The 57,671-nt window shown below is 42.0% G+C and carries 48 protein-coding genes (2 of these 48 running past the window's edge); 22 read left to right on the forward strand and 26 right to left on the reverse strand.

The annotated features are described in order from the left end of the window. The 3 genes from upp to LC608_RS21445 form a co-directional block, all read left to right on the forward strand. Positions 1–160, forward strand: the final stretch of a protein-coding gene (upp, locus tag LC608_RS21435; protein WP_229555434.1) for a uracil phosphoribosyltransferase. 491 nt of this gene lie to the left of the window's left edge; 160 of the gene's 651 nt are visible here — the last part of the coding sequence; the start codon falls outside the window, past its left edge; it ends in the stop codon at positions 158–160. Positions 161–235: 75 nt separating this feature from the next. After that, positions 236–589: a hypothetical protein gene (locus LC608_RS21440; protein WP_229555479.1), complete on the forward strand. Its 354-nt coding sequence runs from the start codon at positions 236–238 to the stop codon at positions 587–589. A 130-nt stretch (positions 590–719) separates the two neighbouring features. Continuing rightward, on the forward strand, positions 720–977 hold the full coding sequence (locus LC608_RS21445; RefSeq protein WP_190729636.1) for a YggT family protein: 258 nt from the start codon (positions 720–722) through the stop codon (positions 975–977). A gap of 285 nt (positions 978–1,262) precedes the next feature. Here LC608_RS21445 and LC608_RS21450 read toward each other — a convergent pair whose 3' ends face one another. Next, a complete protein-coding gene (locus tag LC608_RS21450) occupies positions 1,263–2,654 on the reverse strand; it encodes a cytochrome P450 (RefSeq protein WP_229555480.1) in 1,392 nt (463 codons plus the stop codon). 283 nt (positions 2,655–2,937) lie between these two features. On the opposite strand from LC608_RS21450, the gene LC608_RS21455 reads away from it, so the two are divergent. The 3 genes from LC608_RS21455 (at position 2,938) to LC608_RS21465 (ending at position 5,456) form a co-directional block, all read left to right on the forward strand. Continuing rightward, a complete protein-coding gene (locus LC608_RS21455) occupies positions 2,938–3,570 on the forward strand; it encodes a ParA family protein (RefSeq protein ID WP_190729635.1) in 633 nt (210 codons plus the stop codon). 2 nt (positions 3,571–3,572) lie between these two features. After that, entirely contained in the window at positions 3,573–4,319 is a 747-nt protein-coding gene (locus tag LC608_RS21460; RefSeq protein WP_229555435.1) for a hypothetical protein, read from the forward strand. Positions 4,320–4,457: 138 nt separating this feature from the next. After that, the gene (locus tag LC608_RS21465; protein WP_229555436.1) at positions 4,458–5,456 is read left to right on the forward strand and encodes a methyltransferase domain-containing protein; all 999 of its coding nucleotides are present in this window, start codon (positions 4,458–4,460) and stop codon (positions 5,454–5,456) included. 64 nt (positions 5,457–5,520) lie between these two features. On the opposite strand, the gene LC608_RS21470 is transcribed toward LC608_RS21465, so the two are convergent. Continuing rightward, positions 5,521–6,417 carry an alpha/beta fold hydrolase gene (locus LC608_RS21470; RefSeq protein ID WP_229555437.1) on the reverse strand — a complete coding sequence of 299 codons (897 nt, stop codon included), beginning with the start codon at positions 6,415–6,417 and terminating at the stop codon, positions 5,521–5,523. Between the two features lie 305 nt (positions 6,418–6,722). On the opposite strand from LC608_RS21470, the gene LC608_RS21475 reads away from it, so the two are divergent. From LC608_RS21475 to LC608_RS21490, 4 genes are all read left to right on the forward strand, one after another. Next, the gene (locus LC608_RS21475; protein ID WP_094352432.1) at positions 6,723–7,034 is read left to right on the forward strand and encodes a BMC domain-containing protein; all 312 of its coding nucleotides are present in this window, start codon (positions 6,723–6,725) and stop codon (positions 7,032–7,034) included. Between the two features lie 85 nt (positions 7,035–7,119). After that, positions 7,120–7,467 carry a carbon dioxide-concentrating mechanism protein CcmK gene (locus LC608_RS21480; RefSeq protein ID WP_229555438.1) on the forward strand — a complete coding sequence of 116 codons (348 nt, stop codon included), beginning with the start codon at positions 7,120–7,122 and terminating at the stop codon, positions 7,465–7,467. Positions 7,468–8,323: 856 nt separating this feature from the next. Beyond that, complete coding sequence (locus LC608_RS21485) at positions 8,324–9,511, forward strand: HetZ-related protein 2 (RefSeq protein ID WP_229555439.1); 1,188 nt, start codon at positions 8,324–8,326, stop codon at positions 9,509–9,511. A 470-nt stretch (positions 9,512–9,981) separates the two neighbouring features. Beyond that, a complete protein-coding gene (locus LC608_RS21490; RefSeq protein ID WP_229555440.1) occupies positions 9,982–10,665 on the forward strand; it encodes a Crp/Fnr family transcriptional regulator in 684 nt (227 codons plus the stop codon). A gap of 194 nt (positions 10,666–10,859) precedes the next feature. Here the strand turns inward: LC608_RS21490 and bcsA are convergent, their stop codons facing one another. The 5 genes from bcsA to LC608_RS21515 all read right to left on the reverse strand — a co-directional run bounded on the left by bcsA (position 10,860) and on the right by LC608_RS21515 (position 21,390). Continuing rightward, the gene (bcsA, locus tag LC608_RS21495) at positions 10,860–13,469 is read right to left on the reverse strand and encodes a UDP-forming cellulose synthase catalytic subunit (protein WP_229555441.1); all 2,610 of its coding nucleotides are present in this window, start codon (positions 13,467–13,469) and stop codon (positions 10,860–10,862) included. 57 nt (positions 13,470–13,526) lie between these two features. Continuing rightward, positions 13,527–15,866, reverse strand: coding sequence for a cellulose biosynthesis cyclic di-GMP-binding regulatory protein BcsB (locus tag LC608_RS21500; RefSeq protein ID WP_229555442.1), 2,340 nt, complete (start codon positions 15,864–15,866; stop codon positions 13,527–13,529). Positions 15,867–15,961: 95 nt separating this feature from the next. After that, the gene (locus tag LC608_RS21505) at positions 15,962–17,221 is read right to left on the reverse strand and encodes a glycosyl hydrolase family 8 (protein ID WP_229555443.1); all 1,260 of its coding nucleotides are present in this window, start codon (positions 17,219–17,221) and stop codon (positions 15,962–15,964) included. 39 nt (positions 17,222–17,260) lie between these two features. Then, positions 17,261–19,618: a tetratricopeptide repeat protein gene (locus tag LC608_RS21510; protein WP_229555444.1), complete on the reverse strand. Its 2,358-nt coding sequence runs from the start codon at positions 19,616–19,618 to the stop codon at positions 17,261–17,263. Next, positions 19,615–21,390 carry a porin gene (locus LC608_RS21515; protein ID WP_308189906.1) on the reverse strand — a complete coding sequence of 592 codons (1,776 nt, stop codon included), beginning with the start codon at positions 21,388–21,390 and terminating at the stop codon, positions 19,615–19,617. Before LC608_RS21515 ends, LC608_RS21510 begins: the two co-directional genes overlap by 4 nt. 320 nt (positions 21,391–21,710) lie before the next feature. Between LC608_RS21515 and LC608_RS21520 the strand changes: the two genes are divergently transcribed. Then, the gene (locus LC608_RS21520) at positions 21,711–22,505 is read left to right on the forward strand and encodes a hypothetical protein (RefSeq protein WP_229555446.1); all 795 of its coding nucleotides are present in this window, start codon (positions 21,711–21,713) and stop codon (positions 22,503–22,505) included. A gap of 349 nt (positions 22,506–22,854) precedes the next feature. Here the strand turns inward: LC608_RS21520 and LC608_RS21525 are convergent, their stop codons facing one another. After that, entirely contained in the window at positions 22,855–23,649 is a 795-nt protein-coding gene (locus LC608_RS21525) for a hypothetical protein (protein WP_229555447.1), read from the reverse strand. A gap of 574 nt (positions 23,650–24,223) precedes the next feature. On the opposite strand from LC608_RS21525, the gene LC608_RS21530 reads away from it, so the two are divergent. After that, a complete protein-coding gene (locus LC608_RS21530) occupies positions 24,224–25,870 on the forward strand; it encodes a cellulase family glycosylhydrolase (protein WP_229555448.1) in 1,647 nt (548 codons plus the stop codon). An 82-nt stretch (positions 25,871–25,952) separates the two neighbouring features. Beyond that, positions 25,953–27,734: a M61 family metallopeptidase gene (locus LC608_RS21535; RefSeq protein WP_229555449.1), complete on the forward strand. Its 1,782-nt coding sequence runs from the start codon at positions 25,953–25,955 to the stop codon at positions 27,732–27,734. A 101-nt stretch (positions 27,735–27,835) separates the two neighbouring features. On the opposite strand, the gene pyk is transcribed toward LC608_RS21535, so the two are convergent. Then, positions 27,836–29,605, reverse strand: a complete 1,770-nt coding sequence (gene pyk / locus LC608_RS21540; protein ID WP_229555450.1) for a pyruvate kinase — start codon at positions 29,603–29,605, stop codon at positions 27,836–27,838. Between the two features lie 382 nt (positions 29,606–29,987). On the opposite strand from pyk, the gene crtR reads away from it, so the two are divergent. Beyond that, entirely contained in the window at positions 29,988–30,878 is an 891-nt protein-coding gene (crtR, locus tag LC608_RS21545) for a beta-carotene hydroxylase (protein ID WP_229555451.1), read from the forward strand. A gap of 142 nt (positions 30,879–31,020) precedes the next feature. On the opposite strand, the gene LC608_RS21550 is transcribed toward crtR, so the two are convergent. From LC608_RS21550 to LC608_RS21565, 4 genes are all read right to left on the reverse strand, one after another. Beyond that, complete coding sequence (locus LC608_RS21550) at positions 31,021–31,572, reverse strand: opioid growth factor receptor-related protein (protein WP_229555452.1); 552 nt, start codon at positions 31,570–31,572, stop codon at positions 31,021–31,023. Positions 31,573–31,744: 172 nt separating this feature from the next. After that, positions 31,745–32,146 carry a chorismate mutase gene (gene aroH / locus LC608_RS21555; RefSeq protein ID WP_229555453.1) on the reverse strand — a complete coding sequence of 134 codons (402 nt, stop codon included), beginning with the start codon at positions 32,144–32,146 and terminating at the stop codon, positions 31,745–31,747. Between the two features lie 108 nt (positions 32,147–32,254). Further along, complete coding sequence (gene sppA / locus LC608_RS21560; protein ID WP_229555454.1) at positions 32,255–33,076, reverse strand: signal peptide peptidase SppA; 822 nt, start codon at positions 33,074–33,076, stop codon at positions 32,255–32,257. A 538-nt stretch (positions 33,077–33,614) separates the two neighbouring features. Continuing rightward, positions 33,615–33,911: a hypothetical protein gene (locus tag LC608_RS21565; protein ID WP_229555455.1), complete on the reverse strand. Its 297-nt coding sequence runs from the start codon at positions 33,909–33,911 to the stop codon at positions 33,615–33,617. Between the two features lie 505 nt (positions 33,912–34,416). Between LC608_RS21565 and LC608_RS21570 the strand changes: the two genes are divergently transcribed. The 6 genes from LC608_RS21570 to LC608_RS21595 all read left to right on the forward strand — a co-directional run bounded on the left by LC608_RS21570 (position 34,417) and on the right by LC608_RS21595 (position 41,577). Then, positions 34,417–35,211, forward strand: coding sequence for an MlaE family lipid ABC transporter permease subunit (locus LC608_RS21570; protein ID WP_229555456.1), 795 nt, complete (start codon positions 34,417–34,419; stop codon positions 35,209–35,211). A gap of 140 nt (positions 35,212–35,351) precedes the next feature. Continuing rightward, a complete protein-coding gene (locus LC608_RS21575) occupies positions 35,352–35,738 on the forward strand; it encodes a DUF3119 family protein (protein ID WP_229555457.1) in 387 nt (128 codons plus the stop codon). 137 nt (positions 35,739–35,875) lie between these two features. After that, entirely contained in the window at positions 35,876–37,159 is a 1,284-nt protein-coding gene (locus LC608_RS21580; RefSeq protein ID WP_229555458.1) for a DUF3086 domain-containing protein, read from the forward strand. A 128-nt stretch (positions 37,160–37,287) separates the two neighbouring features. Next, on the forward strand, positions 37,288–37,965 hold the full coding sequence (gene plsY, locus LC608_RS21585; protein ID WP_229555459.1) for a glycerol-3-phosphate 1-O-acyltransferase PlsY: 678 nt from the start codon (positions 37,288–37,290) through the stop codon (positions 37,963–37,965). Between the two features lie 504 nt (positions 37,966–38,469). Then, positions 38,470–39,687, forward strand: a complete 1,218-nt coding sequence (locus tag LC608_RS21590) for a lipid-A-disaccharide synthase-related protein (RefSeq protein WP_229555460.1) — start codon at positions 38,470–38,472, stop codon at positions 39,685–39,687. 150 nt (positions 39,688–39,837) lie between these two features. Then, complete coding sequence (locus tag LC608_RS21595; protein ID WP_229555461.1) at positions 39,838–41,577, forward strand: ABC transporter ATP-binding protein; 1,740 nt, start codon at positions 39,838–39,840, stop codon at positions 41,575–41,577. Between the two features lie 2 nt (positions 41,578–41,579). Here LC608_RS21595 and LC608_RS21600 read toward each other — a convergent pair whose 3' ends face one another. From LC608_RS21600 to LC608_RS21650, 11 genes are all read right to left on the reverse strand, one after another. After that, on the reverse strand, positions 41,580–41,837 hold the full coding sequence (locus tag LC608_RS21600) for a hypothetical protein (RefSeq protein ID WP_229555462.1): 258 nt from the start codon (positions 41,835–41,837) through the stop codon (positions 41,580–41,582). Between the two features lie 63 nt (positions 41,838–41,900). Beyond that, on the reverse strand, positions 41,901–42,140 hold the full coding sequence (locus tag LC608_RS21605) for a hypothetical protein (protein ID WP_229555463.1): 240 nt from the start codon (positions 42,138–42,140) through the stop codon (positions 41,901–41,903). Between the two features lie 531 nt (positions 42,141–42,671). Continuing rightward, on the reverse strand, positions 42,672–43,244 hold the full coding sequence (locus LC608_RS21610) for a hypothetical protein (protein WP_229555464.1): 573 nt from the start codon (positions 43,242–43,244) through the stop codon (positions 42,672–42,674). Positions 43,245–43,368: 124 nt separating this feature from the next. After that, entirely contained in the window at positions 43,369–44,958 is a 1,590-nt protein-coding gene (locus LC608_RS21615) for a TrbI/VirB10 family protein (RefSeq protein ID WP_229555465.1), read from the reverse strand. Then, positions 44,955–45,659 carry a hypothetical protein gene (locus tag LC608_RS21620; protein WP_229555466.1) on the reverse strand — a complete coding sequence of 235 codons (705 nt, stop codon included), beginning with the start codon at positions 45,657–45,659 and terminating at the stop codon, positions 44,955–44,957. Before LC608_RS21620 ends, LC608_RS21615 begins: the two co-directional genes overlap by 4 nt. Before the next feature lie 116 nt (positions 45,660–45,775). Further along, complete coding sequence (locus tag LC608_RS21625) at positions 45,776–46,603, reverse strand: hypothetical protein (protein ID WP_229555467.1); 828 nt, start codon at positions 46,601–46,603, stop codon at positions 45,776–45,778. Positions 46,604–46,876: 273 nt separating this feature from the next. Next, positions 46,877–47,938 (reverse strand): hypothetical protein, encoded by a 1,062-nt coding sequence (locus LC608_RS21630; RefSeq protein WP_229555468.1) that lies wholly within the window; start codon positions 47,936–47,938, stop codon positions 46,877–46,879. A gap of 151 nt (positions 47,939–48,089) precedes the next feature. After that, entirely contained in the window at positions 48,090–48,962 is an 873-nt protein-coding gene (locus LC608_RS21635) for a hypothetical protein (protein WP_229555469.1), read from the reverse strand. Between the two features lie 161 nt (positions 48,963–49,123). Further along, complete coding sequence (locus LC608_RS21640) at positions 49,124–51,871, reverse strand: hypothetical protein (protein WP_229555470.1); 2,748 nt, start codon at positions 51,869–51,871, stop codon at positions 49,124–49,126. Continuing rightward, a complete protein-coding gene (locus tag LC608_RS21645; RefSeq protein WP_229555471.1) occupies positions 51,825–52,196 on the reverse strand; it encodes a hypothetical protein in 372 nt (123 codons plus the stop codon). Before LC608_RS21645 ends, LC608_RS21640 begins: the two co-directional genes overlap by 47 nt. A gap of 26 nt (positions 52,197–52,222) precedes the next feature. Next, positions 52,223–52,840 carry a hypothetical protein gene (locus LC608_RS21650; protein ID WP_229555472.1) on the reverse strand — a complete coding sequence of 206 codons (618 nt, stop codon included), beginning with the start codon at positions 52,838–52,840 and terminating at the stop codon, positions 52,223–52,225. 1,392 nt (positions 52,841–54,232) lie between these two features. On the opposite strand from LC608_RS21650, the gene LC608_RS21655 reads away from it, so the two are divergent. Both LC608_RS21655 and LC608_RS21660 read left to right on the forward strand, forming a co-directional pair. Then, on the forward strand, positions 54,233–54,661 hold the full coding sequence (locus LC608_RS21655; RefSeq protein ID WP_229555473.1) for a hypothetical protein: 429 nt from the start codon (positions 54,233–54,235) through the stop codon (positions 54,659–54,661). Between the two features lie 202 nt (positions 54,662–54,863). Continuing rightward, a complete protein-coding gene (locus LC608_RS21660) occupies positions 54,864–55,097 on the forward strand; it encodes a DUF3134 domain-containing protein (protein WP_229555474.1) in 234 nt (77 codons plus the stop codon). Between the two features lie 233 nt (positions 55,098–55,330). Here LC608_RS21660 and LC608_RS21665 read toward each other — a convergent pair whose 3' ends face one another. Both LC608_RS21665 and LC608_RS21670 read right to left on the reverse strand, forming a co-directional pair. Then, on the reverse strand, positions 55,331–56,602 hold the full coding sequence (locus tag LC608_RS21665; protein WP_229555475.1) for a murein transglycosylase A: 1,272 nt from the start codon (positions 56,600–56,602) through the stop codon (positions 55,331–55,333). A 115-nt stretch (positions 56,603–56,717) separates the two neighbouring features. Continuing rightward, a protein-coding gene (locus LC608_RS21670; RefSeq protein ID WP_374108420.1) for a proton extrusion protein PcxA crosses the window boundary here: on the reverse strand, positions 56,718–57,671 show its 3' portion. The gene runs 393 nt beyond the window's last position; only the last 954 of its 1,347 coding nucleotides appear in the window; its start codon lies beyond the right edge, outside the window — the gene reads right to left on this strand; the stop codon is at positions 56,718–56,720.

Genomic DNA, 57,671 nt, shown 5'->3' on the forward strand with positions numbered 1-57,671 from the left:
GATTGTCTGCGTAGTGGCGGCTGCACCAGCTTTGCAAAAACTGAGTGCAGCTTATCCAGGTTTAATAATTTACACAGCGACTATTGACGAAAAACTTAACAACAAGGGGTATATTGTACCGGGATTGGGAGATGCAGGCGATCGCATCTTTGGGACTTAAGCTACTATGCAGCTAGGGCAGGAAAATAGCATAACTACTGTAAAAGTTGCAAGGTTTGTTGAAGGCGGTAAAGATATGAGTCAACGAGATGGTTTTGGCAGTGGTTTTGTAGCAGGGGCGTTTGTCGGTGGCGTATTTGGCGGTGTTATCGGGGCACTGATTGTTTCTCGACGCAATCCAGAATTGCTAGCAGAGGACGAGACAGAACTGACGGATAGCCAAGCCGAAGCCAAGAAAATAGCAGCAAAGCGGCGTCAGATGAAAGCCTCAGAAAGCGAGAACATCGGTATAGAAACGGCTAGGCGATCGCTAGAAGATAAAATTGCCCAGCTAAATGCCACAATTGATGATGTGCGGAAGCAACTGGGAAATGTTAATAGCGGTTCACCCCAAGCAAGCAATGATCGCTCCCTCACTAAAGACTCTTGAAGTTTGTTCAGGCGTGGTGAAAGAAGTGTCAAGTGTGGTAGATCGGGAATCCGCAAACACCATGACATAGACTAAATTAAAATTAAAAGATAAGACCGCGTTTGACACTTAGTAGGAAACAAAGCTATCCATGAGTTTACTGATTACGACACTAATTACCTTTGTCACCTTTTATAGCTATTTGCTAATTATCCGGGTTTTGTTGACCTGGTTTCCGCAAATCAACTGGTATAATCAGCCATTTGCTGCTTTAGCCCAGATAACCGACCCTTATTTGAATCTATTCCGCTCAATTATTCCCCCATTAGGCGGTATGGATTTTTCTCCAATCTTAGCTTTCTTCGCGCTCAACTTAGCTGGTGGCTTTCTGAGAGCTATTCCTTTTTAACTAATCTGCCATCTATTCGTACAGGGATTTTGATTTATACCCGAATAAGAAAAATTGTAGAGACGCCAATTGTGAAAGCGTCTCTACAATTTTTTTAGATAGAGAAGAACCAGAAATTCAAACCTCTATTCAATTACCGCCATTGACCTTTGTTGAATCAGCAACGAGAAGCTTTTTTGGGAGTTACAAAGTGCAGCTTCAGCGCGTTTGCAATTTATTATTTAGTTTGCCCATATTATTAGAGAATAAAAGCGATCGCCTTCAGCATAGCTTCACTTAAGTACATCAACCTAAACTAGAGGCGGCAACGGTATTCGCACGCTTAACTTGAGGTGTAGCAACCATCCGCATTCCGGCAGGTGCAGCTATAGTTAACCCACGCCGCACAGGATGCACAGGACGTTTGTTCACTAGCGATACTTGAAGTTCTGACAAAATAGTTGCCAAGACTATTTTCATTTCATACTGGGCAAATGCCATCCCAATACAGCGACGATTACCGCCACCAAAGGGGAAATATTCATAAGGTGAATATTGTCTTTCTAAAAAGCGTTCTGGTTTGAACTGCTTTGATTGTGGGTAAACTTCTTCTCGATGATGCGCTAAATAAATACTGGGGACTATTGCTGTCCCTTGTGGCAGTTCGTAGCCCATAATTTTTATTGGGATCTTCACAACCCGCACGAAAGCAGTCATGGCAATTGGGTAAATTCGCAATGTTTCTTGGCACACTGCTGTCAAATAGGGCAATTTAGCTACACTACTCAAATCGGGGTTAACTCCAATCGTATTGAGTTCCTGTAGTAATTTTTCACGCACCTCTGGTAAATGGTCAATCCAGTAAAAAGCCCATGTCAACGCAGAAGCGGTAGTTTCATGTCCTGCAACTAGCAGTGTCATCAACTCATCGTGTAATTCTTCATCTGACATCCCTTGTCCATCGTCGTAACGGGCTGCCATCATCAAACTCAGGATATCTTGACGATTTTGATCGGATTCAGCCCGACGTTCTCGAAGTAAAGCATAAATAAGTTGATCAATTTTTTGCCGTTGTTGGAGAATCCGGCCCCACGGACTCCACGCACCGAAATCTTTTTGGATGAACCTGAGAAAGAAGGCGCTAGACATTACGGGCGAACTAATGAAGTCTAGTAAGTCACTTAGCGATCGCCTCAGTGACTCAAAAAGCTCTCCCTCATTTAAACCAAATACAACCCGCAGGATAACACGCAAAGTGATTTCTTGCATCGACTCACGGATATTAAAAGGCTTGCCAATTTGCCATTGATTACTCACTTGTCGGGTTATTTTTTGGATATCCTGACCATAAGCCCGCATCCTTTCGCCATGAAAAGGAGGAGCTAGTAGTTGCCGTTGACGCTGGTGGCGATCGCCATCCGCTAACATAAAGGAGCGATCGCCAAGCAAAAATTTTAGTCCTATGTTCCCCCTGCCAACCTCAAAATGGCTGGAATCAGCAGTAAAAATCTGCTCAATCGCTTGGGGTTGACTAAAGTACACAATATGGTTGTTAGAGCGACTACTTCTGATGGTGAAAGTGTCACCATAAATTTTGGCAAAATCATCCACATATTTTATAGGCTGACCAATAAACTTGATCATCCGCAGCCAGCGCGGCATTTGAGGACCATCAGGCAAATTGTAAGTTGCTGTCATCGGAGTTTGGAGAATTGATGGCTTCTGAATTTTATTGTTACGAGTTTTCATGTTCTTGAGGCCCACATAAAGCGGTATATTCATCATGGGGGAGTAGGCAGTAGGCAGTAGGGAGTAGAAAGTGGAAGAGAAGGATAATAACTAATAACTTCTAATAACTAACTCAGTACTCAACACTCTTTCAAGTCAGTCCATAATTAAAAAATCCCACAACCAAAAATGAAAAAGATTTCTTCCCTACTCCCCACCCCCCACTCCCCACTCCCTTTTCCTAGCTAAAGCAGTGCCAAAAATCATCGCTATTCTCAACGGTAAAGGAGGAGTCGGTAAAACGACCACCGCAGTCAATCTGGCTGCAAACTTTGCGAAGAAAAAAAAGGTACTGCTGATTGACGCAGATATTCAAGGTTCTGCCAGTTGGTGGTTTGGGCGCAGTCAGCAGGGAATGGGATTTGATTTATCTCAAGAAACAGATCCCACACTTTTAGGTGATTTACAAAAGATAACAGGTTACGATTTAGTAGTAGTAGATACGCCTCCCGCGCTGCGCTCTGAAGCATTAGTGGCGGTAGTTGCGATCGCAGATTATCTAGTTTTGCCTACACCCCCAGCCGCAATGGATTTAGCTATCCTAGTAGAAACAGTTAAGGAAGCCGTCATCCCCGTGGGAACTCCCCATCGGGTACTGCTTACCAAAGTGGATACGCGCAGTATGGGGGAAGCACTAGAAGCAAAAAACACTCTCACTCGATTAGGTATTCCTGCTTGTAATACCTTTATCCGTGCTTATAAAGCTCATGAACGAGCGGCACTTGAGGGTGTAGCGATTAGTCAATGGCGAGGAAGTAATGCACGGGAGGCGGAGTTAGACTACCGCCGTGCAGCTGATGAATTACAGCGTGATTGGAGAAAATAATAATGGTTAGGAAACAAAGTCTCTCTGACTTACTACAAGAAGAGGCGCAAAAATTTACACCCACCGAAGGGGAATCTGCGATTGAAATTACAGCACAAGAAATTGCCGAAGAACAAGCTTCATCTGATGAAGAATCCTCAGCACAAACACCTGAGGCAAATTCTACTAAGCGCACAAGCCCAACTAAGGCTGATTTAGAAGCAACTGTCAAAGAGTTGACAGCTAATCTGGAAAAAAGCCATAAAAATGAAGCATCTCTTGGGCAACAAATTGCTGATTTGCAATCAAAACTATCTAAACAACAAACATTAGCATCCGAACATAAATCATTAGTACAACAAGTTGCAAGAGAACTTGAAGAAACTAAAAAAACAGCACTACAACTAGCAGAAGCAAATTCCCAGCTTATAGAAGAAATTAATGCTTTAAAACAAACAGCAGAAGATAATTCTAAACTTGCTATAGCTGTAAAAGAAACTAGTGCTATAAAACCCGTAAAAGAACACTACAATCCATATAACTACAAAAAATCACATCTTTCATCAGAAAGACTAGCTCAAAATCAACCAGATCAGTATGCTGGTAGTGTTGTAAAAGAAACTAGTGCTATAAAACCAGTAAAAGACCACTACAATCCACTTAACTACAAAAAATCACATCGGTCATCGCAACCACTAGCTCAAAATCAACCACAAAATCAACCAAATGAGTATCCTGAGACTTCTAACGAGATGTGGTTACTTGACTAGAGTCTAAGCCAAACGCGTCTAAATATTGATAAGCTTGAATAAAAGTAGAATTCACCAAGATCAAAATCACATAGGGCTTTCAGGAAATTGAATAATAGTCAACCAGCTACGTTAGTTGTATGGGAAGCTTTCAAAACAATGTCAACCTTATATTTTGTAATTGGTGTTCTTCTGCTTTTAGTGATGGGAATTGCGGCTTATTTCCTGACTGCTCGCAAGTATCAATCTTCTGGCACAGTCGCAAATTCCTACGATCAATGGACTGTTGACGGCATCCTAGAGTTTTATTGGGGAGAACACATTCACCTCGGTCACTACGGTTCGCCGCCACGACGGAAGGATTTTTTGGCTGCTAAATCTGACTTTGTACATGAAATGGTTAGATGGGGTGGTTTAGATAAATTACCTCCTGGTACTACCGTCTTAGATGTTGGCTGTGGTATCGGAGGCAGTAGTCGGATTTTAGCGCGAGATTATGGGTTTGCCGTCACAGGAATTACGATCAGCCCACAGCAGGTGAAACGCGCCCAAGAGTTAACGCCCCAAGGGCTAAACGCCCAGTTTGCGATTGATGATGCAATGGCATTGTCGTTTCCAGATGGCAGTTTTGATGTGGTCTGGTCGATTGAAGCAGGCCCTCACATGCCCGATAAAGCTGTTTTTGCCAGAGAATTAATCCGGGTGCTAAAGCCTGGTGGAGTGTTGGTTGTAGCTGATTGGAATCAAAGAGATGACCGCCAAAAGCCGCTAAATTTTTGGGAGGAACCAGTGATGAGACAACTTCTCGATCAGTGGTCTCATCCAGCTTTCTCCAGCATAGAAGGCTTTTCTGAGCTTTTAGCAGAGACGAAATTAGTTGAGGGGGAGGTAATTACAGCAGACTGGACGAAAGAAACGCTTCCTTCTTGGTTAGATTCAATCTGGCAAGGGATAGCTCGGCCAGACGGATTGGTGCGTTTTGGACTGTCTGGTTTTGTCAAGTCTGTGCGGGAAGTGCCGACACTTTTACTGATGCGTTTGGCATTTGGTGCAGGGCTGTGTCGGTTTGGAATGTTCCGCGCTGTACGGGCGGACTCAGGCACAGAATTGATGGACACAAACTTTGCTAACCAAACTCCCTCAAACTTGGTTAGGTAGCGATGCCTACGGCGAGCAAAGCTATCGCATGATGATCAATTTTCTGTTGATTTTCAGCGATGATTTAATGTGATTCAGCACAAAAATTTAAAATATGCTGGGCAGTAATTTGTGGTTGCTCTAAGTGAGGGAGATGTCCACAATCTTGAATCCAGATGAGGGTACTATGTGGAATTGCTCTTTTAAATCTCATGGCATCCTTAGTACCCAAAATTTTATCGGAATCGCCCCATAAAATTAGCGTTTTTTGCACAATTTTTGATATTTTTTTAAATCTAAAAGCACTGTAACCACCACTTTTAGTGAAAGTAATCAAAGCTCGATGCCAACTCGGCATTTGTAGATGTAATGCGCCACAACATAGCGCATCGACAGAGGCAAGACTTTGGTTTTTATATCCAATGCGGGAAACGCGATCGCGCACCTTCATATTACTCAAAAACTGAGTTGCTAAATAATCAAATGGGGGAAACATTAATTTACTTAATGGGGAACCACCCGCCAAGCCAGCACTATCAATTAACACCAGTTTTTTTACTACTTCTGGGTAAGTCAACGTAAAATCAATTGCAGTCGCACCCCCCATCGAAGCACCTACCAAAATCACAGGTTGGTTAATCAGGCTTTTCCAGAAATAATAAAGATGGGTTTTAATCGCAGTTGGGCTATAGGCAATTTCTGAAAGTCTATCTGTAAACCCAAAACCCAACAAATCCACTGCCCAAGTTTCATTATCTCCAGATAGTAATGGCAAAAGCCGTCGAAATTCTAATACAGAACTATCAAAGCCGTGAATTAATAAAATAGGAGTTCCACCGCTCCCTTGCTTGACAAATGTTGTGGTAACTGATTGATTAATTAAAGGAGTAGCGATCGCAGTTGTTTGAATACTTTGAGCTAGTGCGATCGAGGCAGATTCTGTCAGTTGCCCAACTGCTTTAGGAAGAAAATTCGGAAACATAAATTTCAGTTTATCGTACTAGCTTGCTTCCACACATCGCTGATTTTCTTAAACAACAAAATTACACAAACTAACATCCTGAAATATTAATTGTAATACATAAAATATAGACCAGCAGCTATCAAAACATTCTAACTCCCCACTTCCCACTCCTAACTCCTAACTCCTAACTTCCCACTCCCTACTCCCCACTCCCCACTCCCCCAAAAATTATGACATCAAAAAAAGTTTTCTAAAATGTTAAAAATGGGACTAAAGCCACGTACAATTAAAATCGCCTATCCCTTAATCCAGGAGCTAATGCCATGCCAATGGCCGTTGGCGTAATTGAAACTTTAGGTTTTCCTAGTGTCTTAGCAGCAGCAGATGCAATGGTCAAAGCTGCCGCAGTCACAATTGTGTATTATGGTCAAGCAGAAAGCGCTCGTTTGTTAGTCGCTGTGCGGGGACACGTTTCTGAAGTAAATAGAGCTGTTGAAGCCGGAATCGTAGCTGGAGAGGAAGTTAAGGTTGGTACAGTAATTACCTACTACATCGTTCCCAATCCCCCAGAAAATGTTGAAACCATATTACCAATCCATTTCACTGAAGAATCAGAACCATTCCGCATGTTCTAAGCAATTTTGCTATTAAAATCTGTAGCGAAGCTTCGTACAATTAACTGGTAGTCCCCATATCGTTTATTCATACAGGAGATTAATAATGTCATTACAGGCAGTTGGAGCACTTGAAACGAAAGGTTTCCCTGCGGTGCTAGCAGCAGCAGATGCTATGGTAAAAGCTGGTCGAGTCACCCTCGTAGGTTATATCAGAGTAGGTAGCGCTCGTTTTACAGTTAATATTCGTGGCGATGTTTCTGAAGTAAAAGCCGCTATGGCTGCCGGTATTGAAGCCGCAGAAAATGTTTTTGGCGGTACACTTGAATCCTGGGTAATTATTGCTCGTCCCCATGAAAACGTTGAAGCTGTTCTGCCAATTGGTTACACAGAACAAGTGCAAGGGTATCGAGAATCTGTAGAAAATCCCATTGTTAGATCAAACAGTCGATAGATTCAACCTCCTGTGGGGGAATTCAAAACAAAAAATTCCCATAAATGAATTTAAAGATAAGTTTCTTGTGAGACTTCTGACTATCAAAACTTTAGAGGATTGCAAATTTTTCTGTTTTTAGATTTTGCATAAGTTGAATTTTTAAGCACAGAGAAAGCAACAGTCAAAGTCAATAGTCAAAATTAATATTGACTGTTGACTATTGATTTTTGAGAATGTAAAAGTTGTAAGAATAACTCAGCTTACCAAACATCCTCTTAAACGCTAGTTTACGTATATACATTTAATCGACTAAAAATATACTACGAAATTTGACTTAATATGATTCTGGGGGTTTCCAGGCACTTACTTTATTCTGGGGAATCCGTCCACGGCAGGGCTACCCCATAAGCGACTGGTATGGATTTGGGGGATCTTCCGAGGCAAAATATCACCAACACCTGTATTGAGATTTAACTAAGTATTTTTCTCCGTAATGGCTTATAGAGCCTTGAAACTTATACGAGTAAAATTACGCTTAAATACTGAGTTAAATTAGATTCGTTCCTCAGCTCGGTTACAAAATGTTCAGATTTCCTCAAACCACCTCGTGCAAAGGTTTATCCCCACCACTGTAGGCAAATCTATATTCTCAGTTACAAAACATAACTTTACAAAAAGGTTAAATTAAAAAATAGCCTTAAAAGCTTAATGGGTATGGGTTTGGGGCATTTGTAAATTGGAAGCAAAACATCAATATAGAAATTTCTGCATAATTCTAGTGAATTAAGACGTAATAAAAGTGGAATCACTGAGCTATTTTCATGAGATTCATGAAATCCGGGCAGGTTGCCAGTTAAACAATTAGGTGGGACAAATGGGGGTTGTGATGCAAACTTCAAAATTGAGTTTCGAGGAACGCAATCTCACTATGACAACAGATGTGGAACAACTAGCTCTAGATTGGCGAAAGCGCTTGGCTGCCGAATGTCCAGACCAAAATGAAGCTGTTAGGGAAAGCATTATTCTCTGGCTGTTGGGATCTGACTCCAAACGGTTTGATCTGTTTAACCCTAAAGAATTCGATATCGCCAAGCAAGCGATGGAATATCGCTGGAGAATTTTACGTCAACGCTATTTAGGGCTAGGGCGAGAACGTGCTTATCGGAACTTGATAACGCGATTGGGGAGCTTAGTAACATTACGGAATAAAATTCAGACTTGGGTTGCCCTAAGCCGCGATCGCCAGCGTAGTGTGATGGATGTATTGCAAGAAGTACTCCAAGAATTACTGCAAAGCGACAGCCAGATGCAACAGCAAATGGCTGATATTGCCAAATATACAAGTGATAGACGATTGGGAGATGCTCTGCTATTTGCCAGTGTGGAAGAATATTGTCTGCGGCCAGTCCGCAATCAACCCCTATTAGCTTATCGGTTTGTAAATTACTTGCGTCGCACTCAGCGCGGTGGCTTAACCCAAGTGCCGGGCCGTGACTTGATTAGACTCGTGTCAGAAGAAGTTCTCACAGACGACAATGACAATCGAGTTAACTTAGTTGATAATCAGGCGATCGCAGAATATATTGAAGCACAACAGCTAGAGGAACAACTTGCCCTGCGTCAGTCAGTACAAAAAGAATTTGAAAATTATCTACAAGAAAATCTGGGAACAGACGCACTACAGTGGCTACGGCTATATTTACAAGGAAAATCCCAGGAAGAGATCGCCCACAGATTAAATAAGCAGACTAAAGAAGTATACCGTCTGCGAGAAAAAATCAGTTACCACGCTGTGCGTGTTTTTGCCCTCAAAGATAAACCAGAGCTAGTAGACAATTGGCTCTCAATTTCCTTGCAAGAACATAACCTGGGTTTAACCCAAAACCAATGGCAACAACTGGATGAAAAATTGACTCCTCTGGGGCGGCAGATTTTAGATTTGCGGAGAGTAGGTAACTCAATAGAAGCAATAGGCCAACAGTTAAAACTCAAAACTCATCAAGTGCTAGGTGAATGGACAAAAATCTATCTTGCTGCCCAATCTTTAAGAAGCCAGGAGTAGCCTGTGAGACATTTAGTTGCTCAATTAAGGTGGTGTACCAAACTAGGAAATGGCGAGCAGGGGAGAATTGATCGCAAGTTCATCCCCTCATGCCTCAGTTACTAGAGTAGAACTTCAAAAGGCAGAAGCAAAACGAACCACGCTTAAAAGCATGGGATTAATTTTGAACGCGTTATGTCTCATGGCAATTTTCGGCTGATATATTTTTTATACTAGTAAGCTTTATATCTACAACTAAAATTTTGATTAATTGATTAAACCTTAAATCATATTTCTGTAAGTGAAATCGCTGATTCCAATTTTTTACATAATTGCTATGTTGTAATCGAACTTTAGACTGATCAAGCTTAGAGTTCAACTCAAATAGATAGAGATTTTGCTACCGTATTCTAGATAAGATTACGGTTTAAACAAATTTATAGTGACAAAGTTAGTTTCCTGCTCTTGAATCCATTTTTTATAAATATTTCATGCAGACTGAGGTTTTTAGTGAACTTTTCCCCTTAATGAGTACAGCCACGCCCCAAACTTTGGAATGGCTGCTCAACGTTGCAATTGAACATGAATACCCATCTGGGCGAGCCGTTGTGATGGAAGATGCCTGGGGTAACGCCGTTTACTTCGTTGTTTCAGGTTGGGTCAAAGTCCGGCGTACCGTCGGGGAAGATTCACTAGCTCTGGCAATTTTTGGTAAGGGCGATTTTTTTGGAGAAATGGCAATTTTGGATGAATCTCCACGCTCAACCGATGTCATAGCCCTTTCGTCTGTGAATTTGCTGAGTGTATCTAGAGAGCGTTTTATTCAAATCTTGTTCAAAGACCCACAGTTACATCATCGGATGTTACAACTTATGGTGCGGCGATTGCGGCAAATTAACTTGCGCTTACAAATGCGGTCTTCACCACCAGCAGTCAAACTTGCCCATACTCTAGTGACTTTAGGCGAAAGCTATGGTCAAGAATCGAATTGTGGAAAAGAAATTTTTAACATTCCTTTCAAAGATTTAGCAGAGGTAACAGAAATTGGTGTTGACGAAACCACCAAAATTATGGAAAAGCTGCATGAGAAAGGGTGGATCAAAATTGACAGCGCCAAGAACATCATTTATCTCGTGAACTTCAAACAATTGATGAACTTGGCTGGCAAAGTGTAATTGCTAAGGGTTATTAGGGACTGACAAATTAAAAAATATTCAATTACTTATTTTGGGGTGGGTAGCGCTCAGTCGAACGCTGTACACCCTACAATAATTGAATTGACTTTTGCAATTTAAAACACTCCCAAGCGCAAGCAACATTTGGGCTTAAATGGAGCTTGCGCTGGTCAAAATCTAGTCAAGTACTTCTGCTACAGAACCTCCAACAATTGTTTAATTTTTGTGTCCTGACGTTCTTTGAATTTTTCTGGAAAATTTAATTCGAGTGTAATCTTGCCATTTGTCTCTTCTACTGCATAAATTTCGGCAACAAATCGGTTAGATGAGAGGTTATCCTCATCCTCATTCAACAGTAAACCAACTAATGGTTTAACAGTTCGCATCGTGTGCAAATCCTGTTGTCCTATCATTTTGTGAGAAGACACGGCTTTTGTATCCTCTATTTCCAAGCGCAAACCCGTTGTTCCTAATTCTGTGGCTACTGCAAAGAAGAAGTTACCATCCCAGTAGAGTCGGCTATGGCTATTTACCTGCTTGCGTACCTTTTTACGGCTAGTTTGTTTTACGTCACCCAAGGCCCGAGTCAAACTTGTGGCTAAGAATCCAAGAGAAGCGAAGGGTCGGTCTACATACTGGCCCTTTTGAGAGTACCACTCTCGGACATCAGAATACAAAACTAGAGTTAAAGCATCGCGTTGGGCATCGTTGAGCTTCACAAAATCAACAGCCAAAAGCGTTTCTGTGTCATTAATAGGAGAGACTCGGACAATCTGCGCTGTTAAAGAGGCGCTAGCAGTATAATCTCCCATCACCTCAACTTCCGCTTCCTCCAGCAAATTGGGCCAAGTTTCTAAAGAAATTAATGCTCCAGTTTCTGAAATATTCACCGTTTTGCCCATGATTGTTTGACCATTACTGGTAATTAAGATGGGGAGGCGACGCTGTAAACGGTGAGCAGTACGTACTTGTGGTTGTTCAAAGCCAACCAGCAAAGCAGCTATCAGCAAAACCAGATTAAAAATAGACCACATAGTGTTGACTAAGACCGCTTGCCAATCTTCAGGATGTAACAGCAGCCAATAGGGAACAGCTAGCAAGGAAGAGACTACAAGTGCTGTCACCACCAAAAGACCACGCATCGATTCCCAATCAAAGGTGCGTTTGGTTATAGACGTTCCTTTGTCGGTAACGTTAAATGAACCCAGCTTCGGATTAAACAGCGCTAACATCGTCACCCACCCAGCCTGGAAAGCCATCGCAAATTCAAAAATTTCATTCCAGAAGGAGAAACGGACGTTTTTGTAAATGATGTAGTTAGTAAAAAGGGACAGGAGAATATGGGGTAGGGCGTAGGCTAGAGTTTCTAAACCCAAACCTTGGACAGAGTTAACGCCAAATAATAGAAATAGTGTCGGAGCGATCGCATATATTAGTCGAGGATAACCATACAAAAAGTGTGAGGTTGCGCTAAAGTAACAAATCCGTTGTGCAAATGTTAGATTCAGCTTCGGATTAAAAATGGGGTTTTCTAATCGCAGAATCTGCGCCATCCCCCTTGCCCAACGCACTTGTTGTCCCACGTAAGAAGAAAACGTTTCTGGCGCTAAACCAGCCACCATAATTTTGTCGTAGTAGACAGACTTGTAACCCAACGAATGCAATCGCAAAGCAGTGTGGCAATCTTCCGTCACGGTTTCCACCGCAATTCCCCCAACTTCTAAAGCATGGGATTTACGGATTAATGCTGCGGAACCGCAGAAAAAGGCGGCATTCCAAAAATCGTTACCTTTTTGCAGTACCTTATAGAATAGTTCATTGCCTGCGGGTATTCTACCTTTGGTGACCAAATTACGCTCGAAGGGATCGGGGTTATAGAACCAGTGAGGAGTTTGGACAAACGATACTTTGGGATCGAAGAAAAAACCCATTGTATGCAAGAGAATTTGCCGCGATGGGATGTGGTCGCAGTCCAAAATCAACACTAAATCGCCATCGGTTTTGTAAAAGGCGGTATTGATATTACCAGCCTTAGCGTGGTCGTTATTGTCCCGCGTCATGTGTATACAGCCGAGTTCTTGGCACATTTGCCGTAGCTGTTCCCGTCTTTTACTAAACTGTTCTCGGCGTGGGTCGTTCTCTTTATACTTTTCTGGACGACCATCATCAAGAACATAAACCTTTTTTTTATCAGGAGCATAATCACAGGCTAAGGCTGCCACAGCCGTCTTGCGAACAATCTCCACATCTTCGTTGTATGTGGGGATGTAGATATCAACTTTGAACCATTCTTCAACAGGAATATTTGTGAGATTAACTGGTTGGCGTTCTTGAATTTTCAGGGTTTGAAAGTATGCCAATACCAACGTGAGGATGGCATAAAGTTCGGCGGCGTACAACAATACGCAAGCGATGCTGTTAAGCCAACCATCAAAGTTGAGGGTGTAGCTGGTGCGGTAGTATAAATAACGCAGCGTTGTTACCATACTCAGCCACAGCATAAACAGGTGATAATAGTGGCTGATTTCTGAAGAGGACTCTTGAAATTCTGCGTGTATAAGTAGTTGTCCCAGTAGCACGAGAAACACTGCTACCAATCCTTGCTGCCAAACTTCTATCGGGGTAACAATAAGTGGCACTGAGAGCAACAATAGCAGCAGGATAAACCACTTAAACTGTTTCACACCCACTTTTTGGAGAGTGCGGTCAAAAAATCTAGGGGTAATATCAATCAACCAATTGCTCAATTTTAAGCGCTGGCGATCGCGTGATTTCCGGGGCGATGTGGGGGGAGAAGAAGACATTTTGGATCTAAATTTTGAAATTTAAATTTAAGATTGGCGATACCTGACCGAAACTGTCTACTTTTTATCAGCAGTCAAGCGCTTGAGATACAACTGAAGAATCCCGTAAAGAATTAGAGACACAGTGAAAATGCCTACAGGTAGCAATAGCCAATTTTCTTGTAAAAAGCGTGATGCTTTACTGAGGATAGTGGTATTTTCCAAGCGACGAGTGTTTGGGGTGCTTTGGAAAAACTGTAGTTGATAAGCATCAGCATCATAGGAAACTGGGTCTTTTTGATCGCTACTAATTAGCACCGTATCTTTCTTGAGTTGGAAGAACCACGGGTCTTGATTGAGGACTTGTCGCACTCGCTCTAAACCAGTTTCGGTTTGAGATGTTAAAGCTAGAACGACGCGATCGCTGTTCCAAGGAGAGATAATTTGCTTAATCATCCCTTGTGTATCTTGCGGCGTTTGAACTACAGCATTGGCAGAGGAGCGGGAATATGCCTGACTCAAGTTGAAGCCAGTGGAATTAAATACTTCGGGAAAAGGAAAGTCTTCTCGCGTTCCAATTCCTACCAAATGGTCATTTTTGCGGGCTTGTGTTGGCAAAGCATCTGGTGTATAAACATTTAGCTTGACAGCATCTGCTTGACTGAGCCTTCCCAAGCGTTCGCTAAAAGCCAACAAGGTCAACACATCTGTCTTCGAGGGGATTTGTGGTAAGACGATCGCTGTCTGAGACAAATCCTGTGGTGCAGCAAAGGGGAAACCAAATTTCAGCAGGTTCAAGTCTGGTAGTTGTGTAGAGATTTCCCGCTTCAGGTCGAAGCTAGTATCAGAATGCACCGTACCTGTAAGTTGTTGATCTGGTGGCTGAAGACAGTTCTGTTTATCAAACGGTTCTCTCGGATTCATCCGCATGAAAACTTGTAGTTTTGAGTTGGGTTTGATCAAGTTTTCCGGCAAATTGACTTTGAGGTTTTTGCGAGTTTCTCCCGACTCGGAATCAATACGTGCCCCACCAATGAAAACTCCATCTAGTAAAACTTCGATCGCAGAAGTTCGCGGATTAACCTGCGGTCCGTAGCTGTACACCAGATTCATGGAACTACCGCGCAGAAATCTATCATCTGGTAAAGCCCGAAAATCAATTTCAATTGGCGGCGCTCCGATCCCACGTACAGTCACATCACTAAATGGCTCACCATTTACTTGGGTTTTGATGTCGCCCAGTTTAAAAGAATTTTGTTCTGGCAAATAACGAGGCCATTGGCGGAGTCCTGGTGTCGAAGGTTCCTTGAGGGTATCGACAAAAACCACCTGACCAGTACCCATTTTCCGCAAGTCTGGCTGTGATAAAAATTGGGTTGCCTTTTCTACAGCTTTTGCACTGTTGCCAGTGGCAATTAAAACCGGAACCCCGCTCTTTTCAGTTTTAGTTACAATCAACACCCCTGTTTCATCTGGTACGGGGTTATTATCACGATCAAGAATTTGATTGCTGACAACTTTCAGGGGCAAATTCTTCCAAGTATTTAGGGTTGGTTGCTCGTTGGGAGTACCAATAATGACCAAGCGATCGTTTGCCTTCACGTTTGTGACATCAGACACCAAACTCGTCTGAATCGGGCGAAAATCTGCGATTCTCCCCAATGCCACTTGTAAGCGAGCTGCTGCTGTCAACCAGGATTGATCGACTTGACTCGGTTGCAAATAAGCAATTTGGTTAGTTTCTAAGCCGAGTTCGTCAAAGAAAGGATAAGGATAGCGGCTGAAATTCAGAGGAATCGGCTGCCGTTCATAGTTCAAGATTAATTTGGAATCTGGCAGAATCTCTGTCCACAAGTCGGGGCTACTAGGGTCGCTACATTCGAGGGTGTTATTTTGCTGTGCTACCAATGTGAGTTCATTGTAGTCTTGCAGCAGCTTGGGTGGGATATTGAACAGTACTTGACCTACTTGGGACTCTTTACGATTGAGTGGTACGCTACCAACACTGATGCCATTCAATAGCACAGTCAGGTTAGAGCGATTGGCATACAGCGATGGTGAGTGTTGAAAACGAATTAAAGCTTGTACCTTACCCCGATCTAGTTTCCAGCCACGAGGACGGGTAAAGGCAAGACGACCTTCTGAGTAAACCCCGCGCAAGCGCATTCGATTGCCCACAATCGGACTACGATTAAATTCTAGGGTGTAAGTTGCCAGATTCTTGGCACTAGGAGCTTTTAAATCTGCTTTACTAGTATTTTCTGATGTCGTTGCTTGAGCTAATAAAGTTACTTCTTGTTGCAGATCACCTTTGGTTTGAGCTTGAGCGCTCAATAATGAACTAGGAAACAAAAAAAAGCAAGAAGTAACAATAATTGCTTTTTTACTAATTTGGGAAAGATGAAACAATTGCTTCATGGTAGAGCGTGATTTTAGTGTGAATTTACTCAAATTTTTTGCGGGGAGCGAAAGGTAATTGGGAAGCTTCTGCCCTAACTCAGGGTCAGGGAATGTCATTTAAGCAATCGCTGAGGAATTGCCTTTGGAGGTAGCAATCCTAACCAAGCCAAATTTTGGGTGTAATAAGCAGATTGGTCTCCCCAAATTCCCTGCTTGTATTGAGGCAGTATTTTTTTCACAAGCAGTTCTTGAGCGATCACTGGTTTCACCAACTGCATAGCGGCATACAACATAGCGTATTGGGATGTAGCTTCGTAATCCACTAATGGTTTCCCTTGGAGATCAATGCCTGCTGGTAAACTTGATTGTTTAGCCCACAGTTTTTGCAGGTGCTGAGTGGATGTCACTAGATAGCGCTGCGCTTGGGGTGACTTAAACCAGGCAGCATCCAACGACAAACGCCACCAAACTCGATAGGAATCAAAACTATACAAACTCTTCAGAGGACTAGATGCTGGTAGGGTTTGGTATTGTCCTGTTTTGGTATTTAGAGCTACCCAATCACTGGGTAAACCTACCTTAGAAAGCTTTGCAGAATCTTCTAGCACTTGATAGCTGCTGTCTACCAAACTCAACCAATCATGTTGGGGGTCAACTTGTGCAAAGATGCGAAAAGCATAGGGTGCAAAATAAGAGGGATTCAGGTAAAGGGTAGATGCATCCGGGACAAATGCAGCTACAGGCCCTGGTAACAGGTAGCGCTTACCTTGGGTTTTTGAGATAGTGGACAAATTCCACAAATCTTGCAGTTTGAGTTTTGCTAGTTTCAGGTATTCGGGTTGATGCCAACGCCGTGATGCTAAAATCAGGGCAGTAATCGCATCTATATCTCCATCGCTAGCAAAGTTGCTGTCGATGACACCCCAGTTACCATCTTGCTTTCGTCCCCACTTCCAAGCCCACAAACTATCTGTGCGTTTACCACCTACTTGGCGCTGGAGGTTATTTTCCGACCAGTTTAAAGTCAGAGCAAAAGTTGTCGGATCGTTAATTAGTACTGCTCTTAACAAAGCATAAGCTTGACCTTCACTAGTTGAGCGATCGCTTGCTTCGTAATCAATCACCCGCCCATCTGACTGAATAAATCTTTGGCGGTAGCTATCCCAACTTTGGGCTAGTAATTCCCGGTTGGGGGTGGATTTAGGAAGATCGGTTAATAATCCAGTGATATTTTGACTACTACCTTTAGTGGGGACGTTTGCCACCGGAGTTTGCTCATCCGGCGTTTTGGGGTTTGCTGCCGAGTAACTAGAGACACAGGCAGATAAACTAATCAGGCAGGCAATAGCTGCCACTTTTGGGAAGTGCCACATCCTAAGAACAGTTTGATTTGTAAAAGATTTAAGCGATCGCTAATTTCTGTTTCGACGTTGATAATCTTCCCAAGGGGGTTGAAATCCTCGCCGTAGCAGAAAGTCTGTTTGGATTTGCTGTATTTGCCGAGATGCATCGCTATCGTTTCCTCCTTCTGCGGCTGCTTCTAATTGCAGTTGTTCTAGCTGTGCCAGTGCTGTCAAAGGCTGATCTAAAATTGCATTCAATCCAGCAAGGGCACGGCGTGTGCCTTTGTCTTCCGGTTTTTGTGCCAACACTTGAGCATAAATCTCCTGTGCCGATTCAAAGCGGCGCTGTTCAAAGCGAATTCCGCCCAAAGCTGCTAAAGCATCAATGTTATCTGGTTGCTGCGCCAAAATAGTCTGATAGGTACTGCTAGCCAAATTCAAATCACCTACAGATCGAGCCAACTCTGCCTGCAACTGGTATGAGTCAGAAGTGTTGGGAATACGAGCAATCAACTGCTTCATCCGCGCTTGTGCTTGGGCAGGATTGCGTTTTGCTATCACCTGTAATAGGCGTAGTTGTAGTGGTATGGAACTAGGGTCAGTTTCTACCAGATAGCTATATAAAGCTTCTTTTTGCGGATCAGTAGGCAACGCTCCTATCAAACTGTATAGTTCTGGAGGAGTATTGGTTGCAGGTTGTGTAGCTAACCAATTGTTGAGAACTGCCTCTGCTTCTGGTTGGGAGATTCGCTTGGCTTGATAGGCGATACTAGCCCGCCCTAGTTGAATCGGCAAATTTTGAGGATTGCGAACTATCAATTGGTCATAAACTGTCACAGCCTCATCAAAACGCTTTTGTTGCAGTCGCACTCCAGCCAGTCCGCCCAAAGCAGCATCAATAATATCGCTATTATTTGGCTTGCTAGCAATCACAGCTTGGTAACGTTGACCGCTAGCTTCGAGATTACCCTCACGACGCTCAATTTCTGCTGCTAGTAATTGGGGCGCGAGGTCTTTAGCACCTGCGGGGGTAGCTGTGTAAGCTGCCAAAGCTTGCCTTGCACCATTCAACTCTTGGCGCTGCACATACATCTGCGCCACCCGGAAATTCAAAAATGGTACGTTAACCCCCATTTGTAAAAGATTTTGGTACACAGGTAAAAATTCTGGGTCGGGAACATCAATGTTCACTAAAGCATTAGCTAGCTGTTGCAACTGGACACGATCGCTCGGCGCTGATTGTATTGCAGTAGTCAAACGCTGTTTCAAGTCATTTTTACCGAGTAAACCTAGCTGATTTTCTAAAGCTAATTGCTGCACCACCAAACTTTGATCGTTGGGAAATTCTAACGCCACCCGTTGATACAGTTGTAGTGCTGTTTGTCGTCCTTCGGGGAACCCAGCAAAGACATCGGCGACTTCGCGCAGTAGTTTGGGGGAAGGGTTGGGATCGGTTTGCAGTGCTTGACGGTAGAGCTTGAAAACTTGCTGGGTGAGAGTGGGGTTGTTGGTGTACTTGCGAATTTCATTGAGCGATCGCGCTAACGGCAAAATCGCATCTGGCCTTCCCTGTAATACATCCAAAACCGCCAATGCTTGAGCTTGTTGTTGATTGGCAAGGTATGCTACGGCTAGTTCTTTACGGGTTTCAAACCCTATCTCGTTAAGTTTATTGGAGCGCTGCAACTGCGCTTCTAACACCTGTACCGCCCCTCCAGGATTACCTGTTTCTCGTAAGCTGCGACCGTAGGCTAGTGCTGCATACTCTGTAATGGCTTTACCGGTAGTGCGGTAGCGGTTAAACAACTCCAGTGCTTTAGGAAAATCCCCACTGTAACTATAAGTTTGAGCTGCATCAACGACTGCCTTTGGCGTGGGGTTGTTGTTCAGCACAATTTGGTAGTCTGCCAAGGACTCGCTTAAGCGTCCTTGATAAGAGTAGAGTAGAGCACGGTAATGACGACCTTCTGAGTCGTTAGGATTTAACTCTAATAAAGTTGTCAGAGCCTCAATTCCTTTTAAGTTCCATTGAGGACGATAAGTAGCTAATATACCAACTGTCTTTAAAGCTAGTTGGTTGTTGGAATTTACCGCCAATACTTGTTGATAAGCAGTCCAAGCTTCGGGAATACGTCCGGCTTTGCGATAAGCGATCGCTAATCCTAACCTAACTTGCGAAGATTGCGGTTGACTTTTAAGGGCTTGCTGGAAGGCTGCGATCGCATCATTAATCAAGCCTTTTTTTAACAATCCAAAACCCTTTTGTGCCGATGCTGATAAGGTCTGTGCTTGAGCAGGGGCAATGCTGCCCAAAGGTGGCACAGTTAGTAAGTAAGTAAAAAGGAAAAATGAACAAGTAAAAAGAGAACGATATTTAATTTTTTTAGCTTTTCCCTTTTGCCTTTTATTTATATTATTTTGGCTCATTGAGTAATTCTCCCTCTGGGAGTGATACCAAATTCTGATTTCACCCTAATACCGAAGACTGTTTCTGAGAAATTATCACGCCCTTGAACCGAAAAGCCTATCCGCAGATTGTCAAGAAATTTAAAATCGTAGAACATTTCTAATACATCGGGGCTATTTCCACGACGTAGCTGTTCGTTAGAGAGAGCGCGTCCATAAGCTATTCCTACCCGGTCATCTGGGGTAAACAGATCCACAAAACTAGCTCCCAAGACGTAAGTATTTGCACCCTCTCCTAAAGTACGGTTTTCGTAGTGACCATAGCGCCCAAATAAACCTAATTTCAGATTGGGAATAAAGACTTCGGCGTTGAGACCGTATGCTTCTTCGCGATCGTTTTTATCAGTGCCAAACTGATTGTTACCTCGGGCAATGCTATAGCTTTCGAGGAAGCTATCATTAACACCAGCATCGCGATCGCTGGCATAAGTACCACGAATAATTGCATTGCCGTAACGGATGCCGATTTCGCCAGCAAATCCATCTAAAGAAAAGTCACCGATTTTGTCGGCTGATGAAAAGACTGCTGCTTTCGCTTCAATATTGTCGGTGACACTCCAATCAGCTAACAAACCAGTGCGGGAACTAATTCCTGTTGCCGCCAGTGCTGGGTTGGTTTGAAACACCGGATTAAAGAATTGGCTGGCTCCATCTTTAGCAAAGCTGTTGCGATCAAAATAAGACGTTAAATCTATTTGACCGATCACAAACCGCAGATTAGGTACTCCTGCTAGTGAAGTCGCCAAATAAAGCTCGTTAATGTTCAAACCATCGTTTCGGGAGTCATCGAAGTTGCGGTTGCTGCCTTGGCTTGTTAAGTCCAGGGTTGCCCCAATCAAAGCTTGAGGAGACAGTGGATAGACTCCACTGACTCTCGCTCGCGCTGAGGTGTCGCCACCTTGGTTAATATAAACTCCTTGGAATTGTAAAGAGGGTTCCCTTAAACTCCTTAAACTACTGCTAGGGAGCTGACGGCTTTGTTGAGTAGTCATCGATGGGGCAACTGGTACTGCTGCGCTTGGAGTGGGAGTCGTATTAAGAAATGATGGTGTTGTCTGTGGATTTGGTAATTGTTGATTAAAAGTTGGTGCTGCTCCTGGTGCAGTTGATTCCGGGGTTGCAGGCAAGTTCGGAAGTGGTGGCAGAGGGGCTGTTTGAGAACTGAGTAGTTGATTAAAAGTTGGTGCTACTCCTGGTGCAGTGAATTCTTGCGTTGCAGCCGAGTTGGGAACTGGTGATAGGGGGGCTGTTTGAGAACTGAATAGTTGATTAAAAGTTGGTGCTGGTGGTGCAGTTGATTCTGGCGTTGCAGACAAGTTAGCGAGTGGTGGCAGTGGGGCTGAACTACTTCTTGGTGGCTCCGAGCCGTTCATCTGTCCCTGCAATCCTAAATTAAGGTTAGAAGTGTCCCCACCTGCTGCCACTCGTGGTGCAACAGTACGTGTTGCTGCCGGGGCTTTTCCAGTTACCTGCTGCTGAATAAAGACATTCTCCATCTGTTGGAGATCGTTGACTGGTTTAGGTTCCACAACTTTCAACACTGGATTAGCGATCGGTGCAACTGCTACACCAGTCGTTACGCGTGGAGAAGGCAATGTTTGCAACCCTGACTGAGATTGTTGACTTTTATCAACGGGTAATTTAGGCACTGGTAGCGGTTCTGCTAAACCCAATTGGTAGTCGATAGTCTTTAGCTGAGATGGGTTGACTTGAGCTGAAGATTTTTCGCTCACTGCCAGTACCCAGCAAATCGAGACGGCGATAGTACAAAGCAGTGGATAAACCTTGTGGTACTGGCTTGGAAAAGTAAATTTATAACAATCGAGTACTGTTTGCCTCATCAGCCTAGTTGGGTAACAACTACATATTTGGGTTATTCAATGTCGCTACTTTAGCAAACGAAATGAGTATTAACCACTACATTAAATAAAATTTGCAATTTTCAACTAATTGATTAAGAGTCGATAAAACTTGTTATTTTTAAAAATAAATTGGGCATAATAGGTAAAAACCTGAGCTATTTGGAAATAAACCAAATAATCTACCTTTTATCATGGAAAATATTCATTTAAAGACTATTTTGACCAAATTAGAAGCTTTATTTCCTACCAATCTCCAGACAGGTATTTGCCTAATGCTTTTAGCTGCTAGTTATGGCTGTGTTCAAAAAGCACAAGAAAAGGTGGAGATGAAAATCGGAGATGTACAATCTATATCAAGTAAAGGTATATACAATATCGTCGGTAGTACCAATCTGCCTGAATCTAGCAAGATTACAGTGTCCGCTGTACGTTATTTGCGTCCAGTATCAGGGCAAACAGAAGCTTTACTGAATTCAGACACAAATACTAACCGTTCGATTCTGGCTCGTCAAATTGTGGAAGTGAAACAGGGAAAATGGGAGGCTGCGCTGAATCTGTGGCAAGTTTCACCCGATGGTAGTTTCCAAGAAGTCTGGCAAGAAAATCCAGCACAGATACGACTATTTCCAGAAGGTGGCGTTACATTTGTAGCTATTTTCGATCCTGCTACTCAGTCGGAACAGGTAGATAATCAAAACTCTCAAAAGTTGAACTTAGAAAATCAACAGCTTGAAAAGCTTGAAAGTAAGTTGATTCGCTTTACTAACGAAGGTGAAAAATATTTACAAGTTAGCCAAACTTTAACAGTACCCATACCTACGGGGAAAACAATACCACCTCGTCGGCAACCGGAAGACTTGAATGGTGGTTGGGGAAACCGATATCAAATCCCGCCGCAATCGATAGCTTCTAAAAATACCTTACCTCCACCGATTAAAAATAGGCAAACGAATGCCTATCTGACTCCTTCAGAGTTTCTCCGGTGAGAATTATAGCGGTTCTCGGTTGATTAGGTACTAAACCCCACCTCAACCCCTTTCTTGCTTGCGAGGAGGGGCTATGATGTACCTCATTTGATTAGGAAAAGCTATAAACCTCTCCTAATAAACCGTATTTGCTTAGGAGAGGGATAAGGGCATCAAACCCATATAAATACTTCTGTCTCTATTTACCCCTACCCTACTTCCTACTTGATTGAGGACGGGGTATTCTAATCTTCCATCGCTCTCTTTTTGGTAGATAAAAATTGGAATACCAGCCTCAATATGAGCGCTGGCATCCAGATATTAATTACCCAATAACCACTAATTCATTGGGCATTGATTTGAGTAAACTTTAAAGGACAGTATTATAGTAAATCTGAAATTTAGCTGGGGATTCTACCTCAGTATTTGTTGCTTGAGATGTTATTTGCAAATTCTCCTGCATTGCTTGCATCTGTAGCATCATCTCTTTAATTTGTTTTTGCAACTCTTCAAATTCTGATGGCATAATTGCTGTTTTATTTACTTCACGAGCAGTAAATTCTTTGATATTGTTGGGATTTTCTTGAGCATAGCTAAGAAAAGTTTGGGCAGATGCAAACGCAGAAGTAGCAGCAATATCTCTGATAGTAGTATTTTGTTGAGTTGCAACCTTTGATACAGAATTTACTGGCTGTGCCTGTATCTGCGTCGGGGTTTGCGCTCCAATAGGTTGAGATGCAGTTACTGCATTTTTTGAGATGAGAGCTTGGTCAAAAGGTGCCTCGTCATCTAAAAAAGCGCTTAATCCAGAAATTTGCAATCGAGGCTCAGAAACTTGCCATTCTTTTAGCAATGTCTCTTTCTGCTGTAGGTGTTGCTCTAAATTAGATAATTCCTGCTGAATTTTCGCTGATTTGGAAGAAGAATTTCGCCAACCACAGAAAGCAAGTGCTGAAATTCCAGACCCTATACTAAGTGCTGTTGCAAAAACTACGTAAGGGATAGCAATATCTCTAAGCTTGCCATAAAAAATAGGTTCTTCCTGAAATTTGATAGCAATTTGTTTATCGCCTAGTGTCGCAAGGGGAAATGACATTAAAGAAAATACACTTAGAGAAGCGATCACAGGTGGTAGTAAAAATTTTTGCAGTGCAGAAAGTGTCATATTTAGAAAGCTTTTGTCAAATAAAAGACAATGAGTAGATTGCAGCAGATATAATTACCGCTTATAACATCTAGCTTGTATAGAGTTTTTGCGGTGACTCAATATGTGTACTGCCTTAGTATCTAAATTATTCTCTATCCGAGATATTTTCAATAGAAAACTCATGAAGAACTCAGCAAATTGCGTAAATTTTTTGTAAATTAAGCAACTATCTAAAATTACATAAAGGAAAATACAAAATCTAGATACAAGTTTATACGCATTGCTATTTAAGGTTTTCAGGGTTATCGACTTCCACTATCCAAGTTTTTCGGGTACAGAAACAATAGTAGCTAAATATTGCTCTAATATTACTAGATGGTCAAACGTATGGAAGGTTAATTAAGTAATACAGAAAACTATAATATGAATGCATTGTAATCAGACTACAAATATTTATCGTCGGCTAAAAATCATCTTTACAAAAATACTTTTTAAGTAAAGATACGGTAATTCTTTTTTGGAGGCAAAAACTATTGCTTATGTTTTTACGTACTTAGCTTAGATATTCTTCTACAATAAAAGTAATAATAGTATGCTATTCGTCGATAAAAATAAATCAAGAACATTGAAATTACATAAGCAATTACTGATATTTTTTCTAAGTATAATAGTATTTTTGGTAATTATTTTAACCAAAACGCCTGTTAGTATTCATTTAGATGCTTCTAGGGCTGCGACGCCAATAGAGCTACCACTTTCAACAATTGGTAGAACCATTGTGGATGCCAAAGGCAAGGTTGTATTGCTCAGAGGTGTTAATTGGTTTGGTATGGAAACTGATACACACGCCCCTCACGGTTTATGGAAACGAGATTATAAAGAAATGCTGGCACAGATTAAAAACTTAGGATATAACGTCATCCGGTTACCTTATTCTGTGGCAGCATTGCGATCGCTTAATGTAAGTGGCATTGACTATACAATTGGTAGCAACAAAGAACTTCAAGGTAGAACACCCTTGGAAGTAATGGACTTAGTGATTCAGGAAGCGGAACGTCAAGGATTGCTAATTCTGCTCGACAGCCACCGTCTCAACGACCAGCAAATTCCAGAGTTGTGGTATGGAGACGGCTTTACAGAAGCAGACTGGATCGATACTTGGACAATGTTAGCAATCCGATACAAGAATCAAACTAACGTTATTGGCGCAGACTTAAAAAATGAACCTTACGGGAAAGCTAGCTGGGGTGATAACAATATAAGTACTGACTGGCGGCTAGCAGCAGAACGTGCAGGCAATGCGATTCTGGGCGTTAATCCTAATTGGCTAATTGTTGTTGAAGGAGTGGAAAAGAATGTCCCCGGTCAAAAACTGCCACAGCATTGGCATGGTGGGAATTTAGAAGGTGTGAAACGCTATCCAGTACGTTTATCTCGTTCTAATAAGCTAGTCTATTCTCCTCATGAGTACGGCGCTGGGGTGTACAATCAGCCCTACTTTTCTGCTTCTAACTTTCCTAAGAATCTCATTTCTCGCTGGCAAATAGGATTTAACTATATCGCTAGTCAGAATATTGCTCCCATCTTGATTGGGGAGTTTGGGGGACGGCAAGTAGACTTAAATTCCAAAGAAGGAATTTGGCAAAATGAGTTGGTGCAATACATTCAAAAAAATAACTTGAGCTTTACTTACTGGAGTTGGAATCCTGATAGTAGTGATACAGGGGGAATTTTATTAGATGATTGGCAAAGTGTTAATCTACCCAAGCAGCAATTACTATCCCAATTGCTCCCACTAGTACAAGTTCAACCACCAGTTCAACCGAGTAATCCTCCTGTTTCCCCAACTCCAACTCCTTCTGTCTCTCCATCTCCAACTCCTTCTGTCTCCCCAACTCCAACTCCTTCTGTCTCTCCATCTACTACTAGTACTGCTCAACTAAAAGTCATTACTGAGATCAATTCCAACTGGGAAACTGGATTTTGTGTCAGCTTCAAAATTAAAAATCAGGGTAATACCAAAGTTAACAACTGGCAACTGGCATTTAAGATGAATCAAGCTAAGATTAATAGCTTTTGGAACGCAGATTTTAAGCAACAAGGAGCGATACAGTATGTAGTGGCTCCTTTGGACTGGGGAAAAACAATTGAACCAAATCAAGTACGCGATACTGGGTTTTGTGCCAACAAACTTGGTTCTGACTACCAAGCGCAGCAAATTAGCGCCGTCTCGATTTGAAGTCAAAGTTAAAAGGCCAATTTGTCATGATAGGAGAAATCACCAATCCCATTAAACATTGAGTATTAACTCAGCACACAAAATGACTGAAGCAACAGCAACTCGTCCCAATACCCACTTCCAGGAAACCAGACCAACGATTCATTACCTGGTGGCAATGCCCCAACCAGAAACCCATCTGTTTGAGGTGACTTTACACCTTGTAGATTACCACTCGCCGATTCTCGATTTAAAACTACCGGTGTGGACACCCGGTTCCTATTTAGTCCGCGAATATGCCAAGAATTTACAGGATTTTGAGGCTTTTGCAGAGGGTAAGCCTTTACCTTGGCGGAAGATCAGTAAAAATCACTGGCAGGTAGATAAAAAGGGTGTTTCAGAACTAACTGTACGTTACCGCATTTTTGCGAATGAGCTATCGGTAAGGACTAATCACTTAGATGCTACCCACGGTTATTTCAACGGTGCAGCACTATTTTTTAGAATAACGGGCTGGGAGAACCAACCCATTCGCGTCACAATCGTACCACCACGCCCGGAATGGCAGGTAACTACTGCCTTACCACCCGTTGGTGAGGAAACAAATACTTTCTTGGCTGGTGATTTTGATACTCTTGTTGATACTCCCTTTGAGATTGGTCGCCACCAATTGTATAATTTTGAGGTTTTGGGAAAACCCCATGAACTGGCAATCTGGGGACAAGGAAATTTCCAAGTCCAGCAGATGATTGCTGATATTCAAAAAATTATTCAGGTAGAAGCACAGATGTTCGGCGGTTTGCCATATCAACGATACGTGTTTCTACTACATTTATTTAGCCAAGCTTTTGGCGGTTTGGAGCATAAGGACTCTTGCTCCTTAATTTATCAGCGTTTCGGATTTCGCGCTCAAGATAAGTACAATCGCTTTATCCAATTGGTAGCACACGAGTTCTTTCACTTGTGGAATGTCAAGCGAATTCGCCCAAAAGCATTAGAGGTTTTTGATTACGACCAAGAAAATTACACACCATCATTATGGTTTTGTGAAGGCACTACTAGTTACTATGACTTGTTAATTCCTTTGCGGGCAGGAATTTATGATGTTCAATCGTATTTGAATAATTTGGGCAAAGAAATTACAAGATATGAGATGACACCGGGGCGCAAGGTACAACCCCTTTCTGAGTCGAGTTTTGATGCCTGGATAAAACTCTATCGCCCGGATGCCAATAGCGGGAATTCCCAAATTTCTTACTATTTAAAGGGAGAAATGGTATCTTTGTTGCTGGATTTACTGATTCGCTCTACTCACAACAATCAGCGCTCCCTCGATGACGTGATGCTGAAAATGTGGCAGCAATTTGGGCAAGATGAAATTGGCTATACCCCAGAACAGTTGCAGGAAGTTATCGAATCTGTTGCCGGAATTGATTTGACTGATTTCTTTAAACGCTACATTGATAATACTGATGATTTGTCTTTCAATCAGTATTTAGAACCCTTCGGCTTGCAGTTGGTAGCCGATCAGCAGGAAGAAGCTTACTTGGGCGTGAGAATAAATACAGAGAATGGGCGGGAGATCGTTAAGTTTGTGGAGACTGGTTCACCTGCACAAGTAGGAGGAATCGATGCAGGTGATGAGTTGTTAGCAATTGATGGGATTAAGGTAACTGCGGGTGCCTTAAGCGATCGCCTGAAAGATTACCAACCAAAAGATAAAATTGAAGTCGCAGTTTTCCACCAAGACGAACTCCGTACTTATTCCATTATCCTCGCTTCACCACATCCCACTCGGTATCAGGTAAAGCCTGTTGAGCATCCTAGCTCCACACAACAGCAAAACTTTGCTGGATGGCTTGGAGTAGCGATCGCAACTGTTTGATAAAGGGATTGGGCATGGGGCATTGGGCATTGGGCATTGGGTAATTCTTCTCCCCCTTACCCCTTGTCCCGTGCCCCTGCTCCCCTGCTCCTTCCCTACTTCTAAGCTGTTCTCACCGCCCCAGAGTAAATCAAACCCCGTTGCAGATCTAGGGTTATAATGGCTCCATCCCGAATCGCCTGTGTTGCCTGCTTCACGCCGACAATCACTGGCACACCGAGACGCAACCCAATTACTGCTGCGTGACTTGTAAGACTTTCTTCTTCGGTAATAATGCCCGCAGCTTTCCGAATTGCTTCCACAAAATCGGCACTAGTGCGGGGTGCAACCAATATGTCTCCAGGATTAAAGTTACTCACATCCATACCAGTATTAGCGACCCGTGCACGACCACTTACTGAACCTTGTCCTAGTCCAATTCCGTGACCTAGTACTGCCGTCACCACCTCTACCTTAATCAAATCTGTAGAGCCAGAAATACCCTGGAGTGTGCCAGCGGTCATCACTACTAAATCTCCCTGGGACAGTAACTGAAGTTCTTGAGCCACGTTAATCGCAGCTTGAAATGTCTGACCAGTGGAAGGTAATCCTAGCACCAACAACGGTTTGACTCCCCACACCATCTGTAGCTGCCGCGCCACATTTACATGGGGTGTCACTGCCAAAATCGGTGTACGAGGACGAAACTTAGAGACATTGCGAGCTGTTGCCCCCGTTTGCGTTAGGGTCATGATTGCTGCTGCGCCAAGTTGTTCGGCAATTTGACCCACAGCTTGACTAATAGCATTGGGAATGGAGCGTCGGGCATCTCTCGAAGAACGTAAGTTTAAGTGTTGGGATTCTTCCTGCTCCATCCGCTCGGCAATTCGTGCCATCGTCGCCACTGCTTCTACTGGGAAGCTACCCACAGCAGTTTCATTGGAGAGCATTACCGCGTCCGTGCCGTCTAAAATCGCATTAGCCACATCCGATACTTCAGCGCGAGTGGGACGGGGATTGCTCACCATGCTGTCTAACATCTGGGTGGCAGTGATGATGGGAATCCCCAAGCGATTTGCTGTAGCAATTAACCGCTTTTGGAGTACCGGAACATCCTCTGCTGGCAATTCCACCCCTAAGTCACCTCTGGCAACCATTACGCCATCACACAAAGCCAGAATCGCCTCCATTTGTTCAATGGCTTCGTGCTTTTCAATTTTGGCAACCACTGGCACTTGCTTGCCTGTACTGGAAATTAATTCTTTAATTTCGATCATGTCCTGGGGATTGCGGACAAAGGAAAGTGCCACCCAATCGACACCCTGATCTAGACCAAACATCAGATCCTCTCGGTCTTTGTCGGTCATTGCTTTAATTGACAGGTAAACGCCAGGAAAGTTTACGCCTTTGTTGTTAGAAAGTTTACCAGGTACAGTGATCCGACAATGTAAATCGCCTTTGTCTCGGTTAATCTCCTCGACTACCATTTCTACTCGTCCATCATCGAGGAGAATTTTTGCACCAACCGGGACTTCTTCGGCTAAATAATCGTAAGTGACGCAACTAATTTCCTGGCTGCCGACAACTGGACGATTTGTCAAAGTGAAGCGATCGCCTTTTGCCAAAACTATAGACCCGTTGTCAAACTTCCCCAAGCGAATTTTTGGGCCCTGCAAGTCTTGGAGAATAGCCACTGGCTGATTTAATTCAAAAGCGGTTTGCCGAATTAAGCGAATACTACGCTGATGGTCGGCATGAGTTCCGTGGGAGAAGTTTAGCCGCAGCGTCGTGGCTCCCGCTTCAATAATTGCCTTGAGCATTTCAGGACTGCTAGTGGCGGGGCCAATAGTAGCGACAATTTTTGTCCGGCGTAGAGAATCTCTTAATTGCATAGGGGCTGAAGTTAGGGAGCTATCTGGGAAGTCATCGTAACTTAAGTGTCATCTCCTTTTCAGTCACTGCTATATCAATAAGATATAAGCAGTTAGAGAGGGTTTATGGGAGAGTGGGGGCTGTGGGATAGACTAGATATAGTACATCAATCTTGTATCCATCCTCCCCATGAAGGAGTTTATCCCATAAACTTCTTGCCGATTGTCATACCCCACTTATTCACTAAAAACTAGTCCTCGTCTGGAATCATAGCGTTATTCATCTGCTGATATGCAAAGATGTAGATAAATCTTGCTATACAAAACTTTGCAAAAGTTTTTTATTCCCTAATCTTGATCGTAATATTTGTAATGTTTGGTAAAGAAGGAGTCAATTTTAGAAATGATTACATCGGAGGCACAAAAGCCACTGACAATCCCACCAAAGGAATTTTTAGCGCCTCCTGGTGATTTTAATCCCACGCTAATGCTTTTTTCCGTAGCTGTGACGATGCTGGTGTTATCTAACTTTGGTTATTGGCTTTGGGAATGGCCGCATTGGCTGTGTTTTAGCGTTAATACGATTGCCTTACATTGTGCTGGGACGGTAATTCATGATGCCTGTCACCAATCCGCCCATCGCAACCGGGTGATGAATGCAATGTTAGGGCATGGTAGTGCATTGATGCTAGCTTTTGCTTTTCCAGTATTTACGCGGGTACATTTACAGCATCATGGACATGTCAATCATCCCGAAGACGACCCAGATCATTATGTCTCTACGGGTGGCCCACTATGGCTGATTGCGGTGCGGTTTTTATATCACGAAGTGTTTTTCTTTCAACGACGACTGTGGCGGAAATATGAGCTATTGGAATGGTTCATCAGCCGCTTAATTGTCGGTGTAATCGTTTATATATCAGTGCAATACCACTTTTTGGGTTACATTCTGAATTTTTGGTTTATACCAGCTTTTGTGGTGGGGATAGCACTGGGATTGTTTTTTGACTATTTGCCCCATCGTCCTTTTGCGGAGCGCGATCGCTGGAAAAATGCTCGCGTCTACCCGAACCAAGTTCTCAATATTCTAATTATGGGACAGAATTACCACTTAATTCATCATTTGTGGCCTTCTATTCCTTGGTATAATTATCAGCCTACATACTATGTGATGAAGCCCCTATTAGATGAAAAAGGATGTTATCAAACTTCAGGATTGTTGCAGAAAAAGGACTTTTTTGAGTTTGTTTATGACATCTTTTTAGGAATTCGATTTCATCATCAAAAAGAATAGATTTATTGTATGAAGCGATGCTTACGGCGGGCTGCACCTACGCCGACCAATGGCTAGCACTGGGAATTTGACAAAAGTACATCATGATCAAGGCTAGCCTTCACAGTCAACTGAGTTCGATCGCTCAACAGTATCAATATTGTTACATTGTCGGATTCGGTTTGACTGCAATTGTCCAATACTGAAATGTTTCACTTCCAATCTCTTCGCTATCCTCACGGTAGATTTGCCGCAAGCATTCATAAAATGCTTGGGCTTCATTCTCCAATCCAAAAGTTATTAAACACTTTAAGATACGGGTGATCCGAAGATAATTGTGGTTAAATATACAGACCCATTCGCCTTTACGATTCAGATAGTCTTCTGACTGGCTGACAACTACTTTTCCGTCATTACTCTCGTGGCGTTGCAACCCATAAAATTTAAGCATAACTGTGAAGGAACGCAGCAAATTTTGACGTAGGTGGGGGTTCCTTTGAAATACTTGAATTATTTTCTCATCCACGATGGGTGAATCAGGATTGAATGCACTTCGCTCAGGCAAAGGGAACAACCACTGAATGTAATTGTGGACGCACTCCAATTCTTCAAAATTCCAAATCCATATCTCTTGAATTGTCCGACCTTCTGAATCTTGTTGCTCCCCTAAGTAGAATGGAACAAGCATTGCACTGAGTTGTTTTTGATGATTCATTGCAAACTACCTTTACAACTCAACATCCTGATTTTGGGCGCGATCGTCTCACCAATGACCTCAAATCACTTAAAAAATTAGTAATATTCTCCGACCAGCAGCAGGTTTAGCAGATACATAGTACAGAATTGTATTTTTATGCTGCTTGTTACATATATTTTATTTAAGTGTTTTACACTTTTGACTTAACTACTGGCTGTGATGTTTGTAAAGACTGGGGCAAACTCCAGTCGGGACGCAAGCTAGCGGCGTTGCGTAAATAAATATGATGAACCGAGGCGGAGGCTGGCAGATAAGCGTGGATTAAGAACCGAATGCAGCGCTGTAAGCTACCTTCGACGTGCATTTGTTGCACATCCAACATGGCCACATTATCCCAACCAGGACGCGCTCTAGCGATCGCAGCTGGAAAAATAGCATCCAAATCGCGTGTTACTGAGAAAGTTACACTAATCATGTCCCTCGGCTGGAATTGATTCCGGTTTTCTAGTTCATCTAGAAGTTCTGTCACTACCTCTCGCATTGCCTCAACGGTATTTTCTGAAACGGTTGTTGCTCCGCGAATAGCCCGCATTTGCCACTCCACGCCCAAATCCTCCTTAAAACAAAAAAGTTAAGAATTAGGAGTTAAGAGTGAGAAATTGAGAGTTTTAACTTCTAACTTCTCACTCCTAACTCAATATTAGGGTCGATATAACCACAAGGGTAAACCACTAGTAGACATTTCAAATTCGAGCCAATCAATTCCAGATCGAATTCCTGATGAAAACTGACGACTCCCTGGTAGAACGCGACTCAATAAGGGTTTACGTTCTTCTAGGGTATAGCAGAGAGTTTTTTCTGGATCAAGTCCGACCAGTTCGGCTGTCCAGCGACGGGCATCTTCTTCTGTGCCCAGGCGATCTACAACACCCAACTCTAGCGCTTGCTGTCCAGTAAAAATCCGGCCATCGGCGAAACTTTTCACAGCTTCTACTGTTAAAGAACGGCCATCAGCTACCGTTTGGACAAACTGCTGATAACTTGTGTCAATCAACTCTTGCAGGATATTTTCTTCTGGTTGAGTCAGTTGCCGATCAAAAGACAATATGTCTTTGTAAGGGCCAGACTTAATTACCTGGAAGGAAACACCAATTTTTTCTAGCAAGCGTTCCAAGTTATTTCCACGCAAAATCACACCAATACTACCCGTAATCGTACCTGGGTTAGCGACGATGTGTTCGGCTCCCATGCCGATATAGACTCCTCCAGAAGCCGAAATATTGCCAAAGCTAGCGACGATTTTGATTTTTTCGCGCAGACGCTTTAGAGCGCTGTAGATTTCTTGGGAATCTCCGACTGTACCGCCAGGGCTATCGATACGGAGCAATAATGCCGGAAACTTTTTTTCTTCTACAGTTTTTAAGGCTTCTAGGACGCGTTTGCGAGTAGCACCGGCGATCGCACCAGTAATTTCAATCCGCGCAATTTGTTTTCTAAACTTGGGCTTAAACGGCCAAATCATGAGCTGTCAACATACCTCGTAATAAACTCAATATAAGATGCCCAAAGGTCAGACGACCTCTTTTGCTCTGTTAAGAAACATGAGCAGGCATTGTGATCATCAGTATTTTAAGGAAATTTTTATATTTTGCAGTGAGTTTTATTTGATATTCTCAATGGATACTAATCAAGTCCTTAAAGATTGCAGATAACACAAAACGCCAAACTCTAGTCTAGCGTCCAGCATGATGATTTAGCACAAACTATTTTAGCTGTTTTGCAGAATTAAAATCCTACAACCCTAGGTATTCTTGGTTTTTAGCTTTTTAAGGATTGTTTTACTGGGGTCGCGCACCTGTATTAGTTGTCAGTAATTAATAACTAATAACTAATGAATAATAAATATTTAATCAATAATTCCAGCACTCAATTTAATTAATAAAATTCATTGAGCAACACTAATCGCTATTTAGGTAAAAACCAGTAGTACTTTCACTTTAGGGAATATGACTTTTCCCTATTCTGTACAGCCCATGAGCATCTTACGAAGCTATTTCTACTTATGAATCAATTCGTAAAATTTGACACCGATAGTAAACGTACATATCAAACAGTGCGCCGACGAAACTACAGGTCAAACTAATCACAAATAATCCACGTAGGGGACTTCCACTGCCAAAGGTAGCGAGAAAATGCATAATCTGAGTAACGATCACCTCAGTTAACTCTTGTAAGCCAGGGAAGTAACCAATGAGGGGTAAAAGGAACAATCCGCCGCCAACAAGTAACATGGGAGCGACAAAACTAAAAATGATCGTCAGCAGTAGAGAGCGGAGAAAGTTAGTGAAAATAGCCATTTAAGACAAACTCCGTGAGTAGAGATGACAAGAGCTAGATAGCAGTTCGTCATTTTCTACAATACGTGCGATCGCACCTGACCAACCAATCTGTCAAAAATCTTAAGTTTTCATTAAAATAAACGGCTACCAGCTACAGCACATGCTGGGTATCTCAAAAATGATTTGAATCTACAAAACCCTTACACAATCAAGTTTATAGCTAAAGTTAGCCCTATTTAGTGGTTTGCAACACCTTTAATAACAGCTTCATTTTCTGAAAGCATCTTTAATCAAAGTTAATATTTAGCGCTGTGGAGACTGGGGAGTGGGGGAGGCAGGGGGAGAAATCAATTCAAAATTAAAAATGACGTTCTCTACGAGACGCTAAAAGCGAACGCGGACTCGCTAACAAAATCAAAGAACTTCTGCCCTGTGCCTTCTTCCTCCTCTTTCCCCACTCCCCATTCCCTATCCCAATGACTTCCGCTATTCTTAAGGCAGTCACCGAGTTAGCTACAGAACATTGAACCAGACTACATCCAAATCTAGTTTAGGAGAATGGAGTCAGCGGCTGCTGGCGGCGATTTTTCTGGGTGGACAAGTACTAGTTCACCTATTGAGGGGCAAAATTCATCGGCGCAACACCTTGCAACAAATGGCAGCAGTTGGGCCAGATTCCTTATTTATTGCGCTATTGACGGCTATTTTCGTCGGCGCAGTGTTTACCATTCAGGTGGCGCGGGAATTTATCAACTTTGGCGCAGGAAACATTATCGGCGGAGTACTTTCTGTCGCGTTGACACGAGAACTCGCTCCCGTGTTGACAGCAGTGGTTTTGGCAGGGCGAGTTGGTTCTGCCTTTGCAGCCGAAATAGGTACTATGCGAGTCACAGAACAAATCGATGCCATGTTGATGTTAAAAACAGATCCAATCGATTACCTGGTTATCCCCCGCGTTATTGCTTGCTGTTTAATGCTGCCAATTTTAACCCTCCTGTCTTTGGTAACAGGGATGTTCGGAGGATTGATAATTGCGACAAATCTCTACAACCTTTCTGATACGGCATTCCTAGACTCAGCCCGTAACTTTCTTGGTATCTGGGATATTATTAGCGCCATGATTAAGGCCTGTTGTTTTGGCATTTTAATCGCCGTAATTGGTTGCAGTTGGGGGTTGACGACAACAGGAGGAGCCAAAGGTGTAGGACAGTCAACCACAACTGCTGTTGTGACTGCCTTGCTAATTATATTCGTTAGCAACTTTTTTCTTTCTTGGTTAATGTTTCAGGGGACTGGCAGTGCATTCATAGGGCTGTAAAAGTCAGGAGTGAGGAGTGAGGAGTTATGAGTTATAAGTTAAAACTCCTCACTCCTAACTCTTAACTTCTAACTCCTCACTCTTGACTCCTAAAATAAATAGGAGAGAGATACCCAGTAAATAAAGCAGGATTTAAGACTGTGAACAGTTCATTTGCTCCTAACTCCACATCTACTGTGGAACTCAAGCCTAGTTACAATATACCTATAGTGTTGGTGATTACCGCTATTCCACTACTGTTGGTACAACCGTGGGTAGGCTCTATTTTTACACTGTTTGGTTTGTTTCTCATGTTTCAGGCGTTAACGCTGCGTTTGCAATTTACCGCCACAGACTTAGATATTTACAGAGGCGAAAAATTAATTCGGCGCTTTCCCTACCAGGAATGGCAAAACTGGCGGATATTCTGGAATGGAGTCCCGATTCTGTTTTACTTTAAAGAAATTAAAAGTATTCACTTTTTGCCGATTTTATTTGATCCCAATACCTTGAAAACTTGCTTAGAACAACGTTGTCCGCGTATTTAGTCCTGAGTTCCATCTGTGCTGAGTCGTTTCGATCTAGACTCATAACTCAGCACTCATAACTCAGGACTTTTATGGTAGGTCAATTGTAATATTTCTGAAAGCTATTTATTCGCGTCATAGGAATTACACTATTGTTTATGAACTCAGAGGCATCTCAAACCCCAGAACCAATTGATGAGCGGTTGGCAGAAAAACAAGAACCGAACAATGCAGTTGAACATCCACTCAATCAATCTGTTGAGTCAGTGGGAGAAACAGGAGCCATTAGCTCATCAGATAACTACACAACTTTTGAGCCACTCATCTCTAATGCAGAAGTGGTAGATTCTGAAGTGGTAGATTCTACAGTAGAGCTAACAGAAAATTCAAATGGCGAGTTTGTAGCACAATCGGAACCGGAAAATACCGCACTGGGATCAGAAAACCATTCATTATATGCAGAAGCAGAGCAGCGAGTTGCAGAGTTGCAGAGCGCTGAAGCTGCTCTCAAGGAAGAAATAGCCGAGCTGCAAGCTTTTTACAAAAATCTTCAGGCACAAGTGGGTGAAACTCAGACATCGCTGGGACGACTTGTGCAAGAGTCGTTGGTGCAGCTAGAACAACGCAAACAAACCCTGCAAATTTCTGTAGAACAACTAGAACGCCGTCAAGAACGTATCCGCAACGAGATGCGAACCACTTTTGCTGGTACATCCCAAGACTTGGCTATTCGGGTGCAGGGTTTTAAAGACTATCTCACTGGTAGCTTACAGGATTTGGCCGTTGCTGCCGAGCAGTTGCAACTGACGCCAAGGGTAGTGGAACGAGAAAAACCATCTGTAAAAGAAAAAGAGGCTAAAACAGTTGAAACCCAACCTGGAATACCGCAATTTGCCCAACAGCAGTTTCAAGATACTACTAAGCAAATTCGCCGCCTAATTGACCAATACCGCAATAAACCAGATTACTATGGGCCAGCCTGGCAATTACGCCGTACCTTTGAACCAATCCACGCAGAACGAGTTTCTAACTGGTTTTTTACCCAAGGGGGACGGGGTGGTTTGCGGACAATGGGTAGCCGCTTACAAAATATTTTGATTGCCTCAGCTACAATTTCGATATTACACAAGCTGTATGGCGATCGCGTCCGTACTTTAGTTTTAGCTAATACACCAGAGCGATTGGGTGAATGGCGGCGCGGCTTGCAAGACTGTCTAGGAATCGGTCGCCCAGATTTTGGCCCAGACCGGGGCGTGGTATTATTTGAAGCGTCTGATGCTCTGGCTCAGAAAGCAGACCGATTGACGAAAGCCAATCAATTGCCCTTAATTATCATTGATGATTCAGAGGAGCAAATTAGTCTGTCATTGCTGCAATTTCCTTTGTGGTTAGCTTTTGCTCCTGACCCTAAAACCGTGAGAAACTATGATGATGACTTTTAAATGAGTCATTAGTCATTAGTCATTGGTCAAGAGGTATTACTCTTGACTTTTTTGAATTTTGTTAGCGCAGCGTTAGCGAGTCTTCGTTCGCGCAGCGTCTCGTAGAGAGCGTCATTTTGAATTTTATTATGGCTATTTGGTTAACTCTGTGCGGGGCAATTGTCGTTATAGCTTACCTATTGGGTTCTTTTCCCACTGGGTACATTGCTGTGAAGCAGTTAAAAGGTATTGATATTCGGCAAGTTGGTTCAGGTTCGACTGGAGCAACTAATGTACTAAGAACCTTAGGCAAAGGGCCAGGAGCATTCGTTTTAGTACTTGATGCTTTAAAGGGAGTATTAGCGATCGCTCTAGTCTATTGGTTATTCAATTTTAACCCGATTCAAAATTATATCCCCCCAACGGTAGATGCACAAGTGTGGCAACCGTGGTTAATAACAATAGCTGGGTTAGCTGCCATCCTGGGACATAGTAAATCAATTTTTTTGGGCTTTACTGGTGGTAAATCGGTTGCTATCAGCTTGGGAATTTTGTTGGCTATGAGTTGGCAGATAGGTTTAGCAACAGCAGTTGTGTTTGCCATTGTGGTGGCGATATCGCGGATTGTCTCTTTGAGTTCAATTGCAGGTGCGATCGCTGTTTCCATTTTCATGGTAATTTTGCATCAACCACTACCATATATTCTGTTTGGAATTGCTGGTGGATTATATGTAATTTTGCGCCATCGTCCTAATATTGAACGGCTGCTTGCGGGAACAGAACCAAAAATTGGGCAAAATGTACCGACACCAGAACAAACTACATAATGAGTTTTTGCTACATACCTTGCCCCAAGCGATGCCCACAGCAAGCCTTTGAGTGAGCGTGGTATCATCTTTTGAGTATTAGACTAAACAGCAAGATTCAATCTTATATAAACCTTTGAGGACTTTGCCATCTAACCCAACAGTTTCTCCAGTATTTAGTTGTATATTAAAAAGTTTGATCGGATACACGGAATAATCTTTGTAATCTACCTGTAATAAAGCACGACGCACTGCGTCTATTTGCGTAGTTTACCGCCGTAGGCATCGCAGGATAATTTTAGAAAAGCCTGAAACAACCTTAGAATTGCCAAACGGCTTTCGATAGTAGCGATCTGCTAACGGATTTTTTCAAAATACTCCCGTCTACATTCATCTGCATTTCATCCTCAACCATTCTTTCTGGTTGACAGATAACTACCTCAGTTTCTTTTACTTTCTTAACCTACTTACCCGATGTAAGTAAAAAATCTTACTAAGCATTTTAGTCCAATCCAAAACCCCAAGATGTCTTCTAAGCGAATCTTGTTTATCAGTAACGGCCACGGAGAGGACAACCACACCTCTCATGTTATTCAGACCCTGCGCCAATTGTGTCCCTCTCTGGAGATGGCAGCAATGCCGATTGTAGGGGAAGGAAAAGCTTACCGCAGCTTGGACATTCCCATTATTGGCCCCACACAAACGATGCCTTCTGGAGGATTCTTTTATATGAAGCGCCTCTATTTGCTCAAAGATTTTCAATCGGGATTGGTTGGGTTAACGTGGCGACAATTACAAGCGGTATTGCAGTATGCTCCCAACTGCGATTTGATTATGGCTACTGGGGATTTTGTCTCCCAGACATTTGCTTACTTAACAAAGCGTCCTTTCGTCTCGTTTATCTCTTGTCTTTCTGCCCTCTATGAAGGGCGATTGCGTCTCAATCCACTGCTGTGGCACGATCTTAATTCTTCTCGATGTCTGGCAGTTTTCACCAAGGATTCCCATACGGCTTATGATCTCCAACGGCAAGGTTTAACTAAAGCTCTGTTGGCTGGCATTCCGGCTTTAGATAGGCTCGTCCCTACTGGCAAAGACTTGCACCTGAAACCGGAGGAGAGAGCGATCGCACTCTTACCAGGATCGCGGATGCCTGAAGCCGCGCGAAATTTTTGTTTGCAGTTGCAACTGGTAGTAGAAATCGCCAAGGTGATGCCTGAGTCAGGATTACAGTTTCGTGCAGCCTTGATGCCGAGTTTGATGGCGCAATTAGACGACATTGCCAAAAGTCAAGGTTGGCAACTCAATCAAGGCATACTCACCTATTCTGCTCCAGGAAGTTCTGCTCAGGAATCACCGCTTGTAGAAGTGAGATGCTATTCAGATGCCTTCAGTGACATCTTATCTTACTCTACTCTCGTCATTGGTATGGCAGGGTTGGCAGTGGAGCAAGCTGTAGCAATCGGGAAACCTATCATCCAGATTCCCGGAGAGGGTCCTCAATTTACCTATCAATTTGCAGAAGCGCAAACGCGGCTGTTGGGCATTTCTGCCCAAACCATCGGCACTAAGCCAGCAACCCCTGAGATTCTCAAGCAAGCAGCTAAACGAGTAGTTGAAACTTTACAAGATTCAGACTACCTCGCCAAGTGCAAAGAAAATGGCCCTGAGCGATTTGGCCCACCCGGCGCATCTGAGAGAATTGCCCGCTTTCTACTAAACTCTCTAGGAGAAACTGAGTAGAATTACCTCAGAAATCAGGATTCAGCACGGTTGGGTAACATGGTGTGGTAGGCTAACGCCGTAATGGACTTCAATTCTGACTCCTGAATTTTGACTCCTGACTCCTGACTCCTGAATTTTGACTCCTGACTCCTGAATTCTTACTTACCTATGAAAGTCCGCTCTAGTTACTGGCAACTGTTGCCTTATCTGTGGCCCCAATGGCCGCTGTTAATTCAGGGATTAGCTTGTATCTTGGGATTTGTGTTATTCACCCTAGCAGTGCCCTATTTAGCAGGTCAGGTCGCTTTTTATCTTGGTCAGGGAAATGTTAACCAGATTGCCTACTGGCTCGGAATAGCCACTTTGGTATTTTTGGTTCGGGGGTTTTGTCAATACGGGCAGAATGTCTTTATGATTGCTGCTACTCTGAACATGGTTTTAAACTTGCGTAAGCGCGTTTATGCTCACCTGCACAAACTCGGATTAGATTACTTTGAAACTACACAGACGGGAGACCTGACTTATCGCCTGACGGAAGATATCGATCGCGTAGGCGAGATTGTGGATAAGTTATCCCATCAGTTTCTTTCCAATTTGTTGCAGTTAATTGCAATTCCCATTTACATGCTCTACCTGAATTGGCCGCTCACTCTTGCGGGTTTGATTTTGGCTCCTTTAATGGCTTGGTTGATCGGGCAATTTGGTCAGCGATTACTCGTGCTATCTCGCCAGAGCCAAAATCAAGTTTCCAATTTGTCGGCGATGCTAACTGAAGTATTTAGCGGGATTCGCGTTGTGCAGGCTTTTGCAGCACAAGGGTATGAGGTCAAGCGATTCAATCAAGAAGCAGAAATCAATCGCCAAGCTAAGTATCGCGCTCTACAACTCAAATCCATTCAGTTTCCCGTTGTCGGTTTTTTGGAAGCAGTTAGTATTATACTGCTGTTTTTATTAGGAGGATGGCAGATTTCTCAGGGGCAACTGACCACTCAAGGGTTTATCAGTTTCTTAGCTGCTGTGGCTTTACTGATTCAGCCAATCGACATGATGATTAGCAATTACAACGAGTACAAACAGACCGAAGCTTCTGTCGAACGCATCTTTGAATTGATGGCGGAGCAGCCTAGTTTAATTGAAAAACCGAATGCTAAGGAACTGCCACGAATTGCTGGCAAGGTAGAGTATCGTCATGTCAATTTCGCTTACAATCCCGACGAGCCAGTGCTCAAGGATCTTTGTCTGCACGCTTCTCCTGGTAGTGTCATTGCCTTGGTTGGTTCTTCTGGGGCGGGCAAATCGACTTTAATTAACCTTTTACTTCGTTTTTATGATCCCCAGGCGGGTCAAATTCTAATTGATGATATTGATATCCGCGATGTCACACTCACAAGTTTGCGCCATCAAATTGGCATTGTTCCCCAAGATATTACGCTTTTTTCGGGAACGATCGCTGAAAATATTGGTTATGGTCAAGAAGAATTAAATTTGCCAGCAATTGAGGAAGCAGCAAAGATTGCCAACGCTCACTCGTTCATCACCCAGTTTTCCCAAGGTTATCATAGCTGGGTTGGCGAGCGCGGAGTTAACCTATCTGGAGGACAACGCCAAAGATTAGCGATCGCCAGAGCGATCGTCAACGATCCTCGAATTCTCATTCTGGATGAAGCTACTTCTGCCTTAGATTCGGAGTCAGAAGCACTAGTTCAAGAAGCGATCAAGCGAGTGATGCAAAACCGTACCGTGTTTGTTATCGCCCATCGCTTGAGCAGCGTTCGTAGGGCTAACTGCATTCTCGTACTAGAACATGGACATTTGGTTGAAGCTGGTACTCACACCTCCCTCCTGTCTCAGGAAGGACGCTATGCCCGTTTTTATGCCCAACAGTTTTACTCTACAGATGAGGATTAAGCTTACGAATTAACCTTGCTTTTAATTAAACGGTGCAAAAGGCGGCAAGGCCATAAAAAAGCTCCACATATAGTTACTGAGGCGATCGCAGCCACAACTCGCCAAATGGAACTAGATTCAGTGGCAGAATCTGAAGGGTGAGCTTGTGTGTTTTTAGCTAATTCTGGCACTAAATGAGATAGCTGACTGGCTGTAGTCACCCCTTCAATCGCTGCTCCAATTAGATAAGCTACTAGGGCAATTACTAGCCAGTTATTCATAATATTCAACTGTTTGAACTCTGAGCGTATGCTTGGCAGTGAGCAATGATTTGATTTATAGTACTAATGATTGCTGCCTTGTCCAAAGGATACTCGGCCTTCAGCCGTATCACGAATGAGGGGCAGTTTAGATTTTATATAAGTATTAAGGCTGCTATCTACCTGAGGATCAATAGCCTGCTTCGCTTTTAACTGCTGGAGAAGCACTTGTACTAAAGCAGCATCGTCAAACTGGAGCAGGGTGCTGACCTGGGTAGACTCAATTACAGCCCAAAGCTGTTGCATCATTTTGGCAGTGACCATGAGTCTGTAACCTCTTAAGCTTTTCTTTATATTTACACAGATTTTGAATTTGTAGTTAGCTTTTATCTGAAGATTTATCAACATATAGGCTGAAAATGGCTGAGTCAGTTAATCAGTTGAGTTATAGCCTTTTTCAATTGATTGAATTACAGTAGTGCTTAAGCCTTAGCGTAACCTTGCTCTATAAAGAAAGAAAACTGCCCAAAGAGTTAGATTGTCTCTAACCCAATACGCTTGGATTAAGGAACGTAGACCCAAAGGGGCTTCTTGCAGGGTAATCCAACATTTTCATTGATTTAGTTGGGTTTCACCTTATAACTATAGGGGAAGCAAGCTAGAACCCAACCCACGCAATTTATGGTTTTTGAGGCTATCCCAAACGTATTGCTCTAATTCCCTGCGTTTTTATAAATAAGGAAGGAATTAGAGCAAGCATTTTGAAAAGCCACAATGCAGACATAGGTAGGCTTCAGCGCTTTTTGTGGAGGGAAACTTCAGTTGTCTTCGCTGTCGGGTACTTTTGCGAGAAATTTATTGTGAAACTCTAGCACAAGCTCCTTCCTGACCAGAAGGATCGGCAAAAACTGCTAAAGTGTGATATTCCGGGTTATCTGTTTTATATATCACTCGAAAAGTATATAACCTATTTCTACCTTGTCCTTCGGTAACAACTGTTAAAAGTGTATTGCTAGTGGGAGGAAGCCCAGGAATATTTAATTTTTGAATTCGTCTGAGTTGAATTACATTCGCTGAGGAGTTTTTACAATCTCCTCCACTACTATTAGCGTCTTGACCAAACTGCATACATACTGGCCCATCAAAGTCTATAGTTACCTGTGATGGATCGTTTAACCAAACTTTTTTAATTACTTCTCCAGCCTGAATAAAGCTTAAGTTTGTTCCTTGTTGATACCAAACGTCGATTGTAGGTATTGCTCCCCCTAAACCCTGTGCTTGACAGGAAAATATGGAACGCAGAACAGCGTTATTAGCAACAGCGCGGCCTACCAACAAGAACATAGCAACCGAGAAAATTAAGGAAGCTATAGGTAGGAAATAAGAATTACCTGGGGTATTTCCTGACAAGTTAGGATTACTTTTCATGGTTGCAAATGGAAAGATTGGTAGATAGAACAAGAGAATATGGGAAAGATAGAAAGAAAACTAATTACCAATTACCATTACCCAATCAAAAATCTAAAATTGGTATAAATCCTACCTTATAAAACTAGATTGGTTGATTAACGTATAGTTCAACTTTTGTGCCGGCTTTCATAAACCAAACATTAGTTGGTTGTGCCATTTGAGCGATCGCCTGTTGATTACGTTGGGCAATTTGGGGTACTACAGAGTTCATACCACCTTCCAGAACCGCAGCTGCAAGGTCGCGCCTGTTCTCAGTGATAGTACCAGTAGTAGAAGTAGTGACGGGGGTGGTGCTGCCGTCGGTATTAGTGGTAGTGGTGGTGGTGGGTAAGGACACGAGTGTGGTATCAGGGCGATTTATTAACTCTGCTGCTTTACCAATACCTCCCAAAACGAATAGTCCTGCATCCATTGATGCTATGGACGAACTTTGACCGGGATATTTATTTGCCATTAAAGGTTTACCTTGGCTACCGCGAATAATAATTGCATTGCTGGGTAAGCTTTGTTCGGTAGGGTTGCCATTATTTTGCGAGATAAGTTTAGTTACGCTCATCTGCATAAGACCTTGTTCGTTAATGGAACTAATTTCAGCTAGGAACTCGGTGTTTGCAGGTATGACAGTAGTACCATCCTTAGATTTTAGTGCTTCTTGCGATTTGATCACGAATACGTTTTTCGCTGGGCCTGCTTCATCACCACCGCCTGATCTAGTAGTAGTTTCTCCAAATATCGCTGTTGCTAACACAGCTTTAGCACTAGTTCCTATTGCTAAGGATTTCTGTCCCACGGGTTGCGCTTGACTCACCTCAGGAGCAGGAGTTTCGGGTGGTGGTGTCTGTTCTTGCTGCGGCTGCGGATTGTTTGCAGATTCAGAAGCAGCTGCAATGTTATTAGATTGATTCGTAGCATCTACTTGACCGTAGCTACCTAACTTTGCTAACCTTTTCCACTCTTGCAATGGGCTTGGTGGAGATGGTGGAGTTATATTAACTACGGGTTGAGGGTTTGGCTTCACAACTGGTAGTTGGGGCGATCGCACAGGTTGAGATGCAGGTACTCTAACGATGCGCTCAACTGTCACTCTCTGAGGCACATAAGCTGTTGGTGGGGGTGTTGGGATCATTCTCTGTGTACCTCTGGAAGAAACTGACGGTTGTTGTAAAGCTACTGTAGACGCTGATTTGGCAGTTCTGAGCTGTTGTTGGGCAGCTTTTACCATCTCTGCTTGTTCAGTCAGGGCTAATTTCGTTTTCAGAGTATCTACTTCGCCCGCTAGTTGTTGAGAGGTAGATTCATCAGTTGGCTGCTCAGGCACTTGTGGAGCAACAATAGTTTTTGGCTTCTCAGTGCCAGGCATTAGCTGGGACAAAAACACACCACCCACCAAAACGATCGCTAAGGTAGCAGCCCCTACCAAGCCTAACTTTGCAAAGGGATTAGATGAGAGCGGTTGCTTTGTCTGAACATCTTGTGGTTGATAAAGCGACTCTTGCGGCGTTGCAGAGTCTTCTGCTCCTTGGGTATCGGGAGAAGATTCTTCTTCAAAGCCGACTAACCTTGACATCCGCGATTCCCAATCAAAAGATTCTACATCTTGTTGGTGAGCGTCGGTGTTTAGAGTAAATCCATTTTGAGGGGGTGTTTCCGCAGGGATTGAGTATTTAGTCATGGTAAAGCTTGGTTAGGATTTCCAGAACAATTTTTATCTTTGATATCACATACATTATAAATTTCTAGTCTGGCTTCACCAAGGCGGTAAGCTGCGAACTGCAATGGTAGTCCTGCATTTGGTAGGGAAGTTGCGGGTTCATCTATTGCTCTAACTAAAATTTGTTTATTAAACGAAGTTGATTTTCCCAACCTATCATAACCGCTAAATACTAGTTGATTAGCAAACATCTCCACTTTCCACTGTCCATTACCTATTTCTGTAGGTTGAGAAATTTTTTGAATTACTAATACATTCTCTGATCCTCTATTAACATTTTCAAATTGGCTATCTGGATTTAAATTGGTGATTTCTGACTTAAGTTTTTCTTTAAAATTATCAGCTACTAGTTGGGAAGTAATTTCCCAAACTTGCGTTGGCGGCTGTTGTTCTGATGAGGTAAGCATTAAGCTCATAGTTTCACCCACAAACCGCCGAATAGCCTCTGGTTGTCGCTCTAAATTTGGTTGGGGGTTTACGGTTATAGTGCGACCATCAACAAGTTGCACTAAACTTTGAGGTGTGAGTTGCCGGCCTAATTGTTGTAACATAGACCCGTGAAATAGTAGTAAAAGCAAAGTAAACACATGTAACCCAAATGTTCCTACTGCTAACAGTGGCAATGGGTTATTTTTTCTATTTTCTGGTTTGAGTAATTGCATTAATATTTATATAAATTGAATTAGTGAATTAGAAATCTATAGGTCTTATTTGATTTTTTAAAAAAGCTCTCAACTCGAAAAGGCTGATTCCCTACTCCCCACTCCCCACTCCCTACTCATCTAATAAAGCTATCAGATGTTTGTCCAGGGTCGCATTGGGTAAATTTATCATTGTTAAGGTTGTTGTTGCCATCTAGCAAACATAAGTTACGAACTTCATAAATTTCTAATCTATCTGCGCGGACACTATAAATTGCTTTTTGCAAGTCTGTGCCATTGTCGCCTTGGGGATTACCAAAATAATCTGCTGCACGTACAAGTAAATCTTTGTTAAAAGGAGTTATGAGTCTTGCACCACCAACTCGGTTTTTTTGAATTAAATCGGCTACCATACCCACTCGCCACTTACCTGGTGCAATTTGTCTTGGCGGATAAACCCGCTTAATAACTAATTGTGATGTCATAGCTAGGCTGGGATTTTCAGAAAAAACTTCTGCCGGTGTCATTTCTGCAACTGTGCTTAAGAAACCTTTGCGAAAGTCTTCAGATAAGGCAAAACTAGCTATCCAACTGCTGGTACTAACTTTTTGGCTACCCCCTTGAGGTGTTTGAATAAGAACTCCTAAATCTGGCTTGGGGTTTGCAACTTCTTCAATATTTTGTACTGGTAAGGTTCCAGACCAGCTAAACATTGATATCATCGTTTTGCTGATGAATTGGCGAATTGCTTCTGGTTCTCTTGCTAAATCATCAATATTAGCTACTGGTTTACCGTCTATTAATTGCACAAAGTTGGGAGCTTTTCTCAGACTTAGTTGGCGAATATTTAGCCCTTGTAATAAGAATAAAAATAAAACTAATATATGTAAACTGAAGGTTGCGATCGCAAAAATTGTCAAAACACTTGCCGTCGTTCTTTGTCTTTTTTCTAGTAAACGCACCATTTACTCATCTTCTCCTTTTTGCGTCAGTTTTACCCCACCCTAACCCTCCCCTTGGAAAGGGGAGGGAACTAGATCCCGATTCCTGTCTCCCCCCTTTCTAAGGGGGGATTAAGGGGGGTAATTTGACTTGTGTATACACTGTAGCCCCACAAGCGGGGAGGGGTTGGGGGTGGGGTGCTAGGGGCTTTTGTAAAAGGCCTTATATTAATTAGGATTTGCATATAATTCAGCAATTACGACACATATCAAAATTTTGCTCATTTTGAATTTTGTTTATATCCTCTCCCTTACTAAAGAAGCTGTATTACTGATCCCACTGAAGAGTGCAAAACCGCCAGCAGCAGCCACAAGTAACGATAAAATTGGTGCTAAAACTCCCAGAAAAATTATGAACCACATTAAGTCTGGATCAGCAGTAGGATTCTGACCTGGCCCATTTACAATAACTGCGGCAGTCACAATAGCAATAATATTGAATGAAATCTTGGCGATTCCAATAGATAAAAATCCGGTCAGCCATGCAAAAATTGGTTTACCAGCTACAGGCAATAAAGAGCCACCTACAGCTATTGGCCCTAACAGGGCTATCAGCAACATAGTAGCTTCTATCAGATTCTGAAAGGCATATTGCAAGGAAACTAAAAAGTTTTTGATGCTTGTTTGGACTGTAGAACCTAACAAAGAATTAAATGATGTTTCTGATACAAGGCTAGTGCCATATCTAATATTATCTATCTTAGTTTGTAGCCTATTTATCCAAACTCTCCTTCCGTATGTATTTCTATATTTCTGCAAGAGAATATTAATTCTCTCCGAAGCTTGGACAAAGCATTTACTTTGTTGTTCACCAGTTAGGGATTGGCAAGGACGCAGAAAAGAACCAGTTACTTCTTCAGCAACACTCATATTAAGTGCTTGTTGGAACATTTGACCCGCATCTGCTGATACCACTACTTGCTGATTGACAGTGTTTAAAAAATCCCGTAATCCCAGTGTCAGATTAGAAAGGATACTTCCCTTACCTGAATTACTTAAGAGGATCACCACCACAAAAGGCCAAATTAAAGCTGATATTGGACGACTATATTCGTAGGATATTAAGTCTCTGAGGAATTGTATCATAAAAAATAACAGGGTTCCTACCGCAAAAAAAATACCCAGATTTGTCAGCGCTCCATACAAGTTATTACTGGTGGTGTTTTGTAATAAATTCAGCCATTGACTATTCCAACCTTCGGCAATACTTAGAGAAGTTCTGGCACCATTATTGAGAACGTCATCAATGCCTAGTTGGTTGCCTAGTTGGGCAAAAATTAGTTGAATAGCAAGTTGCATTTTGAGTTTATGGGCTGTTTTTTTAGATTTAGTAGGGTGAATTAGCAACGGAACGCACCATCCCGGATGCTTTCGATGCGTTACGCTGTCGCTAACGCACCCTACCAAACTTTTTTATATTTCCTGTTGGTTTGTAAAAAATTCAAGTATTTTAAAAATTTATTTTTGTTCGGATAGTTATACTTTTATTTATCCTAAGATCCTCATTTCCAACTTTTTCTCTGCCAAACAAATCTAGTTGAGATGTAGCTCGTAAAAGTCGCGCCGCTTCTGTAGATGTATCTACTCTCCGAGCGCGATTTGCTTCTTCTGACTGTTGAGAAATGTTTGCTAAATTTAAATTAGAATATTGTAAAGACTGATTCGTTTGTATTGTTTGAGCAAATGTTTCGGCTACGATTCTTGATTGTAATTTTTGGAGTTGAATGATTTCAGGGTCTGGATTTAGCAATTGAGTTACCAAGTCTTGTATAAGATTACAAGTTACGCCTGCGGGTGTTGGTGTTGCCTCGGTAGGACAAGGAAGAGTAGTTCCTCCTGAGCGAGTTCCCCCAGAACCAGAACTGTCAAAAAGCTCCGACTGAAGATTTTCTAACTTTCCTTTTATCCGACTTTGTGCATTTTTACCAAGAACACCTACCGCTACTCCACGGGTAATTAAACGATTTAGTTCATTACCAGCTAAATTTCCCCGTACTGCTGCATTATTTTCAAAGCGGCTTGCTCTAGACTGTGAACGATAAGAGTAGTCAATCACATTATCACGAACCTTTTGTCCCGCAGCAACGGGGTTAGGTATTTTCAATTCTCCCTCGTTACTGGTAGCACTAATAGCATTTTGACCATCTGATTCAGGGTTTAAGTTTTCGTTCACATTCCTATATTGAAAGTAATCTTGCAAATCTCTGGAATATGATTGAAAATCACTCCAAACCTGGCCTACTAGCGTTTGATCTTGTTGTGCCATTACTGGTAGGATTGCTAGGGATAGCAACGTTAGAGTAAAAATGGTAGTTTTTCGCATAGATTTGTGCCTAAAAAAGGTAATTTAGCTTTTTAACTATGATTTATAACAAGGCAAGGAGTAGGGAATCGGCTTTTTCGAGTTATACGGAGTTTTTTCAAAAATCAAATAGGAGTTCTATATAACTTTTTGAATCACTGTTAACTGCTTACAGAACCCGATTAACTACTACGCAGATTAGCCACTAACTGACGTGCAAATGCAGAAATTGCTTCATATTTATCGCTATGAAGTTGCATCATTTTACTACGTGCAGTTTGTTCAGCAGGGTTATTAGCAACTGCTGCCAATTGTTCGTAACCTGGATAATAACGACAGAATGTATAAATACCGTTATCATCTAACAGCCATTGGCTATAAACGCTTTCTTTGCGGGGAAAGAAGCTTTCTGAGGCATTACGAGAAATAATGTTGCGGGGATACTTTAAGATATCTGCAAAACTATCCACTGCAACCGGCTGAATGCGTCCAATCAATCGTGTTGTCAAGTTTTGCAAAATCTTAGATGCAGCTTTAGATTTGGCAATTGTATCAGGATCTTGTCCTGATAAGATGACTCTGATACCGGCTTTAGCGCCGTTTGCACAAACTCTGCCAACTAAGTCAGAAATTTGCTCGAATTCAAATAGAATTGGTGCTTCGTCAATGAAGAATATAGAAGCTGGACTACCTAATGCGCGTCGTAATGCTGCTGAATAGGCACTTAGAGATAGTACGGCTGCATCTTCACTATCTGATAGGTTTCTCAGAGCAAAAACTAATAGTTGTGCATCGGTAGGAAAGCTAGATGGTGCAGAAATGGCTTGTCCCACCCTACTAGAAAGCCAAAACCGCAAGCGCAGCTGAATTTGGCTAAGTGCGTCTTCTACTCTGCCAGTTAAAGTACTTAGCTGCAAGTGTTCTGATGAACAGAAAAACAGAAAATCTTTTAAGGTAGGAGTTTTCAGCCAAGCCTGAGTGCCAAATCCTCCCGCCATCGCCTGTCGATATCGCTCTTTTATACCCTCATCAGCAAAGAAGGCTTCTAATGCTAAGTTGAGGAGCGATCGCACGGTTTGCGATAAAATTTGACTTTCAGTGGATGATCCTAAAACCATTGTCATTAAAGCTGATTCTAGGAAGGCGGTATAATCGTTAAAGCGATCGCGCTGTTGTTCTGGATCTAGCGATCGTAAGTCTGGCTGTTCAAATAAGTTATTTGATTGTTTGGAGATATCGAAATACGCTCCATTGGCCCCCATAAACTCTGTATAGTCAGTGAAAGTAGATGTCCCATCAGGTTTTGGGAAATCTAACGCCACAACCGGAATACCATGTGCCAAAGCCTGAGTTAAAATCCCTGATACCAACACCGATTTACCAGCACGAGTTGTCGCAAACAAAGCTAAATTTTTGTGTTGATTAAACAAATCTAAATGTATGGGCGTCCCGCCTTCTTCAGCAATCAACTCAAAGCCTTGTTTATCACCCTGTTTAGTTAAAACTAAAGGCATTAATCCGGGAACTTCACTTGTTAAATATAGCTGGCGACGATTGAAAGGTGTCGCTAACAAACCTTCCCAAACTATTGGTAGAGTTTGCAGCCAAATTTTCCAGGCGTATTCAGTTTCCCTAATTAATTTTGCTGGACGTTGAAAACAGTTTTCAATATATCTTGTTGCCTCATCTAATTTATCGACAGTTGAACGATGTACCAAAATAACGATACTCGTATAAATCGGGACTGCACCTTCAAATAATTGTTCTTGTGCTGCTACCGATTTCTTCAACTTTAATTGCGCGTTGACATCAATAGTTTTGCTTTTTTCTTGAGCCATGATTGTCGTCATGTTTGACTGCTTCAGCACTCGTTGCAAAGTAGTTTTCACCATTGCTGGATTTGCCGCAGTCAACTCACAAAAAATCTCTGTATCTACTACTGTTTCTCTGGCTAACAATTCCCATAAATATCGCAGTTGAGTAGATTTATTTACCCAACCTCCGGGTTTTTCCAGAAATGACAATGCACCAATATAACGATTGTTAACATTAACCCAACGGCGATCGGCACAAGGTACACTAGACTCCATCAGCAAAGTTGTGCCGTGGATATTGTCTAGAAGCAATTTAGTACTAGCTAAATCTGAATTAACTTGCTCGTGTAGTCCTTGTTCATCTAAAGTCATCAACTGGGGAATCGGTATTGGCTGCGTATCATTAAACCTTTTCCAGATGCCTTCCCAGAGTTCATCAGCTTTCAAAGGTTTGACATCCAATCCCATTTGGTTAGATAAAATTTGTTCCCAGCGTAAAAAACCTTGCTTGTAAGCATTTGTTATCAGCGTTTCTATGCGCTGGTTTTCTACATCTGAGAGATCCCCTTTAAATTTTAACCACCATGATTCCGCTCTAACTAAAAGCTTCTCTATCCAATCATCTGCATTTCTGGAGTTGGATTCAATGGTATAAGTGACATAAATCCGCAAAAATTTAGGCTTGCGAACACCAGAAATAGTCAATTCTTTGACTCTGGCTCTTTCTGCCATCAACAAATATTTGATATCTCGTGATGGCGCATTTCTGATTAGCGATACTAATTCTTTTTGGCGCTCTTTGTCGGAACTAAAAGATCCTAAATGCAGTGTCATTCTTTCACCGCTAGGAATGTCTTTCAATCCGGCTTCAATGTTATTAAAGAGTGTATCGATTTGTTCGGCTCTTAAAGTGGTATGAATTCCCTTACAGTCAAAACCAAAAACAAAGCAAAACCGATCTCTTTGAGTGCCTTTTGTCAAAAGGTAAGCGCCAATATCACGTCCATTCATTGCGACACGTAGCATTGTCGCCAAGTGCAAGGCATCTTCAAATGGTGTTAATCTACCTTCATTTCCGGCGACGCCGACGCTTTGTTTTCCGATTTTTTGCTTCATGGTTAACTTCCAATAAGCTCTGATAACGAGCAAAGCCTCTTGTCCAAGCGGGAACGCCAATAAATTTACTTAAAAAACTCCAACTCCTACCACCAGTTAAAATCCACCAAGTTCCTATTCCCCAACCTGTCATTAGTATTGTCCACAACCACTTTTGAAACTCTTCTTGGAAAATCCCACCAAAAACTCCGTTGACAATAAAGTAGGAGGCTAAGGCAATTACTGTCCAAGGAAGAATTTGATCGGCAGGGATTGGCCCTAATGAGGGTTGGCTTCCTAGAACCTGATTGACTGGACGAAAATCTTGTTCCCGATCTTGAGACATTTGAAATATGAAATATCTAAAATTATTTACTGCCCTTGTGGGCCTATTACAAAGCGTGTGAGTACATCAGCAACGGTAACAGCAACAACGACTAATAGGGGAGTTCTGGCAATACTTTGCCAATCCTCATCTTTACGCACTGCGTTAATCACACCAACTAGAGAAATTGCAATATAGAGTAAGTATATTGCCCGCAACACATTAAATATTAAACTTATTGCTGCCTCACTACCACCACCAGCTGTTTGCGCTCCACCTAAATTTCTTTTAAAAAACCTTTCAGCTTCTCCAAAAAACTGTGCTTGTGCAGGGGCTGCAAACCAGTCTAACCAATACAAACTCAAAATTACGGCTGCTGCTAATATTTGTAATATTATTAGCGATCGCCTTGGTAAATTCACCTGTTGCCCAATCTGCTGGGTGATGACTGTAATTAAACTACCAACTAGTAAACAAAAAAGCAAAATAGGACTATTTAGGCTGATAACGCTTACAAGTACAGCACAAGCAATCAAAAAGGGTACAGATTCCCCCAGAATAATCAAGCTGGATTTCAGCCCCAGTCTTAACTTCTGAGATCCTTTGAGTGCGCTACCAGTTAAAGCTTTGAAAAAGTTTCTCTTGTGAGAACTTTGTCTAGACATTGCTAATTTTCCTATGGTGTACTTGAGTGTTTATTGTCTAAAAATTTACAATATTTAAGTCAATTTAACATGATTTAACATTTATTTTTAATAAAATTATAACTTTTTCAGTAGAATGTTACGCTGGATACAAACTATTATTCATTTAAGTTAATTGAATATTAATTTTGGTTTAAAAAGAAAGTATGCATGGTTTGAGAAACTAAGTTTCGAGCTTTAAACCAGAACTGCTATAGTCCTTTTAAGCTCTTTCTATACCACGGCTTTTGCCTCAACTAGAGGTTGGTAAAGCCGATAAAAACGCAAGACTATGCTTGAGAGCATAGTTACAAGTTCTATAGTAAACATTTTATTACTCCAAGACACTGTTTTGTATGGATAAGACCTTACAAAACATACTACATTAATTGCTACAAGTTTGGGGAGTTCACAGCATTGTAGCTAAAGTATCCCACCTGCAAAGCCCTTTGAGAATAATTTTGGAGATTTATGATGTTAACATTACCATTTGCATGTAGTTAATTTCAGTCTACCGTCACTAGCAGGAAATGGACTACACTTTATCCTTTTGGCTAAATATCGCAATCCTATTTAATTTTTGAGAAAATACTTACAAATTGCAAGCTGTTTTGTAACTAAGTGCAGGGTGCGTTATCTGGATAGAATCATTCAAGGTGAGCATCTGTACTATCCAAGCTTTTATGGCATTTCAGGTATCGGTTGGAATTGAGCAAAGAATCTATGCATGAAACTTTAAATTTTTTCGACTGTAAATTAAGCGATGCCTTATCTGCGATAGGCTTGTCTGCGATAGGCTTTTGCGATCGCAATGACTATTTATCCTTTACATATAAGTATGCTTAGTAAAAATTAAAACTACTTAACAAATATATTTCCTAATCTAAAATCGCAATTGAATACAACCCTACCGTTCTTGGTGACGGAATATGTATCGGTCAGAGGAGTAAAAAAAGTTCAACGGTCAACTATGTTATGATTAAGTATGTTGAGAAATATTTTCGGTCATGTGACTGACTATATGGACGCCTCTCCGAATCTAAATCTCTACACTCTTTGATTCTGGAGGTGTCTACACCATTTCATTCCAGAGGTGTTTTATGTCAGTTTATATTGCTGTATTGGAATACATTGGGTGAAACTGGTATCACAAGCTGGAAGTCAAAATGCTTTAATTTTGGGCTTCCTGGCTGTTTGGAATGGTAGGTTTATTTCTGCCGACCTGTACTAGAATGCTACTTATTTAAGCTAGATTTATATCTCCGACTTATTGAATAAGTCGGGCACATGGGCAGCAATTTTTGCTTAAGTAAGTGGGATTGGACAGTAAATTGTATCACAAACCCAGACAACATACAAAAAATACTTGAACTTATGCCAACGGATATAATTACCCGTCCTGAATCCCTAACAGAAGATTGCTTTTTTACTTATGCCCTTGGGACTGATTTGCATGATACTAATTCGACTGCCCAATATTTACGCAGAATCAGGAAAGAAGATAAACCCTATATCGACATAGCTGTTTCTCCCAGACCTGGCTATCGATTTGAGGTCTGCCTTATCCCTGTTGAAGGGTTTGCTAAAGAAACAATATTGACAAAAGATGGATTCGCCAAAGCTTTAGCGATTATTTGTGCTGTCTCTAACAAAGCTAGGAAGCGATTCCCCTCAGGAAATGGACAAGAAATTGTCCGGTGTCAATTTACCAACTTAGCTGATGCAGTGGCTGTAGCGAACAGATTGTCTGCATTACCATCTGATATGTATGAAACTCTCGCCAAGGTATCAAATACATTGTGAGTTTGCGTCCGCTTGAAGATTTATTATTAGAACTGACGCGAAGAGATTTTAATGGTAAGTAATTAAACGGACAAGAGAATAAAAAACTCAATGGTTCGTATTTAATCTGTTGAGAAAAGACTTGTTATACAAGGCTTTTGACCCTAGTGGACAATTTTCCTGTTTTTCCACAGTGACCCATAATTGAAAGTGAGTTTTTTTTATGCCTACAAGTCCTTTGCGTGAAGAACCTCGTAACCAGCGAGCGCCTGTAATTCGTACAAGTAATGAATTTATTCTCTTGGAATGGTTAAAGTCAACTGGTCGTCTAATAGAACGGGAACATCAAGAATCTGAGTATTTAAATGAAGTAGAAGAAATTTCAGAAATGATAGACCTTGATGATATCCCTTACGATCATGACGATGATGATGCTGACATGGATATAGAAGCGTAGTACCGCAAAGCGGAAGTCAAAAATCAAAAGTCAAAAATCCTGTATTTTAGGGCTTTGAACGATTGAAAATGGTATCTTCATTTTTGCCACGCTGTACTAGTAGGGTAATTCGTAATTGATTATTACCCTAAACATTTCATTGATTTGGAATGTGTAATTTATTTACGCCGAAAGGTTATAAATCCCGACTTTTTAAACAAGTCGGGATTCTTAGTATTAAAATGCGAGTGTGTTTAATTTTTGGACTTGAGTAATAGATAAAATAATTGTCCATTGCTAACTGTAACACCAGCCCGATCGCCTGCTAATTTCCCAGTACCTAAAAAATAATCTACCCTACCTGCACCTTTAATTGCACCTCCAGTATCTTGGTCAAGAACATAACGACTAACGATGCGCTCCTCCATTTTTCCGGTAGGATTAGCAAAGGGAATAGAAGCACGAATTAATGCTAAAGCACCAGGAGGCATGAGGGATTTATCTGTAGCGATAGAACGCTCTGCTGTTAGTGGTACGTTGATAGAACCTTGGGCTGGTTCACCGTGATTTTCTTGAAAAAAAACAAAACTGCGATCGCGCGGAATATAAATGTTTAATTCTTGGGGATGCTTTTGGAAATAGTCGAGAATAATGGGCATAGTCATCCCTTCTAGCGGTAATTTGCCATCATTCGCTAATTCTCGCCCAATACTTTTGTAATTATAAGCGGTATTACCCGCATAGCCGATTGTTGTCTGACTACCATCGGGAAGCTGAAGTCTCGCTGAACCTTGAATTTGAGCTAAATATGGTTCGAGGCGATCGCGAAACCAAAACAACTCTAATCCTTGTAATTTTCCTTTTGCAGCTTGTAAACCATCTGCTCCTTCTAATTCTTCGCGGGTAGGATGAGGCTTAGTCCAAGAGTTTAAATCAGGAGGTAATCGATAAACAGGATAACGATATTCTGCTGTGGGGACGCGACTAGCTGCGTAAAGCGGTTCATAATAGGCGGTGAATAAAACGGAACCTTTGGTGTCTTTACCAACTGACTGGTAAAGAACAAATTCCCGTTCGATGGCTTGATTTAATTCTGTTGCAGAATTAGTTGTTAGTAGGAGTTCGCGGAATCTTTTCAAGCTTTTGATGACGCGATCGCGTCTAATGTCAGCCACCGGATAGTTTTGATAAGCAGCCGCAGCATTAGCCGTTTGCAGGTATTGGAGACTACGAGCGATCGCACTTAATAGCGCCTTTTTGTCTGGCATTTCTCCATAAAGAAATTCATCAAAACAAGAGGTATCATCTTGACAACAAGTGATTGGTAATCTCTGAATTAATGGTGCTTTTTGGTTTTCAGCAGTCAAGGAAACTGGTATATCCCACTTTTTCACCTGACATTCTGGCGAAATGAGTTCCCGATGCGCCAAAGATTGCATACGCACCAGGAAAATTGGCAAAATTACAGGTAAGCTGATGGCGATAACTTTGTTAAACTTTCCTAACTCAGCAAGTATCTTTTCCATCCAAATTCAAATTTTTGATATTATCCCACTTCCCTCAAATTTAAAAATAATGTAATTATTTGACAATATCAAAATCTTCCCTACTCCCCACTCCCTATTCCCTACTCCCCACTTCTTATTCATTCATATTCCGGTAAGTTGCAACTGCTGAAGGCGATATCCGATTCAAATATCGGAATATCCAATATTTAAATATGGTATCTAAAATCACTGGAAATGTAGCAATAAATAAGAAGATAAAATCTCGATTTGCTGGTAATCCCCAATGACGCGATACACCTTCTAGTAGTACTTCCCAGCCATGAGGAGAGTGGAAACCTACAAATATATCGGTAAACAAAATGATGATAAATGCTTTGGCACTATCGCTAAGTCCATAAACAATCCGATCAAAGAAATCTTTAATCACAGCAATAGAAGACTTGCTGACGAGGAAAAGCCAGATAAAAGCACCCACCGAAAAAATATCTGCAAAAACATTTTTAATAGCATTAGAGCTTTCATGACGGAATTCTTCAGCAAGCTCAACTGCCCTCTTTTTCATTTCAACTTCTATCTGTTCTGGCAACAGTGGCGGAGCATTTCTAATAAAATTTTGAAACTGGAGTTTTTCTTCAAATCTTTGTAATTCTCCAAGGGCTTCCTCTTCCATTTCGGAATTGAGGAATATTTGCCTTTCCTCAGTGTCTCTAAACTTATCAATAACTGGCCCAACTACAAAAGCTTTTGCTATTTGATGCGTCAGAAGTGGTACGATAATTAACAGTAAAATAAACCTAATAGATATTATTGTTCTTCTTTGAGCTTGACGAAAACTTTGGATTACTTCTTGTTCTGAATTAGGATCTAATTCAACTTGCAGACGAGTGATAGTACTTAAAATAGAGCGCGGTAAAACGCCTGTTGTATCGATTTTACCCTTTGGTTTTGCTTTTGTCTCCCAGTCTTGAGTTGGTATTTTGGGTGGTAACGTTGAATTATTGACGAGCATTGATTTGTCGTCAGATATCACAGGGTTAACTGCTATATTTTGAGGTTGAACCACTAAAGCTTTAGAACTTCTTTGATC

The organism is Nostoc sp. XA010 (assembly GCF_020829625.1).
GTDB lineage: Bacteria > Cyanobacteriota > Cyanobacteriia > Cyanobacteriales > Nostocaceae > Nostoc.

What these genes read in the sequence shown, in the direction of transcription:
- LC608_RS21440 (WP_229555479.1), top strand. Translation starts at nt 236, where the DNA reads ATGAGTCAACGAGATGGTTTTGGCAGTGGTTTTGTAGCAGGGGCGTTT.
- LC608_RS21445 (WP_190729636.1), top strand. Translation starts at nt 720, where the DNA reads ATGAGTTTACTGATTACGACACTAATTACCTTTGTCACCTTTTATAGC.
- LC608_RS21450 (WP_229555480.1), bottom strand. Translation starts at nt 2,654, where the DNA reads ATGACAGCAACTTACAATTTGCCTGATGGTCCTCAAATGCCGCGCTGG.
- LC608_RS21460 (WP_229555435.1), top strand. Translation starts at nt 3,573, where the DNA reads ATGGTTAGGAAACAAAGTCTCTCTGACTTACTACAAGAAGAGGCGCAA.
- LC608_RS21465 (WP_229555436.1), top strand. Translation starts at nt 4,458, where the DNA reads ATGTCAACCTTATATTTTGTAATTGGTGTTCTTCTGCTTTTAGTGATG.
- LC608_RS21470 (WP_229555437.1), bottom strand. Translation starts at nt 6,417, where the DNA reads ATGTTTCCGAATTTTCTTCCTAAAGCAGTTGGGCAACTGACAGAATCT.
- LC608_RS21475 (WP_094352432.1), top strand. Translation starts at nt 6,723, where the DNA reads ATGCCAATGGCCGTTGGCGTAATTGAAACTTTAGGTTTTCCTAGTGTC.
- LC608_RS21480 (WP_229555438.1), top strand. Translation starts at nt 7,120, where the DNA reads ATGTCATTACAGGCAGTTGGAGCACTTGAAACGAAAGGTTTCCCTGCG.
- LC608_RS21485 (WP_229555439.1), top strand. Translation starts at nt 8,324, where the DNA reads ATGGGGGTTGTGATGCAAACTTCAAAATTGAGTTTCGAGGAACGCAAT.
- LC608_RS21490 (WP_229555440.1), top strand. Translation starts at nt 9,982, where the DNA reads ATGCAGACTGAGGTTTTTAGTGAACTTTTCCCCTTAATGAGTACAGCC.
- bcsA (WP_229555441.1), bottom strand. Translation starts at nt 13,469, where the DNA reads ATGTCTTCTTCTCCCCCCACATCGCCCCGGAAATCACGCGATCGCCAG.
- LC608_RS21500 (WP_229555442.1), bottom strand. Translation starts at nt 15,866, where the DNA reads ATGAAGCAATTGTTTCATCTTTCCCAAATTAGTAAAAAAGCAATTATT.
- LC608_RS21505 (WP_229555443.1), bottom strand. Translation starts at nt 17,221, where the DNA reads ATGTGGCACTTCCCAAAAGTGGCAGCTATTGCCTGCCTGATTAGTTTA.
- LC608_RS21510 (WP_229555444.1), bottom strand. Translation starts at nt 19,618, where the DNA reads ATGAGCCAAAATAATATAAATAAAAGGCAAAAGGGAAAAGCTAAAAAA.
- LC608_RS21520 (WP_229555446.1), top strand. Translation starts at nt 21,711, where the DNA reads ATGGAAAATATTCATTTAAAGACTATTTTGACCAAATTAGAAGCTTTA.
- LC608_RS21525 (WP_229555447.1), bottom strand. Translation starts at nt 23,649, where the DNA reads ATGACACTTTCTGCACTGCAAAAATTTTTACTACCACCTGTGATCGCT.
- LC608_RS21530 (WP_229555448.1), top strand. Translation starts at nt 24,224, where the DNA reads ATGCTATTCGTCGATAAAAATAAATCAAGAACATTGAAATTACATAAG.
- LC608_RS21535 (WP_229555449.1), top strand. Translation starts at nt 25,953, where the DNA reads ATGACTGAAGCAACAGCAACTCGTCCCAATACCCACTTCCAGGAAACC.
- pyk (WP_229555450.1), bottom strand. Translation starts at nt 29,605, where the DNA reads ATGCAATTAAGAGATTCTCTACGCCGGACAAAAATTGTCGCTACTATT.
- crtR (WP_229555451.1), top strand. Translation starts at nt 29,988, where the DNA reads ATGATTACATCGGAGGCACAAAAGCCACTGACAATCCCACCAAAGGAA.
- LC608_RS21550 (WP_229555452.1), bottom strand. Translation starts at nt 31,572, where the DNA reads ATGAATCATCAAAAACAACTCAGTGCAATGCTTGTTCCATTCTACTTA.
- aroH (WP_229555453.1), bottom strand. Translation starts at nt 32,146, where the DNA reads ATGCGGGCTATTCGCGGAGCAACAACCGTTTCAGAAAATACCGTTGAG.
- sppA (WP_229555454.1), bottom strand. Translation starts at nt 33,076, where the DNA reads ATGATTTGGCCGTTTAAGCCCAAGTTTAGAAAACAAATTGCGCGGATT.
- LC608_RS21565 (WP_229555455.1), bottom strand. Translation starts at nt 33,911, where the DNA reads ATGGCTATTTTCACTAACTTTCTCCGCTCTCTACTGCTGACGATCATT.
- LC608_RS21580 (WP_229555458.1), top strand. Translation starts at nt 35,876, where the DNA reads ATGAACTCAGAGGCATCTCAAACCCCAGAACCAATTGATGAGCGGTTG.
- plsY (WP_229555459.1), top strand. Translation starts at nt 37,288, where the DNA reads ATGGCTATTTGGTTAACTCTGTGCGGGGCAATTGTCGTTATAGCTTAC.
- LC608_RS21590 (WP_229555460.1), top strand. Translation starts at nt 38,470, where the DNA reads ATGTCTTCTAAGCGAATCTTGTTTATCAGTAACGGCCACGGAGAGGAC.
- LC608_RS21595 (WP_229555461.1), top strand. Translation starts at nt 39,838, where the DNA reads ATGAAAGTCCGCTCTAGTTACTGGCAACTGTTGCCTTATCTGTGGCCC.
- LC608_RS21600 (WP_229555462.1), bottom strand. Translation starts at nt 41,837, where the DNA reads ATGAATAACTGGCTAGTAATTGCCCTAGTAGCTTATCTAATTGGAGCA.
- LC608_RS21605 (WP_229555463.1), bottom strand. Translation starts at nt 42,140, where the DNA reads ATGGTCACTGCCAAAATGATGCAACAGCTTTGGGCTGTAATTGAGTCT.
- LC608_RS21610 (WP_229555464.1), bottom strand. Translation starts at nt 43,244, where the DNA reads ATGAAAAGTAATCCTAACTTGTCAGGAAATACCCCAGGTAATTCTTAT.
- LC608_RS21615 (WP_229555465.1), bottom strand. Translation starts at nt 44,958, where the DNA reads ATGACTAAATACTCAATCCCTGCGGAAACACCCCCTCAAAATGGATTT.
- LC608_RS21620 (WP_229555466.1), bottom strand. Translation starts at nt 45,659, where the DNA reads ATGCAATTACTCAAACCAGAAAATAGAAAAAATAACCCATTGCCACTG.
- LC608_RS21625 (WP_229555467.1), bottom strand. Translation starts at nt 46,603, where the DNA reads ATGGTGCGTTTACTAGAAAAAAGACAAAGAACGACGGCAAGTGTTTTG.
- LC608_RS21630 (WP_229555468.1), bottom strand. Translation starts at nt 47,938, where the DNA reads ATGCAACTTGCTATTCAACTAATTTTTGCCCAACTAGGCAACCAACTA.
- LC608_RS21635 (WP_229555469.1), bottom strand. Translation starts at nt 48,962, where the DNA reads ATGCGAAAAACTACCATTTTTACTCTAACGTTGCTATCCCTAGCAATC.
- LC608_RS21640 (WP_229555470.1), bottom strand. Translation starts at nt 51,871, where the DNA reads ATGAAGCAAAAAATCGGAAAACAAAGCGTCGGCGTCGCCGGAAATGAA.
- LC608_RS21645 (WP_229555471.1), bottom strand. Translation starts at nt 52,196, where the DNA reads ATGTCTCAAGATCGGGAACAAGATTTTCGTCCAGTCAATCAGGTTCTA.
- LC608_RS21650 (WP_229555472.1), bottom strand. Translation starts at nt 52,840, where the DNA reads ATGTCTAGACAAAGTTCTCACAAGAGAAACTTTTTCAAAGCTTTAACT.
- LC608_RS21655 (WP_229555473.1), top strand. Translation starts at nt 54,233, where the DNA reads ATGCCAACGGATATAATTACCCGTCCTGAATCCCTAACAGAAGATTGC.
- LC608_RS21660 (WP_229555474.1), top strand. Translation starts at nt 54,864, where the DNA reads ATGCCTACAAGTCCTTTGCGTGAAGAACCTCGTAACCAGCGAGCGCCT.
- LC608_RS21665 (WP_229555475.1), bottom strand. Translation starts at nt 56,602, where the DNA reads ATGGAAAAGATACTTGCTGAGTTAGGAAAGTTTAACAAAGTTATCGCC.